Origin of the sequence: Arthrobacter sp. (assembly GCF_030540645.1) — a bacterium.
GTDB lineage: Bacteria > Actinomycetota > Actinomycetes > Actinomycetales > Micrococcaceae > Specibacter.
Genome location: NZ_JAUNVV010000013.1, coordinates 1 through 53,804 on the forward strand (window position 1 = coordinate 1; position 53,804 = coordinate 53,804).

52 protein-coding genes and 3 tRNA genes are annotated in these 53,804 nt (G+C 61.0%); 32 read left to right on the forward strand and 23 right to left on the reverse strand.

Annotation, left to right across the window (positions count from 1 at the left end; genetic code table 11):
* The 8 genes from Q4P21_RS04155 to Q4P21_RS04190 all read left to right on the forward strand — a co-directional run.
* Positions 1–560, forward strand: a 560-nt coding sequence (locus tag Q4P21_RS04155) for a DbpA RNA binding domain-containing protein (protein ID WP_303387578.1), incomplete at its 5' end; no start/stop codon positions are given.
* A gap of 161 nt (positions 561–721) precedes the next feature.
* Positions 722–1,522, forward strand: a complete 801-nt coding sequence (locus Q4P21_RS04160; protein ID WP_303387579.1) for an MBL fold metallo-hydrolase — start codon at positions 722–724, stop codon at positions 1,520–1,522.
* A 243-nt stretch (positions 1,523–1,765) separates the two neighbouring features.
* Positions 1,766–1,837: transfer RNA gene (locus tag Q4P21_RS04165), tRNA-Thr, on the forward strand.
* A 63-nt stretch (positions 1,838–1,900) separates the two neighbouring features.
* Positions 1,901–1,974: transfer RNA gene (locus tag Q4P21_RS04170), tRNA-Met, on the forward strand.
* Between the two features lie 182 nt (positions 1,975–2,156).
* A complete protein-coding gene (locus Q4P21_RS04175; protein WP_303387625.1) occupies positions 2,157–2,819 on the forward strand; it encodes an NAD(P)H-binding protein in 663 nt (220 codons plus the stop codon).
* 10 nt (positions 2,820–2,829) lie between these two features.
* A complete protein-coding gene (locus Q4P21_RS04180; RefSeq protein ID WP_303387580.1) occupies positions 2,830–4,404 on the forward strand; it encodes a Na+/H+ antiporter in 1,575 nt (524 codons plus the stop codon).
* A gap of 113 nt (positions 4,405–4,517) precedes the next feature.
* Positions 4,518–5,390: a CoA ester lyase gene (locus Q4P21_RS04185; protein WP_303387581.1), complete on the forward strand. Its 873-nt coding sequence runs from the start codon at positions 4,518–4,520 to the stop codon at positions 5,388–5,390.
* A 112-nt stretch (positions 5,391–5,502) separates the two neighbouring features.
* Complete coding sequence (locus Q4P21_RS04190; protein ID WP_303387582.1) at positions 5,503–5,775, forward strand: DUF3188 domain-containing protein; 273 nt, start codon at positions 5,503–5,505, stop codon at positions 5,773–5,775.
* Here the strand turns inward: Q4P21_RS04190 and Q4P21_RS04195 are convergent.
* The gene (locus tag Q4P21_RS04195; RefSeq protein ID WP_303387583.1) at positions 5,772–7,328 is read right to left on the reverse strand and encodes an MFS transporter; all 1,557 of its coding nucleotides are present in this window, start codon (positions 7,326–7,328) and stop codon (positions 5,772–5,774) included. The genes Q4P21_RS04190 and Q4P21_RS04195 overlap by 4 nt on opposite strands.
* A 79-nt stretch (positions 7,329–7,407) precedes the next feature.
* Between Q4P21_RS04195 and Q4P21_RS04200 the strand changes: the two genes are divergently transcribed.
* The 7 genes from Q4P21_RS04200 (at position 7,408) to Q4P21_RS04230 (ending at position 13,892) form a co-directional block, all read left to right on the forward strand.
* Complete coding sequence (locus Q4P21_RS04200) at positions 7,408–7,974, forward strand: TetR/AcrR family transcriptional regulator (RefSeq protein ID WP_303387584.1); 567 nt, start codon at positions 7,408–7,410, stop codon at positions 7,972–7,974.
* 38 nt (positions 7,975–8,012) lie between these two features.
* Positions 8,013–8,462, forward strand: coding sequence for a MaoC family dehydratase N-terminal domain-containing protein (locus Q4P21_RS04205; protein WP_303387585.1), 450 nt, complete (start codon positions 8,013–8,015; stop codon positions 8,460–8,462).
* Complete coding sequence (locus Q4P21_RS04210; RefSeq protein ID WP_303387586.1) at positions 8,462–8,902, forward strand: MaoC family dehydratase; 441 nt, start codon at positions 8,462–8,464, stop codon at positions 8,900–8,902. Before Q4P21_RS04205 ends, Q4P21_RS04210 begins: the two co-directional genes overlap by 1 nt.
* Positions 8,899–10,179 carry a sugar MFS transporter gene (locus Q4P21_RS04215; RefSeq protein ID WP_303387587.1) on the forward strand — a complete coding sequence of 427 codons (1,281 nt, stop codon included), beginning with the start codon at positions 8,899–8,901 and terminating at the stop codon, positions 10,177–10,179. The genes Q4P21_RS04210 and Q4P21_RS04215 overlap by 4 nt, the downstream gene beginning before the upstream one ends.
* Positions 10,176–11,261, forward strand: coding sequence for a UDP-N-acetylmuramate dehydrogenase (locus tag Q4P21_RS04220; protein WP_303387588.1), 1,086 nt, complete (start codon positions 10,176–10,178; stop codon positions 11,259–11,261). The genes Q4P21_RS04215 and Q4P21_RS04220 overlap by 4 nt, the downstream gene beginning before the upstream one ends.
* A gap of 170 nt (positions 11,262–11,431) precedes the next feature.
* A complete protein-coding gene (locus Q4P21_RS04225; protein ID WP_303387589.1) occupies positions 11,432–12,562 on the forward strand; it encodes an acyl-CoA desaturase in 1,131 nt (376 codons plus the stop codon).
* A 154-nt stretch (positions 12,563–12,716) separates the two neighbouring features.
* Entirely contained in the window at positions 12,717–13,892 is a 1,176-nt protein-coding gene (locus Q4P21_RS04230) for a winged helix DNA-binding domain-containing protein (protein ID WP_303387590.1), read from the forward strand.
* Between the two features lie 31 nt (positions 13,893–13,923).
* On the opposite strand, the gene Q4P21_RS04235 is transcribed toward Q4P21_RS04230, so the two are convergent.
* Together Q4P21_RS04235 and Q4P21_RS04240 are read right to left on the reverse strand one after the other, a co-directional pair.
* Positions 13,924–16,113 (reverse strand): L,D-transpeptidase family protein, encoded by a 2,190-nt coding sequence (locus Q4P21_RS04235; protein ID WP_303387591.1) that lies wholly within the window; start codon positions 16,111–16,113, stop codon positions 13,924–13,926.
* Between the two features lie 6 nt (positions 16,114–16,119).
* Positions 16,120–16,467, reverse strand: coding sequence for a hypothetical protein (locus Q4P21_RS04240; protein WP_303387592.1), 348 nt, complete (start codon positions 16,465–16,467; stop codon positions 16,120–16,122).
* Here Q4P21_RS04240 and Q4P21_RS04245 point away from each other — a divergent pair.
* Complete coding sequence (locus Q4P21_RS04245) at positions 16,466–16,684, forward strand: hypothetical protein (protein ID WP_303387593.1); 219 nt, start codon at positions 16,466–16,468, stop codon at positions 16,682–16,684. The two genes, Q4P21_RS04240 and Q4P21_RS04245, sit on opposite strands and share 2 nt — an antisense overlap.
* A 69-nt stretch (positions 16,685–16,753) precedes the next feature.
* On the opposite strand, the gene asd is transcribed toward Q4P21_RS04245, so the two are convergent.
* From asd to Q4P21_RS04310, 13 genes are all read right to left on the reverse strand, one after another.
* Positions 16,754–17,890 (reverse strand): aspartate-semialdehyde dehydrogenase, encoded by a 1,137-nt coding sequence (asd, locus tag Q4P21_RS04250; protein WP_303387594.1) that lies wholly within the window; start codon positions 17,888–17,890, stop codon positions 16,754–16,756.
* Between the two features lie 144 nt (positions 17,891–18,034).
* On the reverse strand, positions 18,035–18,448 hold the full coding sequence (locus Q4P21_RS04255) for a hypothetical protein (RefSeq protein ID WP_303387595.1): 414 nt from the start codon (positions 18,446–18,448) through the stop codon (positions 18,035–18,037).
* Entirely contained in the window at positions 18,445–19,092 is a 648-nt protein-coding gene (locus Q4P21_RS04260) for a hypothetical protein (protein ID WP_303387596.1), read from the reverse strand. Before Q4P21_RS04260 ends, Q4P21_RS04255 begins: the two co-directional genes overlap by 4 nt.
* Before the next feature lie 59 nt (positions 19,093–19,151).
* Positions 19,152–20,147, reverse strand: a complete 996-nt coding sequence (locus Q4P21_RS04265) for a WXG100 family type VII secretion target (RefSeq protein WP_303387597.1) — start codon at positions 20,145–20,147, stop codon at positions 19,152–19,154.
* A gap of 110 nt (positions 20,148–20,257) precedes the next feature.
* Positions 20,258–20,845 carry a dihydrofolate reductase gene (locus tag Q4P21_RS04270; protein WP_303387598.1) on the reverse strand — a complete coding sequence of 196 codons (588 nt, stop codon included), beginning with the start codon at positions 20,843–20,845 and terminating at the stop codon, positions 20,258–20,260.
* The gene (locus tag Q4P21_RS04275) at positions 20,842–21,633 is read right to left on the reverse strand and encodes a thymidylate synthase (protein WP_303387626.1); all 792 of its coding nucleotides are present in this window, start codon (positions 21,631–21,633) and stop codon (positions 20,842–20,844) included. The genes Q4P21_RS04270 and Q4P21_RS04275 overlap by 4 nt, the downstream gene beginning before the upstream one ends.
* Positions 21,634–21,676: 43 nt before the next feature.
* Entirely contained in the window at positions 21,677–22,078 is a 402-nt protein-coding gene (locus Q4P21_RS04280; RefSeq protein WP_303387599.1) for a GntR family transcriptional regulator, read from the reverse strand.
* Between the two features lie 6 nt (positions 22,079–22,084).
* Entirely contained in the window at positions 22,085–23,716 is a 1,632-nt protein-coding gene (locus Q4P21_RS04285; RefSeq protein WP_303387600.1) for a hypothetical protein, read from the reverse strand.
* A gap of 161 nt (positions 23,717–23,877) precedes the next feature.
* Positions 23,878–24,843 carry an NUDIX hydrolase gene (locus Q4P21_RS04290; protein ID WP_303387601.1) on the reverse strand — a complete coding sequence of 322 codons (966 nt, stop codon included), beginning with the start codon at positions 24,841–24,843 and terminating at the stop codon, positions 23,878–23,880.
* The gene (locus tag Q4P21_RS04295; RefSeq protein WP_303387602.1) at positions 24,843–27,086 is read right to left on the reverse strand and encodes an RNA degradosome polyphosphate kinase; all 2,244 of its coding nucleotides are present in this window, start codon (positions 27,084–27,086) and stop codon (positions 24,843–24,845) included. The genes Q4P21_RS04290 and Q4P21_RS04295 overlap by 1 nt, the downstream gene beginning before the upstream one ends.
* 77 nt (positions 27,087–27,163) lie before the next feature.
* The gene (gene mshD / locus Q4P21_RS04300) at positions 27,164–28,150 is read right to left on the reverse strand and encodes a mycothiol synthase (protein ID WP_303387603.1); all 987 of its coding nucleotides are present in this window, start codon (positions 28,148–28,150) and stop codon (positions 27,164–27,166) included.
* A 313-nt stretch (positions 28,151–28,463) separates the two neighbouring features.
* The gene (locus Q4P21_RS04305) at positions 28,464–29,483 is read right to left on the reverse strand and encodes a hydroxyacid dehydrogenase (RefSeq protein WP_303387604.1); all 1,020 of its coding nucleotides are present in this window, start codon (positions 29,481–29,483) and stop codon (positions 28,464–28,466) included.
* A gap of 35 nt (positions 29,484–29,518) precedes the next feature.
* Positions 29,519–30,217 (reverse strand): response regulator transcription factor, encoded by a 699-nt coding sequence (locus tag Q4P21_RS04310; RefSeq protein WP_303387605.1) that lies wholly within the window; start codon positions 30,215–30,217, stop codon positions 29,519–29,521.
* A 146-nt stretch (positions 30,218–30,363) separates the two neighbouring features.
* Here Q4P21_RS04310 and Q4P21_RS04315 point away from each other — a divergent pair, with 146 nt between their 5' ends.
* From Q4P21_RS04315 to Q4P21_RS04335, 5 genes are all read left to right on the forward strand, one after another.
* Positions 30,364–31,098 (forward strand): permease, encoded by a 735-nt coding sequence (locus Q4P21_RS04315; protein ID WP_303387606.1) that lies wholly within the window; start codon positions 30,364–30,366, stop codon positions 31,096–31,098.
* A gap of 213 nt (positions 31,099–31,311) precedes the next feature.
* Entirely contained in the window at positions 31,312–31,914 is a 603-nt protein-coding gene (locus Q4P21_RS04320; protein WP_303387607.1) for an FABP family protein, read from the forward strand.
* A gap of 56 nt (positions 31,915–31,970) precedes the next feature.
* Positions 31,971–33,068, forward strand: a complete 1,098-nt coding sequence (locus Q4P21_RS04325) for a folate-binding protein YgfZ (RefSeq protein WP_303387608.1) — start codon at positions 31,971–31,973, stop codon at positions 33,066–33,068.
* Positions 33,069–33,244: 176 nt separating this feature from the next.
* Entirely contained in the window at positions 33,245–33,862 is a 618-nt protein-coding gene (locus tag Q4P21_RS04330) for a PadR family transcriptional regulator (protein ID WP_303387609.1), read from the forward strand.
* A gap of 44 nt (positions 33,863–33,906) precedes the next feature.
* Positions 33,907–35,412, forward strand: a complete 1,506-nt coding sequence (locus Q4P21_RS04335; protein ID WP_303387610.1) for a DHA2 family efflux MFS transporter permease subunit — start codon at positions 33,907–33,909, stop codon at positions 35,410–35,412.
* On the opposite strand, the gene Q4P21_RS04340 is transcribed toward Q4P21_RS04335, so the two are convergent.
* From Q4P21_RS04340 to Q4P21_RS04355, 4 genes are all read right to left on the reverse strand, one after another.
* Positions 35,366–36,082: a GNAT family N-acetyltransferase gene (locus Q4P21_RS04340; protein ID WP_303387611.1), complete on the reverse strand. Its 717-nt coding sequence runs from the start codon at positions 36,080–36,082 to the stop codon at positions 35,366–35,368. The two genes, Q4P21_RS04335 and Q4P21_RS04340, sit on opposite strands and share 47 nt — an antisense overlap.
* Positions 36,083–36,137: 55 nt before the next feature.
* Positions 36,138–37,163, reverse strand: coding sequence for a 6-phosphofructokinase (locus Q4P21_RS04345; RefSeq protein WP_207343498.1), 1,026 nt, complete (start codon positions 37,161–37,163; stop codon positions 36,138–36,140).
* A 129-nt stretch (positions 37,164–37,292) separates the two neighbouring features.
* Entirely contained in the window at positions 37,293–37,541 is a 249-nt protein-coding gene (locus Q4P21_RS04350) for a hypothetical protein (RefSeq protein ID WP_303387612.1), read from the reverse strand.
* 44 nt (positions 37,542–37,585) lie between these two features.
* The gene (locus Q4P21_RS04355; RefSeq protein ID WP_303387613.1) at positions 37,586–38,977 is read right to left on the reverse strand and encodes a PspC domain-containing protein; all 1,392 of its coding nucleotides are present in this window, start codon (positions 38,975–38,977) and stop codon (positions 37,586–37,588) included.
* Positions 38,978–39,091: 114 nt separating this feature from the next.
* Between Q4P21_RS04355 and Q4P21_RS04360 the strand changes: the two genes are divergently transcribed.
* A complete protein-coding gene (locus tag Q4P21_RS04360; protein WP_303387614.1) occupies positions 39,092–40,366 on the forward strand; it encodes an ATP-binding protein in 1,275 nt (424 codons plus the stop codon).
* Complete coding sequence (locus Q4P21_RS04365) at positions 40,363–41,019, forward strand: response regulator transcription factor (protein WP_303387615.1); 657 nt, start codon at positions 40,363–40,365, stop codon at positions 41,017–41,019. The genes Q4P21_RS04360 and Q4P21_RS04365 overlap by 4 nt, the downstream gene beginning before the upstream one ends.
* Positions 41,020–41,250: 231 nt before the next feature.
* On the opposite strand, the gene Q4P21_RS04370 is transcribed toward Q4P21_RS04365, so the two are convergent.
* Positions 41,251–42,483: a pyridoxal phosphate-dependent aminotransferase gene (locus Q4P21_RS04370; protein ID WP_303387616.1), complete on the reverse strand. Its 1,233-nt coding sequence runs from the start codon at positions 42,481–42,483 to the stop codon at positions 41,251–41,253.
* A gap of 248 nt (positions 42,484–42,731) precedes the next feature.
* Here Q4P21_RS04370 and Q4P21_RS04375 point away from each other — a divergent pair.
* From Q4P21_RS04375 to rplL, 8 genes are all read left to right on the forward strand, one after another.
* Positions 42,732–42,804, forward strand: a tRNA-Trp gene (locus Q4P21_RS04375).
* A gap of 122 nt (positions 42,805–42,926) precedes the next feature.
* A complete protein-coding gene (gene secE, locus Q4P21_RS04380; protein WP_207343504.1) occupies positions 42,927–43,217 on the forward strand; it encodes a preprotein translocase subunit SecE in 291 nt (96 codons plus the stop codon).
* An 88-nt stretch (positions 43,218–43,305) separates the two neighbouring features.
* Positions 43,306–44,127: a transcription termination/antitermination protein NusG gene (nusG, locus tag Q4P21_RS04385; RefSeq protein WP_303387617.1), complete on the forward strand. Its 822-nt coding sequence runs from the start codon at positions 43,306–43,308 to the stop codon at positions 44,125–44,127.
* Positions 44,128–44,256: 129 nt separating this feature from the next.
* Positions 44,257–44,688, forward strand: coding sequence for a 50S ribosomal protein L11 (gene rplK, locus Q4P21_RS04390; protein WP_207343506.1), 432 nt, complete (start codon positions 44,257–44,259; stop codon positions 44,686–44,688).
* Positions 44,689–44,847: 159 nt separating this feature from the next.
* Positions 44,848–45,555 (forward strand): 50S ribosomal protein L1, encoded by a 708-nt coding sequence (gene rplA, locus Q4P21_RS04395; RefSeq protein ID WP_303387618.1) that lies wholly within the window; start codon positions 44,848–44,850, stop codon positions 45,553–45,555.
* Between the two features lie 170 nt (positions 45,556–45,725).
* Positions 45,726–46,811 (forward strand): GNAT family N-acetyltransferase, encoded by a 1,086-nt coding sequence (locus Q4P21_RS04400; RefSeq protein ID WP_303387619.1) that lies wholly within the window; start codon positions 45,726–45,728, stop codon positions 46,809–46,811.
* A 346-nt stretch (positions 46,812–47,157) separates the two neighbouring features.
* Entirely contained in the window at positions 47,158–47,727 is a 570-nt protein-coding gene (rplJ, locus tag Q4P21_RS04405; protein ID WP_303387620.1) for a 50S ribosomal protein L10, read from the forward strand.
* Positions 47,728–47,852: 125 nt separating this feature from the next.
* The gene (gene rplL, locus Q4P21_RS04410; RefSeq protein ID WP_303387621.1) at positions 47,853–48,227 is read left to right on the forward strand and encodes a 50S ribosomal protein L7/L12; all 375 of its coding nucleotides are present in this window, start codon (positions 47,853–47,855) and stop codon (positions 48,225–48,227) included.
* Positions 48,228–48,420: 193 nt separating this feature from the next.
* On the opposite strand, the gene Q4P21_RS04415 is transcribed toward rplL, so the two are convergent.
* Entirely contained in the window at positions 48,421–48,906 is a 486-nt protein-coding gene (locus Q4P21_RS04415; protein ID WP_303387622.1) for an aminoacyl-tRNA deacylase, read from the reverse strand.
* Positions 48,903–50,102, reverse strand: a complete 1,200-nt coding sequence (locus Q4P21_RS04420; protein WP_303387623.1) for an acetyl-CoA C-acetyltransferase — start codon at positions 50,100–50,102, stop codon at positions 48,903–48,905. Before Q4P21_RS04420 ends, Q4P21_RS04415 begins: the two co-directional genes overlap by 4 nt.
* A gap of 464 nt (positions 50,103–50,566) precedes the next feature.
* Between Q4P21_RS04420 and rpoB the strand changes: the two genes are divergently transcribed.
* A partial coding sequence (rpoB, locus tag Q4P21_RS04425; protein ID WP_303387624.1) for a DNA-directed RNA polymerase subunit beta occupies positions 50,567–53,804 on the forward strand: 3,238 nt, incomplete at its 3' end.

Sequence of the window (53,804 nt, forward strand, 5' to 3'; positions counted from 1 at the left end):
ACCAGAAGAAGGATCGCGCCAAGGACGGCTTCGGCTCCCGCGGCCCGACCCGGACCCTGACCGAAGGCAACGCCACCTACCGTATTTCGGTGGGTCGCCGCCAGCGTGTCATGCCCGGCTCCATCGTTGGCGCCATTGCCAACGAAGGCGGCCTGTCCTCCTCGCAAATCGGCGGCATCGACATCCGCTCCGACCACACCTTGGTGGAACTGCCTGCCGAGCTGAGCAAGGACCAGTGGCGTGCTCTGAGCAAGACCCGCATCAGCGGCGAGCTCATCAACCTCGAGCTGGACAAGGGTCGCCGTCCCGCCGGCGGTGGCGGCACTGCCGCTCCGTACAAGGGCCGTGAAGACCGCGGAGACCGCGGCCAGGGTGGTTTCAAGAAGAAGTTCGACGGCGACCGTGGCGGCTTCCGCGGCGATCGCGACCGTGGTGCTGACCGTGGAGCCGACCGCGGCTTCAGCAACGAGCGCACCCAGGGCCATGCCGGCCACGGTGGCGGCGACCGCCGTCCCCGCCACGAAGGCGGACAGAACTTCAACAGCAAGGGCAAATGGTAACCCCGGGCACCAAGCCTGAGGCAACTGTTTGACGCGAGGGGTGGGCCCGGCCAATGGTCGGGGCCACCCCTCGCTTTTTCCGTTTTGGGAGGGTTCGGGCCTGTGTCACGGCCGCTGCGCCGGGATGCGACAACCCTGGATGCGACAACGAAGGAGACTTGATGGTGAAGTGGACTGTGGGGCGGGCTGTCACTGAGGTGCTGCCGGGAGTGTTTTTCGTTGAGGGGCCGGCCGCCAACTGGGTGATCCTCACGGAACCCGATTCGCGGCGTTTCACGCTCATTGACACCGGGTACCCAGGGGACCGGGACCGGTTGCTGATGTCGCTGGCGCACGTGGGCCGAACCCTTGACGACTGTGCCGCGCTGCTCATCACGCACGGTCATTCTGACCATATTGGTTCCGCTGCCGTGGTGGCCGCCCATGGCGTGCCGGTCTACGCCCACGCGCTGGAACTGGCCAATATACGCCGTGAGATCACGGAGCAGATCACGGTCAAGGACCTCGGCTGGCGCGTATTGGCTCCGAGGGTGCTAGTTTGGGTGGCCCACGCCGTGGCGGCCGGCGGCCTGGGCAACGTGGCAGTGCAAACGGTCCAGCCCCTGGACGGGGCAGTGCTGGCCTCCCTGCCCGGTCGGTTAGAGGCAATCCACACCGGAGGGCACACCACGGGCCACACGGCCTACCTGTGCAGGGACGCCGGCCTGGTGGTGTGTGGGGACGTGCTGATCGGTGGGCACGCCATCAGCCCTTGGGTGGGACCCCAGCTGCTGCCCGCCCCGTTTCATGTGGACCCTGCCGGCATCCGGGAGGCTGCGGCGAAAATGGGGACGCCGGAGCTGATCTGGTTGCTGCCCGGGCATGGGCCGGCGTGGACACTGCCGCAGGGACAGCCCGCAGATTTTTCGGACCAGGGGGTCCGCAGCGCGGATTACTGGCCCTTTGGTCGGCGACGTTCATAGCAAGTCGTGATTTTGCTCTCAAAGACGGCCTTTTTGAGCCTTTCAACGCGGTTTTTTCCGTTGAATTCTGCGTAGTGGCCAAAATTGTGCCTGCGCGTCTCCGGATAGCGCCGCAGGAATTGGCTGTACCAGGGGGAGAATGGTTCATCAAGCGCCCAGATCCTGCGGCAATTCGGGACTTTTAGGCTGCTCGTGACCCCGATTTCGCATAAGCCAAAACCACTGGTAAAGTATTTTCTCGTTGCCCCCCTAGCTCAGTGGTAGAGCGCGTTCTTGGTAAGAACGAGGTCACCGGATCGATTCCGGTGGGGGGCTCGCAAATGAGAAAGCTCGTGTCAAGACGGTTTGTCCGGGGTGGCACGAGCCATTCTCATTTATGGCGGCATAGCTCAGTTGGTTAGAGCGCACGACTCATAATCGTGAGGTCCCGAGATCGAGTCTCGGTGCCGCTACAGCATGAAGAACCCGCAATCCCCGCCCCTTGGGCCGGAGATTGCGGGTTTTTTGTGCCCAGCAGGCTGGTCCACAGAGGCCGCGTCGTGTGGACAGCTGTCACACCATGGCCCGGTCTCTCAGGCGGACAGTGGCGTAGGCTGCCTATAAACGGCAATCTCCACGGGAAGGAACAGCAATGCTGAAGAAGGTCTTGATCATTGGCGGACATGGGAAGGTGGCGCTGTTGCTGGCGCCGCTGCTGAAAGCAGCGGGGACCGAGGTGACGGCCGTAATCCGCAACGCAGGGCACATTGACGAGGTGGTGGCCGCCGGGGCCACACCGGTGATGCACGACGTCGTCTCCTCCTCAGTTGCCGAACTCACCGATCTTCTGGCCGGGCACGACGCCATCATTTGGTCAGCTGGTGCAGGCGGCGGAAGCCCCGAGCACACCTACGCGGTGGACCGCGACGCTGCAATCGCTTCGATGGAGGCCGCTGCGGCAGCCGGTGTGCAACGCTACGTCATGATCTCCTACCTCGGCGCAGGGCCTGACCACGGTGTTCCCCCGGAGAACAGCTTCTTTGCCTACGCTGAGGCGAAGGCGGCTGCGGACGCACAGCTGCGCGCGAGCCAGCTGGCTTGGACCATCCTTGCCCCCGGCAGTTTGACCTTGGATGCCCCCACTGCCCTGATCAACCCTGCACCAGCCACCGAACGGGATGGGGCAGACCCGCGGCACACCTCACGAGCCAACGTGGCGTTGGTCGCCGCAGCCGTCCTGGAGCGGCCGGACACCATCATGCGCACCATCGAATTCACAGACGGAACCGTGCCCATTGACGAGGCACTGAACCCGTAAAATAGAACCTGTGGAACAGCTCATATTGATTGTCGGGCTCCTTTTTGCCACGGTGATTGCTGTCGGCTTGGGAGACAAGCTCAAGCTGCCCTACCCGGTACTCATGCTCATCATGGCCGGGGGCTTCACTTTCCTCCCAGGCTTTCCCAACCTGCGGATCAACCCGGAGTTGATCCTGCCCATCTTCTTGCCGCCATTGCTCTTCGCCACGGCGCAAAAGAGTTCCTGGGGTGTGTTCCGTGTCCGTTGGCGCACCATCGGGCTGCTGGCGGTGGCCCTGGTGGCCGTGTCCACGGCCGCGGTGGCCGGAGCGGCCTGGCTGCTGATTCCCAGCATTGGCATCCCCGCAGCCTTGGCGCTGGGTGCCATGTGCGCCCCGCCGGACCCTGTTGCCGTGGAATCAGTGGCCGGGCGCGTCCACATGCCCCGGCGACTCATTACAGTCCTTCAAAGCGAGGGCTTGTTCAACGACGCCGCCGCGATTGTCATATTCCAGGCGGCAGTAGCCAGCGCCATGGATGGGCAGCCTTTTGGGCTCGGGGTCATCGGGAGCTTCCTGCTCGGCGCAGCCCTCGCCATCCTGGTGGGCATGCTCATGGGTTGGGTTACGGGGATGATCACCAGGCTCATCTCGTCACCGGTGGCCCGCAGCGCCGTGACGCTGGTGGTGCCATTTGCTGCCTACATCCTTGCTGAGGAAGTGCACGCCTCGGGCGTCATAGCCGTGGTTGTCACGGCCCTGGAAATCAAACGCCATGCCCGCGCCGAAGACGCCACCGAACGGATCACGAGGGCAGCCTTTTGGGATGTGGTGGAGTTGCTTGCCACCGGACTGGCCTTTGGCTTGGTGGCGCTGGAGGTCAGGGAAGTCATCAACATGGAGGGGTCGGCAATTTGGGGCATGCTGCCTCTTGCCATGGCGATCAGCGTACTTGTCATCTTGATCAGGTTCGCTTGGTTTGGCCTGCTCGCGTTGTTGTCCAGGAGGAACGACGGCGCCCCGCCGCCCACCAGCTTTAAGGACGTCGTAATCCTTTCCTGGTGCGGCATGCGCGGCCTGGCCACTCTGGCACTGGCCCTGGCCCTGCCAACGGTCCTGCCGACTGGGGCGGAGTTCCCTGCCCGGCACGAGATCATCGTGATCGCCTGCACCGTGCTGCTGTCAACCCTTGTGCTGCCCGGCTTGACCCTGCCTTGGCTCATGCGCGTGTTGAAAGCGACCGACGATGGCTCCGGAGAACGCGAGGCAACTAAGGTGCTGGCCATGCGCGCCCAAGAGGCGGCCGTGGCCGCGCTGCGCGACAATGGGCTCATCAAGAACCTTCCGCCGGAAAAAATCGCACTGGTGAGGGAAAAGATGCGCCGGCTTCACGCCGAACTCCTTGACGGTGGCCTGAGCAATGAGCCGGTGGAGGAGCGCGCCCGCCGCGGCCGCGAGCTGGCCATTGCCGTGCAGACCATCGCGCTCGATGCGGCCCGATCCGAAGTACTCAGTGCCCGGAATGAGCCCGGGGTTGATCCTGAAGTAGTGGACAGGCTGCTGCGGCAGTTGGACTTGCGGACCATGGTCATGCCGGAGTCATAAAATGAGATAAAAATATCGCATTGTGAAAAAATGGTGTATTCGTCCAGCGTATGTGACAAAGCATTGTGGAATGTCACAGGACGGCAAACGCCAGAGGAGTATACGGTAGAAGCATGTCTACCTCTGTTGGAAACGAACCAGCCTCCGCACCCGCCCGCATCCGCAATATTCCTGCCGAGATTGCCCGTTCGTGGCTGCTCGTCCCGGCCACGCGACCGGAGATCTTTGACGAGTCCGTCGCATCCCGCGCAGACGCCGTCGTGCTGGACATCGAAGATGCAGTGGACCCGAAGAAGAAGGATGGCGCACGCGAAGACGTCATCAACTGGTTGCGCAACGGTGGCAAAGCCTGGGTCCGCATCAACGACGTCCACTCAGACTTCTGGGCCGACGATGTAGCTAACCTGCGCAACGTCCCCGGCTTGTTGGGCGTCATGCTCGCCAAGACCGAAAATGCCGAGCAGGTCAAGGAGACCTACCATCGTCTCGACGGCAAGACCCGCGTCCTGGCACTGGTCGAGTCCGCCCTGGGTATTGAGGAAGCCAATAACATTGCCCGCGCAGAAGGCGCCTTCCGCCTAGCCTTCGGCTCCGGCGACTTCCGCCGCGACACCGGCATGGCCGCAGACCGCGAAGCCATGGCCTACCCGCGTGCCAAGCTCGTCGTCGCCAGCCGCGTCGGCAACCTGCCTGGCCCCATCGACGGTCCCACCGTCGGCACCAACCACCCGATCCTGCGCGAGCAGTCGGCCATCACGGTCTCCATGGGCATGACGGGCAAGCTGTGCCTGGCCATCGACCAGACCACCATCATCAATGAGGTCATCAGCCCCACGCCGACAGATGTCGCCTGGGCCAAGGACTTCATGGACGACTTCGAAGCCCGCGGCGGCGTCATCCGCGACGGCTCCGACCTTCCCCGCCTGGGCCGTGCCGAGAAGATCATGAAGCTGGCCATCGCCTACGGCGTCCAGCCAGCGCTCTAAGCGCAGCCACTGGCGCCACCAGTGAACATTGTGGGGCATTCCGGGTCACCGGGGTGCCCCACAGTTGTCGGTGCTGACTGGAGCGGGTGGGCAATCCGGCTAGACTGGGGCTGTGCTTAACGACTTTTGGGAAACAGCTCCGCCCGCTTACAAATACGTGGTCTTTGCCGGCATGGGGCTCACCTTCATCGGCATCGTCATCATCGTCCTCGGCGCCGTGACCACCACACCGACCATGACCTTCATAGGACTGCCGCTGATCGGCGTCGGACTTCTGGCCCACATGGTGTCGCTGGGGTTGCGTGGCCGCAATATCCGCAAGGAACTGAAGGCTGCAGAGAAGCGCAGCGCTGAGAAGGAAGCCCTCAAACGCCGTAAGGCCTAGTGGCGTGTCGGCTCAGGGCTGGACTGTGCCGAGCGAAGCGTGCGCAAGCACATCAAGGCCGCACCGAGCATGAGCACAACGCCCACCATGGCGACAATGCCTGAACCGGAATCGAAGGCATGTTTTGCCGATGCCAGCAGCGCTTCCCCTTGTTGGGGCGGCATCCAGCGGGCCACGTCAATAGCGCCACCCAGCGTCTGCCCGGCAGACTCCTTGTCCGCCGAAGACAAGCTGGCCGGGAGTACAACGTTCAGCTTGTAGGCGGCAGCAAGCACACTGCCCAAAATGGCAGTTCCCAGCACTGCGCCCACCTCATAGGCGGTTTCTGAGATTGCGGAGGCAGCCCCAGCCTTGGCCGGGGGAGCCGCGGAGAGGATCAGGTCATTGGAAATTGTCTCGGCCATGCCTACACCCGCACCAAGGACCGCGAACGCTGCGACGATGCCGGCAACCGAACCGTCGGTGTTGAGCCAGACGATCAGGAATCCGGTGGCGTTGAGCAGCAGACCTCCAGCCACCAGATATGAAGGCTTGAAACGGCTGGCCAGTTTGGCGGCGACCAAGCCCGAGATGATGGTGATGGCGAGCCCGGGCACCAAAACAAACGCTGCGTGGGTGGGGGAGAGGCCAACCACCAACTGCAGGTGCTGGGTGACGAAGTACAAGAACCCCACAAGCGCGAAGATGCTCAGCAAATTGGCCAGCACGCCGCCACTGAAGACAGGGTTCTTGAACAGGCTCATGTCCATCATGGGGTGTGCGCGGCGAAGTTGTCGGCGTACAAAAAGTACACCCAGGGTAATGCCTGCGATGATGAACGCCACGTTCACGGCAGAAATGCCTGACTGGGCGATTTCCTTGATGCCGATCAGCGTGGGCACCATGGCACCGAAAGAGAGCAGGATGCTGAGGGGATCGATCTTCCCAGGGTTCGGGTCCTTGGACTCAGGGACGAAGATCGGGGCCAGAATCAACAGCGGGATGAGTACGGGCACGGACAGCAGGAACACGGCTCCCCACCAGAAGTGCTCCAAAATAAAGCCACCGATGATCGGGCCCAGTGCAGCGCCTCCGGAAAAGCCCGCAGCCCAGACGGCAATGGCCGTTCGGCGCTGATCCGGGTGAAGGAACAAATTGCGGATCAGCGACAAAGTTGCCGGCATGAGCATGGCGCCAAAGAAGCCCAACAGGGCACGGTAGCCAATCAAGGCGCCGGCAGAGGGCGCAAAGGCGGCCATGACGGAAACAACGGCGAATCCGGTACTGCCGATCAGCAGCAGTTTCCGCCGTCCGATCCTGTCGGCCAGGCTGCCCATGGGCACCAGCAAGGCTGCCAGCACCAGGGGGTAAACGTCAATGATCCACAATAATTCCGACGCTGACGGGACCAGTGCCAAGGAGATGGAGGGGATGGCGAAGCTGAGTACCGTGTTGTCAACGGAGATCAGCAAAACGGGCAGCATCAGCACGGCCAGGGCGATCCATGAACGGATTCCTGCCCGGGGAGGGGACTTTACAGAGTCGATGCTGAGGGTGCTTGTTGTCAGAGCCATGCCTTCGAGTCTAAACCGTCCAGCCGGTACAGTAAACCGGCTGGACGGTGTACTTCGTCACTTCTTGTAGGCTGGAATCATGATTAATCACCCCCCAGCCCGGGATCGGGTTCTGGACGCCTATGCTGACCTGCTCATCAGCGACGGTCCGCGCGCGGCGACGCTGGATGCGGTGGCTGCTTCGGCAGGCGTTTCCAAAGGCGGGCTGCTGTACCACTTCAAAAGCAAGGAAGCGTTGACGGAAGGCCTCCTGAGCAAGCTTCGGGAGTACGCGGAGCAGGACTTCGTCGCCATGGCGCAGGACCCTCAAGGCTGCGCCAGCTATTACATTCGCACCAGCGTCTTTGGGGGCACACCCTTCGACCGGGCCATCGTTGCCGCCACACGCCTGATCCAAAGCGACGACGGCGCCGTTCGCCAGACATTTACCGAACTGCACGCCCGCTGGCTTGAATTGATTCTCAGCGATGTGGGGGAGCCCGCAGTGGCGCGTGCGGTCATGCTGCTTGGTGACGGTATGTACTACAACGCCACCATTTTTGGTTTCCCCGCCGGCGTGGAGGCGCAGCAGGACCAGCAGGAACACATGGACATGGAGTCGCTGTTGGACATCGTGAGGAAAATGCGGTCCGGCACGCGGAGCTAGTGCAGGCGGGACCGGCTCCGGGCGATAGGCTTAAGCCCATGACCATCAATCCCGAGCTGCAGGGGCGCAGCTACAAATTAAGTGAAATCTACAGTGTGGGCAGGGAATCCATTCGTGATTTTGCCCGCGCCGTCAAGGCTGTCAGCACAGCACACTTTGATGTTGCAGCAGCCAAGGAACTGGGCCACGCCGACCTGGTGGCCCCGCCCACCTACGCCATCATCGTTGCGCAGCGCGCCGATGCCCTGCTGATCAACGACCCTGACTCAGGCATTGACTTCACCCGCGTGGTGCACGCGGAACAACGCTTCACCCACCACCGGGCCATTGTCGCAGGGGACGAGCTCGTCGCCGAACTTCATGTTGACGCAGTGCGCGGCATGGGTGGCGGGGCCATGATCACCACCCGCGCCGAAATTTCAACGGTGGCCGGAGAATCCGTGGCCACCACCGTGTCCGCCATTTTGGTGCGCGGGGAGGGGCAGTAATGACGAAAACAGCATTGAACATTGCAGATTTGTCTGTGGGGACCGTGATCGGCACGCGGACCCTCGAAATTTCCCGGGCGGATCTAGTCAGGTATGCCGGCGCGTCCGGAGACTTCAACCCCATCCACTGGAACGAACGCTTTGCCCGCCAGGTGGAACTGCCCGGCGTCATTGCCCACGGCATGTTCACCATGGGTGCGGCCGTGCAGTTGGTGACCGACTGGGTGGGTGACCCATCCGCCGTCGTATCTTATGGCACGCGCTTCACCAAGCCTGTCCCCGTTGCTGACATTGATGACGCTCCGGGAGCTGCCGTGGAAGTGACTGGCGTGGTCGGTGCGTTGGATGCCGACGCCGGTTCCGCACGGATTGATTTGACCGTCACCTTGGACGGACAAAAAGTTTTGGTCAAGGCGCAGGCACTGGTCCGCGTGGCGTGAACGGTGCCACCTCGGTAGACACCGTCGCTTCCTGGCGCAATGGTGTATTCATCGCCTACGCCGGTTCCGGTCTGATCTTTGCCACTTGGGTCTCGCGCATTCCAGCCATTCGAGACGACCTTGGCCTGACTCCGGGCCAAATTGGCCTGATGCTGCTGTGCATGTCGCTGGGCTCTTTTGTCTCGGTTGCGGCCTCCGGGTTGATCGTGCTGCGGTTGGGGTCGAAGCTGACGACCCGGCTGGGCATCCTGATCCAAACCGTTGGCTTCATGATCATGGGCCTGGGCGCCACGGTGTTTTCAGAAACACTTGTCGTGGGGACCGGCCTTGTTCTGGTTGGTCTGGGTACCGGCAGCTACAACACTGCCTGCAACATCGAGGGTGCTGCGGTGGAGCGGGCTTTGCGTCGGCACATCATGCCGCGCCTGCATGGATCCTTCAGCATTGGCACGGTGGTTGGCGCGGGACTGGGTGCACTGGCGGCTTCCCAGCACGTTCCCGTACTCATTCACCTATGCGTGATGGCGGTGGCGGTGTTCATTGCCGTGCTGGTGGGCACCGGCCACTATCAAGCAGACAAGCTGCTCAGCACCGCATTGATGGTGGATGTCAGTGATGCCGGTGAAGGGCAGGCGAAGTCTGCTGCGGCCAAGCGTGCGGGAAAGGCCAAAATTGCCGCCGCATGGCGTGACCCGCGCACCCTCATGCTCGGTGCCCTGGTGCTGGGACTTGGCTTGGCCGAAGGCGCGGCAGGGGACTGGGTGGCCCTAGCCATGGTCGACGGCTACCAGGCAACCCCTGCACTGGGTGCCATAGGTTATGGCATTTTCGTCTCCGCCATGACCATTGGCCGCTTCGCCGGAACAGTGGTCCTTGACAGGTATGGCCGCGTGATTGTGCTGCGGGTTGGTGCGGGGCTGGCCGTCCTTGGCTTAGGGCTCTTTGTGTTTGCCCCCACCAAGGAGATTGCTCTTACGGCGCTCGTCTTCTGGGGGCTGGGATCCGCACTGGGCTTCCCTGTCGCCATGTCCGCAGCTTCCGACGACCCCGAACACGCTGCGGCACGCGTTTCAGTGGTTTCCACGGTGGGCTATGGCGCGTTCCTGGGTGGTCCGCCACTGCTGGGACTGCTAGCCGAGCACGTAGGCGTGCTGCATTCATTGCTGGCGGTGCTGGGCATGCTGGTGGTGGCGTTCTTCCTCACCCCTGTGGTGCGCAAGCCAAAATACCTGGATGACACCGGCACGGTGCGCCCACGCGATAGTGTGGAATCGTGAATGCGCAAACGGCACTGAGTTCCCTGACCACCCTTGAAGTGGGCGGACCTGCCAAGAAGTATGTTGTGGCCACCTCCGAAGCGGAAATCATCGCAGCCGTCAGGGCCGCCGACGAGGTTGGCGAGCCATTGCTGATCCTTGGCGGCGGCTCCAACCTAGTGGTTGCCGACGAAGGTTTCGAGGGCACCGTGCTGAAGATTGCCAGTCAGGGTTTTACCGTGGACTCGGAAGACTCCTGCGGTGGCGCCTCCGTGGTGGTCCAGGCAGGTCACGACTGGGACGACTTTGTGCACCAATCCGTCCTCCACGCCTGGTCCGGCGTGGAAGCACTGTCCGGTATTCCTGGCAGCACCGGGGCCACCCCGGTGCAAAACGTGGGCGCCTATGGCTGCGAGGTGGCCCAGACCATTGCCGCAGTGCGGACGTGGGACCGTGATAAAAATACCGTTCACACGTTCGCCAACCATGAGCTGCAATTCGGCTACCGCCACTCCCTGCTCAAGGCGTCAACAGTGAACGGTTCCCCCCGTTACGTGGTGCTGAGCGTGGAATTTCAGCTTCTGCTGGGCCGTATGAGCGCGCCAGTCAAATACACCGAACTGGCGCGCAGGCTCGACGTCGAGATCGGCAAGCGCGCCAACTCCCTGGACCTGCGTCGCGCCGTCCTGGCCCTGCGCGCAGCCAAAGGCATGGTCCTTGACCCTGCCGACCGCGACACTTTCTCCACGGGCTCATTCTTCACCAACCCCATCGTCACCGCCGAGGCTGCTGCCACCCTGCCGTCCGATGCCCCCCGCTACGCCGCCGGGGACAAGATCAAGCTCAGCGCCGCCTGGCTCATTGAACGGGCAGGGTTTACCAAGGGATATGGCTTGTTGGGGGAGGCCACGAGCAACACGTACGACGCCGGGACCCCGCCACGCGCTGCCTTGTCCACCAAGCACACCCTCGCCATCACGAATCGTGGCGGGGCCAGCACCGAAGACATCCTGGCGATTGCCCGGGCGGTGCGCTCCGGCGTCGAACGTCAATTTGGTATTTCCCTGGTCCCGGAGCCTGTTTTGGTGGGCTGCTCGCTCTAGCCGGCAGCTCCGTTGCGTGTGCAGCGGCGCACCCCGTACCCGGGTATGGGGTCAAGACGGCTCCCGGGTGTGATGTGCACCGCCATGGTTCTTCATAGTGTTAATGGAAAGCTTTGACCTTTCTATCAACGTGGCACTTCCTTTTGCGGAGTCCAGCACGAGGAGAACGCATGTCGTCAGCAACACTTGACAACCCGGATGTACTCGAAGAGATGGCCGCGCCGGCGCCTGTTGCGGCCCGGAAACGCCCTGCGCGGGACCGCCACGTAACGGATTTCATCCAGTTGTGCGAGGAAGTCCGTGCCACTGGGCTCATGGATCGCGACGTCAAGTGGTACGTGCTGCGGATCGTGCGCCAGTCACTGGGCTACTTGGCCGTTCTCGCCTTGTTCCTGACACTGGGACAGACCTGGTGGCAGCTTGTAACCGCCGTCGTGTTTGCCTTCATGTGCACACAGACCGCATTCCTCTCGCACGACGCGGCACACCGCCAGGTCTTTGCCTCCGCCAAGAAGAACGCGTGGCTGGCCCGCATTGCCGGGAACCTGTTCGTTGGGCTGAGCTACGGCTGGTGGATGAACAAGCACGGCAAGCACCACCTGAACCCGAACAAGGTCGGCGTGGATGGCGACATCGATCCCGGAGCGCTCGTATTTGACCCGGATAGCGCTGCCAAGCGCAAGGGGTTCGCGAAGTGGTTTGCCCGCCGTCAAGGCTATTTCTTCTTCCCACTGCTGACACTTGCCGCCTTGGATCTGCACGTCTCCGCCTTGGGCCGTGTCCTGGACCGCAAGCAGATTGTCCCGGAGCGCAAGGCTGAGATCGCTTTGCTCTTCGTGCGCCTCGTGCTGCTTCCCGCGTTCACCGTCTGGTTCCTGGGCTGGGCCATTGGCCTGTCGTTCATCGTTGTGCAGATCATGGCGCTGGGACTGTACATGGGTGGTTCCTTCGCGCCGAACCACAAGGGGATGCCACTGGTTCCCAAGGATGTCAAGATCGACTTCATGCGCCGCCAGACGCTGATGAGCCGCAACATCACCGGCGGCAAGTGGGTTGACGTGGCCATGGGCGGTTTGAACTACCAGATTGAGCACCACCTTTTCCCGACCATGTCCTCGAGGAATCTCAGGGCCGTTCAGCCCATGGTCCGTGCGTACTGTGCCGAACGGAACATCACCTACACCGAGACCACACTGGGCAAGTCCTACATGATCGTCATGAAGTACCTGAACCGTGTTGGACTGGGCCAGCGTGACCCCTTCGAATGCCCCATCACAGCAAATATGCGTTCCGCCCGGTAATTCGGAATCCATACTGCAGCAAATGCGGGTGACACGTGCTGGCACCCGCATTGGCTGCAGTAAGAACGCAGCGCTCTTGTCCGGACCCGCATCAGCTGCAGTAAGAACGGCTTCCGCAGTGCTCTTTGTGGGGTCCATCCGCTAGATTGGCTGCATGAGCAACAGCATCACGCCCGCCTCACTGGCCCACTTGCGCCTGGCCGCGCAGGGCATCCTTCCAACGTCCACCAGCCCTTCACCGGGGCCGGTGGACGTTGTGCGTTCACTGACCGCACTGCAGGGCCAGGACTTCCCGGGCGTCTTGTGGTCCATTGGCCTGCGCGCACCGGGAAGCACCCGGGCGGAAGTGGAAGCTGCTTTCAACAGGGGCGAGCTTGTCCGTTCCTGGCCCCTTCGCGGAACGCTCCACGTGACCGCGGCAGAAGACCTTGGCTGGATCCTCGCATTGACGGCTGGCCGCATGGCGAAATCCATGACCACCCGCCACCGCCAGTTGGAAATTACGACGCCGGACGTTGGCAAGGCGGGCGAACTTGCCCCTGGGCTGCTGGAACAGGACGGCGGGCGGGCATCACGGGACGACGTGTTTGCCGAATTTGAGCGGGCCGGGCAGAAAACAGCGGCCCAAAGAGGAACCCACCTGCTCTGGTTGCTGTGCATTGAAGGAACTCTCGTCCAAGGACCCATGGACAAGGTTGCCGGCAAGGGCAATACACAGTTCTTTGTGAATGCTCGGGAATGGGTCAAGAGTCCGCGGATCCTCACGAGAGAACAGGCACTGGCCGAACTCACCTTGCGCTACTTCCGCAGCCACGGGCCGGCAACTGTCAAGGACTTCCAGTGGTGGACGAAACTGACGCTCAAGGACATCAACACGGCGCTGGCACAGCTCAAGAACCAGCTTGTTTCCCTTGACTGCGACGGCGTGCAATATTGGCTGGCACCGGAAACTGCCGAGATGCTCGGTGGCGCGGCGTCACAGCGGGCGGTATCTGGCTCCCTGACCGGATCACGCTCGGTGATGCTGCTGCCGGGCTTTGACGAATACCTGCTCGGCTACACCGACCGCAGCGCGGCACTTGCCCCACATCACGCACCGCTGACCGTGCCCGGCAACAACGGCATGTTCAAGGCGACTGTGGTTGTGGACGGACAGGTGTCCGGGACGTGGCGCAAAGCCCAAGGTGCCTCGGAGAAGCAAAGGGAACTGGCCGGCGTCGTGCTTCCAGAGCTCTTTGCTGAACTCAACCCGGCGCGGTTCAAGGCGTTGGAGAAAGCTGTAGAGGCATATGCCCGGTTCCTGGGCAAGAAACAGCCTGGCCTGCCTTAACCGGGCTGACCAGGCTGTCCCAGCGGATCCGTTAGCTGAAGAGTGCGGACTTCACACCCATGATGATGCGGTCCCCGGAGGTTGCCTTGCGGAGGAAGTCCACCATGGCCCAGTCGTCAACGGAAATGCAGCCTGCCGTCGGGACCTTGTTTTCATGCAGGAAGATGGCAAATCCTGCATCCTGAGTGATGTCGGGCCGGTTGTAGTCGATGACAGCGCCTTGCTGGTAGTCGTGCTGGGCGCGCGTGGCGAAATACCACATGTTCTCGTCCCAACCGACCCATGAATTTGACTCGTGATACTTGTTGTACGTGGGCGTCCAAGGGTTCCCGCCCCACCGGGAGTTCGGATTGAGTGTCCGATAGGGAAGCTTTGTGCCGGGGTTGCCCAGGCCAAAGGCTTCCGTGACCGTGAACGAGCCGGTGGGGGAAAACAGGTTGCGTGTGGGGCCCGAGGGGACTCCTGGTGCCTTGAATCCTGAGGCTCCGACATAGCCGTCGGTCTTCCAGTCGGTGACGTAGATGGCTGCGACCTTCTTGCAGTAGATCACCGTTGCATAAGCTTGGTTGTAACTGTTGGTGAATGTCAGGAGCACGCGATTTGCCCCGCCTGTTGTGTAGCGGGACCTGCCATTGTTGAGGTTTTGGCATTCGCTCATGACATAGCTGCCGCCTGCCCCGTCGCTGCCCCAGCCGATGTGTCCGCCCACAAAAGTTTGCACACATTGGCTGCCAGAGCAGCGCTCATCGGAAATGGGGTAGCCAAGATAGCCGCTGGGACCGCCCTGAGCCATATACTGTGAGCCGATTCCGCCCTGGGTTGCATAGGCGTTGGAATGGGCGCTATTTGTCCAGAGCCTGCCGTACCTGAAGTCCTGGTAGCAGCCGCCATTTGGTTGGCCGCAGACCTGCTGGGCCTTGGGGAAGCCCAGAATCCCGTTGTGCCAGCCCCTTCGCTGGTAGCCGTCCAGGAACTTGCCATTGCGTACGCTTGCGGCTCCCGTGGACTTGGCGTTGTAGGCGACGCCGCCCTGGAAATTCTGGTAGCAGCCGTTATCTGACTGATTGCAGACCTGTTCACCCCGGGGGAACATCAGGAAACCTGCAGTGCCGCCCTGGCTGTTGAAATGGTTTCTGATCGGGCTGTTCACGATGCTGAAGGCACCTGTCCCGGCAACCCAGAGTATCTGGCCGTTCTGGAAGTTCTGGAAGCATCCCTTTTGGGGGAGGTTGCACGTTTCCGGGCCGACTGGGTAGCCGACGGGCCCGTCCTGCATTCCATTGGTCTTGTAGCGCCCCAAGATTCCTCCGTGTATGGCGTGGGAGCCGGAGGTGGGTGACCAGAAGATCGTGGTCTTCTTGAAGCCTTGTAGGCAGCCGCCGTCGCGAAGTGCGCACATTTCGTTACTGGTGGGCACGCCCAATGTTTCGGGACCGCCGCCAGCAAGCCATTTACTGCCGATGCCACCCTTGGTGTTGAGCGACAGGCCGGTGCTGAAGATCCACTTGCCTCCGGAGAATTTTTGGTAGCTGCCGTTCTCTGCTGGAATTTCATCGGAAACCGGGACGCCGAAGCCTTTGGCCGCATCCTTGCCCCCGCTGTACCAAACTTTTCCAATGGCGCTGGTGGCCACAATATGGTGGGTTCCCGTGCCAGCGTCAACGTAGATGAAACCGCCCTTGAACTCTTGGACAATGTAGCCGGGGTTTGTTTTTTCGTTTGAAAGCGGGGCGCCAAGAGGGCCGTTCTGTCCGTTGAGCGAATCCCAGCGAACTTTCACGGCGCCCTTGACCACTATCTCGGCTGCCAACGGCTTCGCCGGGGCGGGGGGCTCCGGAGTGTCAGCGAGCAGTGGCGCAGGAACCGGTGTGCTTGGTTCCTGCGTGGCTGCAGGAGCCGGATCGGTACTGTCTTGAACGGTTTCCGACGGTTGCGGAGCGGCCGGTACCGGGGCTTGGGTCACCGGGTTCGTAGCCGGGTTGGTCGCGGGATTGGGCGTCGGGGAAGTTTCCGGCGTGATTTCCGCAGGCTGCGCCACGTCCGTTTCGAAAGCGGCGGCGCGGGCCGCGTCCTTGCTGGCGGCTGGTTCGGCCGGCTCCGGGGAGCTGTTTGTTGCGGATTGGTTGGAAACAGGCGTTTCGGCGCCAAATGCCGGCGGGGTGGAGAGCATGGCGCCAAACAAGCTCAGTGCAAGGGTGGCGACGATGAGTCGATTCTTCATGATGTCCTAATCTTCAACCGACATGACGGGTTCACAGATGGCGCCGGGATCGGCAGAGATGGCGAAATCTTTTGCCGCCACGGGCTCGGAGCCCTTGGCGGGCACATCCACCGTGATCATTGTGTGTCCTTGTGCCACTGAGTTGGCCACAACGGCGATGGCAATGGTGAATCGGCGCTGGGTGTTGCCGGGATTGTTGACGGTGGCCTGGAACGACCACGATCCCTCGTTGTCTGATGTGCACTTGATGTCGCTCAGGTCCTGGGTAGCCAGGGCAGACGGTGAGATTACCGTGATGGCACCGGTGCTTTCAGGGTTTCCACTTTCCGGGGCCGCGGTGCTGGCGGTTTCCATGGCAGCAGCTGACGTGCTGGACAAATTGTTTTCCGGCACGTCTTTGCCTGTTGCGGAGCATCCCGATAAAGCCATGGAGGCGATTATCGGCAATAAAATCCACTTCTTTTCCATGTGTCCCCCCGATATGCGTGATTGGATTTTGATTGCGAATCACCTGAGAATATCAGTGTTTGGATTATTCCCAACCAGTATTTCCCCGCGAAAACAATTTTAAACGCAGCAGGACGCACGTTCGTAAGGAAGGTGCGCCCTGCTGGAGGCTGAGCTTTTGGGAACTCTAGTTTTAGAGCGTGCCGACAGCGATCTTGAGCATGCGGCGCAGCGGCTCGGCGGCGCCCCACAGGAGCTGGTCTCCCACCGTGAAGGCGCTGATGTATTCCGGGCCCATGTCCATCTTGCGGATGCGGCCCACCGGGACTTCCAGCGTGCCGGAGGCGGCCACCGGGGTGAGATCGGACATGGAGGCGTCCTTCGTGTTCGGTACCACCTTGGCCCACTGGTTGTCGTTGGCTAAAAGGGACTCGATCTCCGCGACGGGGAGGTCTTCGCGCAGCTTCAAGGTCAGTGCCTGTGAGTGGGAGCGCATGGCGCCAATGCGTACGCACAGTCCGTCCATGATGACCTGATTGTCAGCGGAGTTGCCCAGGATCTTGTTAGTCTCCACCCCGGCCTTCCACTCTTCCTTGGACTGGCCGTTGCCCAGATCAGCGTCGATCCAGGGGATCAATGAACCCGCCAACGGCACGCCAAACTGGCTGGAGTCGATGCCTTCGCGCTGGTGGGCCAGGACCTTGCGGTCAATTTCAAGGATGGCCGACGCCGGGTTGTCCAGTTCGCTGGAAACCTCGGAGTTGAGCGTGCCGAACTGGTTCAGCAGCTCACGCATGTGGCGGGCGCCGCCTCCGGAGGCTGCCTGGTAGGTCATGGACGTGCCCCACTCGACGAGGCCGTTCTTGAACAAGCCACCCAAGCCCATGAGCATGCATGAGACTGTGCAGTTGCCACCCACGAAGTCGCGGGTGCCATTGGCCAGGCCTGCGTCGATGGCGGCACGGTTGATGGGGTCCAGCACGATGATGGAGTCGTCGTTCATGCGAAGTGTGGACGCGGCGTCCAGCCAGAGCCCGTCCCAGCCGCGGCTGCGCAGCTCGTTGTGCACGCGGCTGGTGTAGTCCCCGCCCTGGGCGGTGACAATAATCGGGAGTTTGGCCAACGTGTCAATGTCAAAGGCGTCTTCAAGTTTGCCGGCATCGCCGGCGCCCGTAATCACCGGGGCGCTGCCGCCAGCGTTTGAGGTGGAGAAAAAGACGGGGTTGATATCGCCGAAGTCGCCCTCGTCCTGCATGCGCTGCAGCAGAACGGAACCGACCATGCCGCGCCAACCAACCAGGCCGACGGAAGGAACATTGTTATTGGTCATGGCACCAGTTTAGTGGGGAGGGGCAAATCGGCTGTAGTTCGTTTCATCTTGCGAACAAGTGCGACGGCGTTTCGCACCACAGTGGGAAGGCTCGGCCGGGCCCGACAGAGGGGGATTTCCTCCAGCCAACGAAGGACACGTCGCCTACTCGGGGCGGATGAGTGTAATTCCACGTGCTTTGCGTAGCTTGCTCGCTTTGTGTTCGCGGGCGAAGTACACCCAGCTCCAAGGCACAAAGATGCCAGCCAGCAGCAGTGGGATGGCGTTCTTGAGTGCTTCCTGAGGTCCGTCCTGGGCCCAATGGATCACAAAGAATACAAGACAGAAGGCGTAAATGACAGATATCAGCAAGGAGATCGCGAGCAATCCGCCTGCGCTGTTGACGGGTTTGACGGCACTTCCCACAGAGCCCTTGTACACGCCGTATTCCTCCACTGTCATGCCCTGACGCAAGGCTTCACGTTCGACCTCGGATTTGTAGTAGCCCCTGCTCCGTTTGGAGGGGTGCACGGTCTTCCCAGGTGGGGCCGCATGCGCGCCTGCGGGTTTCTTGCTCATGAGGAGATCATCGCCCGAAGCCCTGACAGCTTTTCCAACAACTCTGCACGGCTTAGGCCGGCCTGCTCAACAACATCCGCGGTGGGATCTGTCACCCTGCCCACAGCCCAGTTGTTCGCATCTGGACGGATCATCAAATAGTCTTCGTTGTCCATGTTGCGGCTCAGGACATAGGCGGTCCCGGTAGTTGTTTGACGGACATGTTCGGCCACAACATCTACTTCCGCGACGGCGCCGTCGAGCTTGGGATCTTGAGCGAAAGCGAACCAGGTGGACAGGGAGCGGGGCTGCAGCAGGACCTTGACCCGGTCGGATTCAACATGAACCACAGTGTCCACAGCGTCGGCAGTCATCAAACTGATCTCAGTCCAACGGTTGGCCCGGCCCAGCGCGTAGGCGAGGGCCATGGTGGGCCCCTCCAACTCGATGTCTTCACCGTTGAGGCTGGCAAGGCCCCTTGCCAGCAGCGATGAAGCGCCGGCAATGCACAACTGCTCGGAGTTGAGCTCTTCGGTGAGCCGAAGCACTGTGGCACTCTTGGCCGCTTCCGGGGTGGAAGTGGCCTTGAGTAGGTACGCCATCTCGGCGAAGCCAAAGCCGTAAGAGTCAGCGGCGTCGTTGAGTCGTTGTGAAGTTTGCGCCATGGCCTATCGAGTCCGTTCCTTGAGGAGTACAAAAATGTGATGGGTGAGAATCGGCGGATTCAGCCGAATCCGAAGAATTTCGCGGCACCCTTGCCGAGGTCTTCAATTCCTTTGCCCACATCATTGACAAATTTGCCGGGGTCGGTGACTGCTGCAGTGATTCCGGCACCAATGGATTTGACACCATTGTCCACGAAGCTCTTGACAGCTGGAATCTCGTAGATGGCCCACCCGGCGCTGGCAATCTGGGCAACAGTGCCGGCCGGCGGCGGGAGGAAGCAGGCCACACCCAACGCGGTCTTCGCGCCGGAGTAAATTGCCCCTCCGATATCACCCTCGACACCTTTCTGCACAGTGTCGAAAGCGCTGAGACCCACGCTCAGCCAACCAACTCCACGGCCCAGGCCGCTTTTACCGAGCCATTCAAGGTCTGTGCCCTTGAAGAACTTGGGCGCCTCTGCGAAGAACCCTTTCATGGAATTCAGTTGCGGGAAATACTTGTTGAGGTTCTTCAACCCCAGCAGGTCTGTGGCGGAGTCCATGATGTTGAACGGTGCGCTACGGCCGGCAAGCTTGGCCCACTGTGCCGGATCATCCAAATACCCGGCACCTTTCTGCGCCATCCACGTGAGGGCGTAAATGTTTTTGGGCAGGTTTATGGCGTTCTTGACATTGCTGTACTGCTTCCAGCCGTCCCTGAAGGGGGACCCCTTCGATAGCCAATCCGGTCCCCAAGGGTTTGTGCTATTCCCCGCCACGCCAGCTGGCCCGCCCAAACTGGCCACGGAACTGGCCTGCTCCTGCTCACGGGCGTTCTTGTTCAGCTCGTTGGCGGTTTCATCCAACATTGTGGCCGTGCGGGCAATGACACCGCGGTGCTGGCCCCGCCACTGCGCGGCGAAACGCTGGGCGTCTGGTCCCTGCCAGTACCTCGGGAACTGGTTGACGGCGCCGTCAAGCAATTTCTGCGCTTGGGAAAGCTTTTGTGAGTTGCCAGAAAAGTCCCTGGCGAGCGCGCGGAGTTCTTCGACATCAGCGCCCAGCATTTCAGACATAACAGCTCCGGAGTGTGCGGGGACGGGGTAAGTTGTTGCAAATCCAATCTGAGCTTAGCGGTGCGAATCCGTGGCCGCGATGGGGTGGACTCCCCATCTCCGGCCCGGTGCTACTCCGGCGCCTCGAATTCGGTTTCGCCTCTGGCCCACAGGGTGATCCGGTATTCGGTGCCGTTCTTCGACGTGTGCCAGCCCTCCACCGGCGACGCCCCGCGAAACGTCCACTCATGATCCAGCACGGGCGCCTGCGTGTCACCTGAGACACCTGTATTAATGACGGTGACCACAGCCACATTGCAATGCTCAATCGCCTGCTCAAAGACCTGCCCGCCGCCGATGACCCAGACCTCGTTGCCGCCGGGGGAGAACTGCGCCTCCACCAGGGCTTCCTCCACCGAGTCAAGCACGACGGCGCCGCTCGCCTCAGGCGATGCGGCCCACCCTTCCTGGTGGGTCACCACGATGTTCGTACGCTGCGGCAAAGGACGGAACTTCTCCGGGAAGGAATCCCAGGTTTTACGGCCCATGACAACAGGGTGTCCGAGGGTCACCTTTTTGAAGTGTGCCAGATCTTCCGGCAGGTGCCACGGCATGCCTCCGCCAGCGCCAATGATGCCTTGGTTGGTCTGTGCCCAGATCATGCCGATGATGGGCTGAGCGAAATGGTAGTACTTCGGGGTAACGGGTGCGTCACTCATACGGCAATCGGGGCCTTAATCGCAGGGTGGTGCTGGTAGTTGACCAGCTCGAAGTCGTCAAAGGAGTAGTCGAAGATTGACTCGGGCCTGCGTGCGAAACGCAGCTGCGGGTAAGGGTACGCCGCACGGCCGAGCTGCTCGGCGACCTGGCTGAGGTGGTCCTCATAAATGTGCACGTCGCCTCCGGTCCAGATGAATTCGCCCGCTTCCATGTCCAACTGCTGAGCCATCATCATCGTCAGTAGCGCGTAGGAGGCAATGTTGAAGGGCACGCCGAGGAACGTGTCAGCGGAACGTTGGTACAGCTGGCAGCTGAGTTTGCCACGGCCGTCCTCGGTGGGGGCAACGTAAAACTGGAAAAATGCGTGACACGGGGGCAGCGCCATGTTCTTCAATTCGCCCACATTCCACGCTGAGACAATGTGCCTGCGTGAGTCCGGATTCTCGTGAAGCGACTCCATGACCTGGCTAATCTGGTCGATGTGTTCCCCGTCCGGTGTGGGCCATGAGCGCCACTGGACGCCGTAGACCGGACCTAGCTCACCGGCGTCGTCCGCCCATTCGTTCCAAATCTTGACACCGTTTTCCTGCAGCCAGCGAACGTTGGAATCACCGCGCAAGAACCACAGCAGCTCCATGGCCACTGACTTGAAATGGACCCGCTTGGTGGTGATGAGCGGGAAGCTTTCGGAGAGGTCGAAGCGTAGTTGGCGGCCGAAGACACTCAGCGTGCCCGTGCCTGTCCGGTCCGACTTCATGGTGCCGTTGGCCAGCACGTCGCGGAGCATGTCTTCATACAGGGTCTCGATTTTTGCAGTCACGGGCACCAGTCTACTTGGCCCTCCGCTGCCGGAGCCGTCCCTGAATTAGTGAGATTAGCGTCTTTTCATCCAACCCGGCTTGTTCGCCCGCCTCCAGCAACTGGTCGACGGCGGCGAGCACCTCCGGCGCCGGTGGCGGAGCCTGGTCCTCCAGTGGTTGGGCGTGGCGGGAACCTGCGACCACCGTCCCCTGCCTGCGGTTGCTGGTGACAAGCCCCACCGCTTCAAGCTCCTTGTAGGCACGGGCCACGGTTCCCGCTGCAACGCCCAGGTCACCGGCCAAACTCCTGATGGTGGGCAATCGGGTGCCGGAGTGTAGTTCACCGACGGCAATGAGTGAGGCAATCTGCGTCTTTACCTGCTCGTAAGGTGGTGTGGCGGTGCCCAAGTCGATGACAATGCGTGCTTCCACGCCTTGCTACCTGCCGCTCGAGGAAGCGTTCGGCAGCGGCACAGGTGTCTGTCCGCAGTAGTCGGCCGGAGTGAATTTTCGCACGGGAAAGAGCAGTAGGAGTGCCCCGATGATCAGGCACAGGATGCCGAGGAGCTGGGTGTTGAACTGGAGTGCCAGCGGGTTCGGATCCGACTGCACTACCGGCACCAACACCCCGAGGATCGCGAACCAGCCTCCAGCAACCGTCCGCCCAATGCGGAAAAGAGAGCGGCGGCGCAGCAAGGTGTCAAAGGAGCCTGGCGAGTTATTCAGGGCTGGACGCCGAAGGACCAGCGCCCCTGCCCAGGTCCCGATGACTGGGATGGCCAAGGCGTAGGCAAGGGGGGTGAGGAACGAGGAGTTGGGGGTGTTGCCCGCGGAGCTGGACGACGACAGTAGGCTCAGGACCAGCGCAAGTCCCATGGCGGCGAGCAGAAGTGCCGCCCACAGGGGCCAGGGCAATGGCTTGCCCAACTGCACACGGGGACGCCCCGGCCTGGCGTAATTGCGACTGATGAGGAATTCCGAGCCTGCAAAGGTGAGCAGAAGGGCAATCACCCCCAGGAATATCAAAGACAAACCGTCGCGCCACGGGAGGAAAGCGGCAGCCCCCAGGCCGAGGACTAGGATCACGGGCAACACGACTGACAGCGCCGAATCGCCCACCTTGGCGGCGGCTGGGCCATCGCCTAGTGCCAGTTCCGCAGCCGCGGAGGAAGAGCCCACCGAATCGCCGCTTGCTCCCAGGAACGGCGGCTTCCACATAAGCATGACGCCGAGAATGACCACGTTGACCACGCCCATCCAGTTGATCCAGGACGTGGAGATGACATCCGGGTTGGGAATGGACTGGACCATGAAGTTCCCGGCAATGCCGGCCAACCCCGAGGCAATGGTCGCACAGACGCGTAAGAGGCGGTTCATGCCGATGACCCGGAGTGTTCTATTTTGTTCGGCAGTCAGCATCTCCAGAGAACGGCGTGAGGCAATCAGGCGCATGACCAACAGAGTGCCGAACGTCAGGACAAGCAATGCCGCACCCAAGGCTGCGGCCAGCACATAGCCTTCAATCCTTCCGGTGGTGGCCCCCGCCCAACCCGTTCCGACAATTGATGACAGTGGCTCCAGTGCGGGAAAGGCGGGAGTGAACGCCAACCAAGTCAGGGTTCCGGCGGAGAAGATGAACACTCCCAACACCACCGCCCCCAGCACGGGCTCAACGAAGTCGCGGGCTCGGCGGAATTCCAACACTGCGGCGCGCTGGGGGGATTTTGGTGCAGGCCAGGACGCCTGCCCAATGGCGTGGGCGCCCAGCACGGCGACGATCGGAGCGAAGATCGCGAACCAGGGAATGAGGGCCCAGGCGGAACCGACCGCCTGCAGCTGCCCAGGGGGATATATTCCAGCCTGCCCGGCGGCAACCAGGCTGCTCAGTGCCCAGGCGATGACACCAGTCCACAGCGCGTGCTTGCGCACGGTCTCGAGGATCTTGTCCGGCTTCGGAGCCCACACGACGAAGCGCAGCACCAGGTATAGGACAAGGCAGGCCAGTGCCACGACGGGCGCCAGCACCACAAGAATCTCAAACAGGTTCGGTGCCAACATCATTTCCCCCATACTTCGAAAACCTTTGTGTCAAGTATGCAATACAAAGGGAGGGGTGTCATGTTGTGTAGCGTATAAACGCTGCTTGGATGCTTATGCGGGGAGTGCTCCCGCCGCATAAGCGGTCAAGGTGCGAACAAGCGGTCAAGGTGTGTGCTCGCCAGTGGCGGATGTCAGTCTTCGTAGGGCTTGTGCTGTTCCAGGGCCACAATGCGGCCGGGTTCTTCGAGCGAAACATGGGCCACCAAGACCTCTCCGGGGGAGAGGTGCGGATCCAGCAACGGCAGTGATTCGCCCAGATCGGCGGACATGTGTCCGGCCAGCGTGGTCAGAATCGTGGGCAGCACAGGGCGGTGCGTGCACACGGCAGTGGCGCTGGTCCTTGTGAGCAGCTTTTCCACGGTTGCCTCGACCTTGGCTGGATTGCGCTTGTGGTCGGTCTCGGTCAGCCAAGGCACCACCTTGACCTTTGCCTTGGTGGCTTGGGCGTAAGGGGAAATTGTTGAGATGCAGCGCATCCAGCCGCTGGTTTGGATACGTGCGGGGTGCCATGACATCAGCAGCCGCTGAAGGTACAAGGCCTGGCGTTTTCCCGTCGCAGCCAGGGGACGTTCGCCCTCAGCGCGTGTCCATGCTGAACGGGGTTTGGCTTTGGCATGCCTGATAATCAGCAGCGGCCACGTGTCAAGGGTGCCGTTCTCGTGAGCGGCCACCAAAGCTTCAAGCGGCTCCACATCGGAAGGGTTGGACAGCAGGCCGCGGGCCTTGTTGGGGCTGCACCAAATTGCCGCGTCCACCTCCTTCCCATCAGGGATGGGAGGCATATCATCCACTGAAGAAGCCCAGTAGTGGACCTCCTTGAGGCCGGGCTTGACGGGGTAGCAGATGGAAGGCAGCGGAATGCCCAACGTGATGGGCAGGCCGACTTCCTCGTACACTTCGCGCACGGCACATTCAGCCAAGGTTTCGCCTTTATCGAGTTTCCCCTTGGGCCAGGACCAGTCGTCATAGCGTTGGCGGTGGATCAGCAGGAGTTCAAGCTTCTTCTTCTTGACCCGCCAGCACAGTGCACCCGCCGCGTAGATGGAGGGGCCGGTGAATTCATCCACCGGTTCTTCAAGATGTTCAGTGTTGCGCATTACGAATGCAGTGCTGATCGCGAACGGGAACGGCTGGCAAGCAGCCATGACTGGACATCGAGCAACGGTTCTCCTTCGTCGTTTTGATGGTGTCGTTTCCATTCGCCGTCGTTGTCCAGGTGCCAGCTGGACGTGCCCGGATCAAGGTAGCGCGTCATCAACGAGTCAACCTCGGCAATGTCTTCACGGTTGGAAAGCCGGACCAGTGCTTCAACACGGCGGTCCAGGTTGCGGTGCATCATGTCCGCAGAGCCCATGTAGACAATAGGATCCCCGGCGTTGGCGAAGGTAAAGACTCGGGAGTGTTCAAGGAAGCGGCCCAGAATTGAACGCACTGTGATGTTCTCGCTGAGTCCGGGCACTCCCGGCCGCAGGGAGCAAATGCCGCGCACAATCACACCGACGTCCACCCCTGCCTGGGAAGCACGGTACAGGGAGTCGATGATGGCTTCATCGACCATGGAGTTGACCTTGATGCACACCTTGGCTGGCAGGCCGGCCTTCTTGTTGGCGATCTCGGCGTCGATCAGCTCGATCAAGCCTGAACGCACAGAGCGTGGCGCCACCAACAGGCGGTCGAAGGACGTCTTGGGCGCGTAGCCGGACAGCTGGTTGAACAGCTTCGAGAGGTCTTCACCCACTTGGTTGTCGGCCGTCAGCAACCCCAAATCTTCGTAGTAGCGCGCGGTGCGGGGGTGGTAGTTGCCGGTGCCAATGTGGCAGTAGCGGCGCAGCCCATCCTGTTCCTGACGGACCACCAAAGACAGCTTGCAGTGGGTTTTTAGACCGACAATGCCATACACCACGTGCACGCCGGCCTGCTCAAGTTTGCGTGCCCAGGAAATATTCGCCTGTTCATCAAAACGAGCCTTGATTTCCACCAGCGCCAACACTTGCTTGCCGGCCTCCGCGGCATCCACCAACGCGTCAACGATGGGGGAGTCGCCGGAGGTGCGGTACAGGGTCTGCTTGATGGCACGGACTTTGGGGTCGGCTGCGGCCTGCTCCAGGAAGGCCTGCACTGAAGTGGAGAACGCGTCGTAGGGGTGGTGCAGGAGAATGTCGCGGCGGCGCATGGCCGCAAACACGTTCGCAGCCTTGGACGTTTCGGACGGGTTCAGATCGCGCGAGGTGTGGGCCACATGCTTGGGGTAGCGCAAGTCGCTGCGGTCGATGGCGCCGATGACGGACAGTCCGCGCAAATCCAGCGGTGCTGGCAGTTTGTAGACCTCGGACTCTTCAACATCCAGTTCGCGAACCAGCAGTGCCAGGATGCTGGGGTTGATGTCCGTGGCCACTTCAAGGCGCACGGGCGGGCCGAACTTGCGGCGCAGCAGTTCCTTCTCCAGCGCCTGCAGAAGGTTCTCGGCGTCGTCCTCTTCAACTTCCAGATCCTCATTGCGAGTGACCCTGAAAGTGTGGTGCTCCACAATTTCCATGCCCGGGAAGAGCTGGTCGAGGTACTGGGCAATGACTTCTTCAAGCGGAATGAAGCGGGCCACGCGCCCGGGCACCGTGCCAGCGCGGGGTCCGTCGAGGGCAACGAGCCGGGGCAGTAGGTCCGGGACCTTGACGCGGGCAAATAGTTCCTTGCCGCTGACGGGGTTACGGACCACAACTGCCAAGTTCAGCGACAGCCCGGAAATGTAAGGGAACGGGTGGGCCGGATCAACTGCCAGCGGCGTCAAGATGGGGAAGATCTTCTCGGAGAACATCTTCGCCAGCTGCACCTTGGAGGGGTCGTCAAGCTCCTCCCAATGGACCAAGTGGATGTGCTCGTAAGCCAGTGCGGGTCTGATCTGGCTGGCGAAGACGTGTGAATGCCGAACCTGCAGTTCATGGGCGGCTTCGCTGATTTGCTCCAGCACTTCCAGCGGGCTCAAGCCTGCAGGGGAAGGCACGGCCAGGCCGGTGGCAATGCGGCGCTTCAGGCCGGCCACGCGCACCATGAAGAACTCGTCCAAGTTGGAGGCAAAGATCGACAGGAAGTTTACCCGCTCCAACAGCTGCAAATCGGGGTCTTCGGCCAATTCCAGGACCCGGGCGTTGAAAGCCAGCCAGCTCAGCTCACGGTCGAGGAACCTGTCGGGAGTGATGTCCCCTTCAGGAATGAGCGTGGGCTCAAAATCGGGGATCTCAATCCTGTCTTGGGTGGCCCGTGAAGAGGGTACTTCCCCGGAAACAAAACGTTCCCGGCCGCTTCCTGCTGCCTTGTTCAGGGTCCCCTTGTATTCGCGCTTCATCCACTGGTCCTCAGAGTTGGTACTGCTTTGAATCACACTTGTCAGCGTGGGCCCAATCCGTTGGGAGGGCCAACACCTTAGGCAGACATCGGCCCGTACATGACGTCGGAATCCCACTTCGTAAAGCCCAGCTGGCGGTACAGCGAAACTGCGGCGTCATTGTCTGCGTCAACGTAAAGCATAATGGCACGCAGGCCGGCATTTTGCAGGTGGTCGATGCCCTGCCGCGTCAACGTCCGGCCCAGCCCCAATCCCTGCGCCGCAGGAGTCACCCCCACCACATACACCTCGCCCATGGCAGCCTGGCCGGGGCGGGAGGCATGGACCTTCGTCCAGTGGAACCCTAAAATCTCATCAGCGTCATTGACTGCCAAAAAGAATCCTGCCGGGTCAAACCATGGCTCGGCGATACGGGCCTGCAGGTCGTCAAGGGTCAGCGCCCCCTGTTCCGGGTGGTGGGCAAACGCTGCGGCATTGGCTGCCAGCCATGCTTGCTCATCCTGGTTCGGAATAAATGTCCGCAACCGCACGCCGTCGGGCGTTGGGTAGTCAAGGTCGGGTTGCTCCGGTGGTGCCAGGGACGACGGCGTCTGCCGGACAAGGCGCATGCGCCACAATTCGCGGATGGCACGGTAGCCGTAGCTGGCGGCAAGATCAGCGGCAGCTTCATGATCGCCGTGAGACCAGGCCTTGATGCCTTTGAGCCCGCGGACCTCAATCAGTTTGTCCACCACAATGGCTCCGACGCCCTCATTGCGGTAGGCCGGGTGCACAACGATTTCCAGCACGCCTTCACTGCCGTCGAGCACCACCACGGCGACACCGGCAAGGTCCTCACCGACCGTGGGTGAGGCGTCCTCTGGGGCATAGGTGAGCAGGGTCAGCACAGTGTGTGGGCCCGCCTGAGCGGATTTGAGTTCAACGAGGGTTTGTTCCGAGAAGGGCGGATTGCCGTCAGCGTCTTCGGCTGCGTCAATCACAGTCTGGATCTCCTGCAGGAGCTCAGGGCCGGGCGCGCCCGGAACCACCGTTACCGGCCAGCTGTCAGTCTTTGCGGGGCTCATAACCACAGCCTAGTGTGAGTGCGCAAGCTAATGCGAGACTCTCCGGCTGTGATTGTGTCGAATGAGCCCGGCGTCAGCTTGGTCCTGGAGCCAATTTGCACCCAAGCGCGGTGATGACATACAGTTTGAGAGCGCCGCGGCCGGGCAACCGGAGTGCGGTGGCAAGTTGAGGGACTCAATGGTTCCTGAAGTTGTGCTGGGGGGATGCACCAGTGGGGTGCCTTCGATACGTTCGACCCGTATGTCCTCCACTTATTCAAAAGGGCCCATTTCCGTTAAGGAAATGGGCCCTTTTGCCGTATCCGGGGTTGGGTCACGCGCTTAAGTTCATATCGTGGGCGTGCACCTGAGCATCCAGCGGTTCGCCGTTGAGGTAGTGGGCCAGGTCGTTGAGCGCCATGTCAGACATCCGGCGGGTTTCCGTCCCCAGCGAACCGGCAATGTGGGGTGTCAGAACCACATTTGGAAGGTCATAGAGGATGGAATCGGCGTTAAGCGGTTCGGGGTCTGTGACATCCAGGATGGCGGTGATGCGGCCGTCGCGGCAGGCCTCCTCCAATGCGGCCGTATCAATGAGCGAGCCGCGGGCCGTGTTGATCAAGGTGGCGTTGTCCGCCAAGGCGGCCAGTTCCACCGCCCCGATCATGTGACGCGTGCTGGGAAGCTCGGGGGCATGAAGGGAGAGGATGTCCACTGATGGGATGAGTTCATCCAATGGAATTAGCGTGGCGCCTGCAGCGGAAACCTTCACGGGGTCTGCATAAGGATCCGCAACGAACACGCGCACATCCTCCAGCATCTGCAGCAGTTCAACCACGCGCCGGCCAATCTTGGAGTAGCCCACCACCCCAACGGTCCTGCCTAGGTTGCCGAGCTCACCGCGCAGCTGGCCATAGCTGTTTGAGCCACGGTGGTTACGGGCATCATTTGCCAGCACTTGTGCCCGCTTGCCAGCAAGAATGATGGTGGCCAAAGTAAATTCGGCCACCGGGACGGCGTTGGCGTCGGCACCATTGGAAACAACAATCCCACGGTCCCATAGTGCGTCGCTGACGAACGGACGCACAGAACCTGCACAGTGAAAGACTGCCCTGAGCTTGGGCAGCTGAGCCAGCCTGGCTTCATCAAGCAAGGGCACGCCCCAGCTGGTGATGAGGATTTCAATCTCAGCCAGGCGCCCGGCAACGGCAGGGTCGTCAAGGGAATCCGTCGACACGGGTGTGCCCAGCTGAACCATTGACTGCAGGCGTTCCAGGCGATGGCTGTCAAATTGTGCTTCAACGGTGCCGTAGTCCATGACCAGGAGCGCTTCAGGAAAGAGTTTGCGGTTCAAAGGTGGTTCCTCTCGTGGCTTCCTGGCAGCGGGTGTCATGCCTCGCTGAGGGCGTCGTCGGGCATTTTGGCAACGCTGAGCAGATAACCCACGTTCCTGACGGTGCTGATCAGTTTCTCATTCTCGGATCCCAGCTTCGCGCGGAGGCGCCGAACATGGACATCCACCGTGCGAGTGCCCCCGTAGTAGTCGTAGCCCCACACCTCATTGAGTAACTGGGCTCTTGTGAAAACCCGCCCCGGATGCTGGGCAAGATATTTCAGCAGCTCAAATTCCTTGTAGGTAAGGTTCAGCACTGTCCCGTGAACCCGCGCGGTGTAGCTGCCCTCGTCGATGACAATCCCGGCAGCCTGGATTTCCTGGTGTGAGCTGTCTTCCGCCGCATCCACACGGGTCAAGGCCAACCGGATGCGAGCTTCCACCTCTGCGGGCCCGGCAACATTAAGCACTACGTCATCTGCCGACCATGACGCTGTCACGGCTGCCATGCCGCCCTCCGTCAAGACCAGCAACAAGGGAATGCTGATGCCGGTGGCACGCAGCAGCTGGCAGAGGGACCGGGAGCCGGATAGATCCTGCCGGGCGTCAACCATGATGAGGTCCGCGGGTTTTGCGTCAAGCAAGGCGGTGGGTACTGCTGGAAGAATGCGGACGTTGTGGCTGAGCAGCTCCAGCGCAGGCAGGATATCCAAGGAACTGCCCCGGTGGTTGGTCAACATTAAAATCTGCGACATGACTTCCTAACAAAGTGCATTGAGCACGCATCTTTCAGCGACGAACAAGTTTCAGGGCCTGCGCTGAAAGCAGCCAAAAAAGTCAAGACGCACCGTCCGCGAGGGTTGTTCCACAGTGTACCGGCAGAATAAGGGAGGATTGGTGTGTGAAGTCATCCATAGCCGGACTTATATCCATCGTTGCCTTGGTGCTGCTGGTGGCAGCGCACTATCTGGGGTTGGGCTGGACGGCGGGCTTCGGGATTGCCCTGTCAGCTGCCTTTGGGTATGGCTGGCCGCACTACTTGGCCATTCCTGCCAAGAAGACACTGGGCACTGTCATCGCCCTCACTGGTGTCGGCTCCGCCTTGACCGCCGGCCTGGATGCGGGCGGGGACTACCTGGTGTGGACACCCATCTTGATCGCTGTAGGTTTTGCCGGGGTTATGGTGGTGCAGCTGCTTCGTGGCACCGGGCAGAAGTATCGGCTGGAATCCACCCTGGGAGCCGGAACCGGAGTTGCCATTGCGGGTTTTGCGAGCGGGTGGGTGGCTTCCATCCGCTTCTTGGGGGAGCCGGGCATGACACTCATTGTGGCCATCAGTGCCGCGGTGGCTATTGCCGTGGGCATGCTTCCCTGGCCTGATCGGGTGCTTGCACCGTTGGCGATCGTGATGGCTGCGCTGGCCGGGCCCCTCGCGGCCCTGTTGTTTTCCAATCTGCACGTAGTTCAGGCAGCCGTGCTAGGCGTCTTGGTGGGCGCTGTCATGGCTGCTTTCCGCCAACTGCGGACCCTGTCGCGGAAACCAGAACATGTGGTGGGTGTTGTGGCTGCAGGACTGGCACCCATCCTCTCGTTGGGCGCCCTTGTCTACTTCGTGGAAAAGATTATTCTGCACTAGTCAGACCGCACCGGGGGGTGAATTCATGCCACGGCACACCCCGTCATGAAGCGGTCCGCTAGGAAGCCCGGCAGATCATTGTAGGATGGCAGCATGAGCGTACTTGCCTTGGAAATCTTCTTCATTTGCCTTTTGGTGTTGGCCGGCGTGGCCATGGCCTGGTTTGCCGGACTGGTGGTGTGGCGCCTGTTCAAAGGTCAGCAGTAATCTGCCATGGCCATTGAAATTCCCACCGGCCTGACCCCGGAATTGGTTCCGCTGTCATGGCTGCTTGGCACCTGGACCGGTGCTGGCCGCCTTGGCGCCGGCGAAGCCGACGATGAATACTTCATCCAGACGGCGACCTTCAAGGACAACGGGCTGCCTTACCTGCAATACTCGGCAGAGTCCTGGCTGACGGATGAAAACGGCACTGTTCTGCGCCCGCTCTCCGTGGAAACAGGCTTTTGGCAGCTTGATCGCCCCTTGAATGATTCCGACGGCGGTCCCGGCTTGATTCCTGCCGACATGGTCCCTGCACTGCGGACGGCAGAGGATGTCGAGGCGCTGCGCAACGCGGACGGCGGCTTTGACCTGGTGGTCAACATTGTCCATCCAGGCGGCATCTCCGAACTGTATTACGGCAGCATCAAGGGTCCGCAGATCCAACTCTCCACTGACGCTGTCATGCGGGGCGCCGGAGCTAAGGACTACACAGCGGCAACCCGCATTTTTGGGCTTGTGAACGGCGACCTTTACTGGCGCTGGGATGTGGCTGCCCAAGGGAAATCCCTTGATGCGCATGCCTCGGCGGCCCTGCACAAGGTCAACTCCTAACTGCTGCCCGCCCCGGGCGGTGGAATAGGCCGCTACGAGAAGGCGTTGCACGCGATATGAGCTATTTGAGTCCTTTGTTGAACCGTCACGGAGCCGTGCAGGCAGGCGGCCTCGACGCCGGCGTTGCCGCACACTATGGCGACCCCAACCGTGAACAGCGTCTGCTGGCCGGATATTTGGGGAAGCCCGGTACCGCCGTCGTGGATCTTTCCCACCGTGGGGTGGTGACCGTGGCCGGCCCGGACAGGTTGAGCTGGCTGAACACCTTATCCAGCCAACAGCTGAGCAATCTGGCCCCAAACACAGGCACCGAGCTGTTGCTGCTCACGGTTCAAGGCCGCATCGAGTTCGATGCGAGGGTTGTTGACGACGGCGAGACGACCTGGCTGATCGTCGAAGCCGAGGAAGCAGCACCCTTGGCCGCGTGGCTTAATTCCATGAAGTTCATGTTGCGGGTTGAAATTGCAGATGTCTCGGCGGACTGGGCCGTAGTGGGATCGGTGTCCGAGGTTCCCGAATGGGACAAATATTTGGTTTGGGTGGATCCCTGGCCGCACGTTGGCGCCGGCGGGTACAGCTACGCCGCTGTTTCCGAGGACCAGCATCCCGGCCTTGAACGGCCTTGGCGCGAATACCTTATGCCGACAGGCGAGCTGGAAGAAGCCGTTGGCCAGCGGCCACTGGCGGGCGTCTGGGCGGCGGAAGCCTTACGCCTTGCCGCGTGGCGCCCCCGCCGCGGGGCCGAAACCGACGACAAAACCATTCCGCACGAACTGGACCTGCTGCGCACGGCCGTGCACATGTCCAAGGGTTGCTACAAGGGCCAGGAAACAATCGCTCGCGTGCACAATCTGGGCCGCCCGCCGCGCCGCCTGGTGTTCTTACAGCTTGACGGGTCGCTGCACACGCTCCCGGCCCCAGGCAGTGAAGTTCTCCTCGAAGACCGTGTGGTGGGAAAAGTCACCTCCGTGGCCCAGCACTTTGAAATGGGTCCCATCGCCTTGGCCGTCATCAAACGTTCAGTGGACCCCGACGCCGTTTTGAGCGTGAATGATGCCGGTGAAAGATACCCTGCCAACCAGGAAATTATTGTTGCCACCGACGCCGGGCAAGTAGTCGGCAGGCAGAGCGGGTTTTTGCGCGCTCCCAGGTAACACGCTCCCCAGTAAGCGGTGCCCTGCACGGGCCCTCCCCAGAGTGGGGCCCGTGCACTTGGAAAAGTTTGGGGACTTTGAAGCCGGGTATTCCGTGAGGAATACTTCATGTGGAATAATAGCTGTGGGTTCAATCCTGCGTTTGATCCATGGACGAGTTGTGGAAGGAGCTGGGCATGCCATCAGGAGAACAACTATCGCCGCTGGCCATGGCGGCGTTGGGCTTGCTTGCGGAACGCGCCATGCACCCCTATGAGATGTACCAGTTGTTGATCCACCGTCATGAAGACCGCCTGCTCAAGGTCAGACCGGGCACCCTGTACCACGCGGTGGACAGGCTGGTTGGGGCCGGGCTGGTGGAAGCCATCGGCACCACCCGCGACGGTAATCGCCCCGAACGCACCACATTCGCAATACTCCCGGCAGGGACGGCGCGGCTGGCTGCAGGCCTGCGTTCCCTGCTGGCAGAGCCGGTCAAGGAGTACCCCCGCTTCGCCCAGGCACTTTCTGAAGCGCACAACCTGCCAGCTGCGGAAGTCATCGAACTCCTGGACGTTCGGCGTGCGGCATTGGAAAAGGAATTTGCCGTGCTGGAAGCCGACCGGAAATTGGCGCTTGCACGAGAGGTGGCCCGGCAATACTGGATCGACGTGGGCTACCAACAACACCTGCTCAGGGCAGAACTTGACTGGTTGCAGCGCCTCTGTAGCGAGCTTCATGAAGGTTCCCTGCCCTGGATGGACAAGCCGCCGGGCAGCACGGCTCCGCAAATAGCCACAGAGGCTAATCAGTAAGGGCGCATGCCATGAACAGTATTTTTCGACTCTAAGGATCACCCATGGATATCGTGGCAAAGCCGTGGCCCGCATTGTGGGCACTCGTTCTAGGATTCTTCATGATCCTAGTGGATTCAACCATCGTTTCGGTGGCAAACCCCAAGATCATGGAAGGACTCCACACGGACATCACTTCCGTCATCTGGGTGACGAGCGCCTACCTTCTGGCCTATGCAGTACCGCTGCTCGTCACGGGACGGCTAGGTGACAAGTACGGGCCCAAGAACCTCTATTTGATTGGTTTGGTTGTCTTCACACTGGCTTCGCTGTGGTGTGGGCTCTCGGGAAGCATCGGCATGCTGATACTGGCCCGTGTAGTTCAGGGACTCGGTGCAGCCATGATGACTCCCCAGACCATGGCTGTCATCACCCGTATTTTCGCTCCCGACAAGCGAGGGCCCGCAATGGGCCTGTGGGGTGCAACTGCTGGCGTGGCCATGCTGGTGGGCCCCATCCTTGGTGGCGTGCTGGTGGACGGGCTGGGTTGGGAATGGATCTTCTTCGTCAACGTCCCTGTGGGCATTGTGGCGTTCGTCATGGCTGTGCGGCTCGTCCCGAAGCTGCAGACCCACAATCACACCTTCGACCTGTTGGGTGTGGCGCTGAGCTCCATCGGCTTGTTCCTGTTGGTCTTTGGCATTCAGGAAGGGGCCAAATATGACTGGGGCACCATCGCCGGACCGCTGACAGTGTGGAGCCTGATCATCGCCGGAATCATCTTCCTTGTCTTGTTTGTTGGTTGGCAGGCCGTCACCAAGGGCGAACCACTCGTGCCGCTGCACCTGTTCAAGGTGCGTAATTTTTCGCTTGCGAATGCCTCCATCACCACCGTGGGCTTCAGCATCACCGCCATGACGCTCCCGTTGTTCTTTTACTACCAGCTGGTCCGCGGGCTGACACCCACCGAGTCAGCACTCATGATGGTCCCTATGGCTTTGATCTCCGGCATACTGGCACCGTTCGTGGGCAAGCTCGTGGACACAATCAACCCTCGTTACGTGGCCTGTTCAGGGTTCGTGCTGATGGCCGCCTCACTTGTATGGACGTCCGTGCTGATGACACCCGCAACCCCCATCTGGCTGTTCCTGCTCCCCAGCGGGCTGTTGGGTATTGCCAGTTCAGGCATTTGGACCCCGCTCTCCACCACGGCCACCCGGAACCTCGGCCCGCGTGAAGCCGGGGCCGGTGCAGGGATCTACAACACCACCCGCCAGATTGGCTCCGTGCTGGGCTCGGCGGCCATCGCCGCGCTGATCACGGCACGGCTGGCAGCTGAGATGCCCGCCGGAGCCCCTGCTGGGGCGAGCGGGTTCGGAGGGCAGCTGCCAGTTGCCTTGCAGGCCGGGTTCGCCACGGCCATGGGCCAGTCAATGTTGTTGCCGGCCGCCGTGGTGCTGCTCGGCGGACTGACGGCAGCGTTCTTTGCCAAACCACGCCCAGTCGAGGCCATCTATGCAACTTTTAGCGAGCCTGCAGTGCAACCTGAGTCTGCAAGCCAGCAACACTGAAGCCTATTGAGATGGCCAACGCATGAGCGGCCGAATTATTGATATCCGCACGCCATTGCACAATTAGGCCTACACCCAAGGCTTCCTGGGCGGCGATGCTTGTGGCCAGCCGCCCCGCACCCTGACGCCGGTGCTCGGGGGCAACCAGCGTGCCAATCTGGGCCAGCAGCCCCTGGTACTCGGCGTACGCACTGCAGGCGACGGGGCCGGCGTCGGAGGTACCCGAGTCCATGACGGTGAACTGGTGTTCCCGCAGTGAAAGCCGCACGTCATTGACATCATCCGGCGGGCACAGGGACTCCAGCACAGCCACAGGCCCGGGCCCCGTGGCAACGTGCACTGTGTGGGCAGGCTGGAACACGGCAAGGTCGTCGGCGTAGTACAGGCCCTGCGTGCCCAGACCGCGGCCGCCGTCGTAACGGGTGAGGCGGAGCATGGTCGAATGGTCGCTGAGCTCGTCGTCGTCGTACGCTTCGGCCGCGGTGAGCAAATGCTCCGGGCCCGTCAGGATCGACTGGTCCCACAAACGAATGAAGGTCAGCTGCGGTGAGTTGGAGACGTGGGTGATCCGCCCCTTCTCGGCACCCACCAAGAGTGAATCGGCGGGCAGGCCAAGGCCGCGTTCCCACGCCAGGAAGACAATGGGTGCGGAGGCAAGGTCAAACGTCATGCTTTAAACGTTAGCGCCCCCGGCACAGGAGTGCAGGGGGCGCCGGCGGATTTCACTAGCCGAACAGGATGGCCGCTTCGTCGTAGCGGTGCTGTGGCACCTTTTTCAGGTTCCCGAGGGCGGCCTCAAAGGGCACGTGCTCAATCTCGGTTCCCTTGAGCGAAACCATGGTGCCCCAACGTTCTTCCACAACCGAGTCGACGGCGGCCATGCCCAACCGGGTGGCCAGCACACGGTCGAAGCTGGAGGGGACGCCACCGCGCTGGATGTGGCCAAGAATGGTGGCTCGGGTTTCAATGCCGGTGCGGGCCTCAATCTCCGGGGCCAGCTGGTCGCCAATGCCGCCAAGGCGCGGACGGCCAAAGGCGTCCAGACCGCGTTCGGAATGGGCGGAATCCTGGTGGTCGGGGACAAACCCCTCGGCCACCACGATCAACGGCGCACGGCCGCGGTCGCGTGCCTCCAGAACCCATGCCACGATCTGGTCCATGCTGGTTTTTTGTTCCGGGATCAACACTGCGTGGGCGCCTGTGGCCATGCCTGCATGCAGCGCAATCCAGCCCACGTGGCGGCCCATGACTTCGGCAATCATGCAGCGGTGGTGGGACTCTCCGGTGGTGCGCAGCCGGTCGATCGCCTCAGTGGCAATCTGCACGGCAGTATCAAAGCCGAAGGTGTAGTCGGTGGCGTCAAGATCGTTGTCCACGGTCTTGGGAACGCCCACGATCTTCAAACCTGCGTCGGTCAGGCGGCGGGCCGCAGCCAGCGTGCCCTCCCCGCCAATGGCGATCATGGCGTCGATGCCGAGGCGTTCCATGTGGGCCTTGATGACGTCAGGGCCACCGTTGCCTTCAAAGGGGTTGGTGCGTGAAGTGCCCAAGATGGTGCCACCCTGCTTGGAAATGCCGCGCACCATGTGGCGGGGCAAATCCATGACATCGCCTTCAACAACACCGCGCCAGCCATCACGGAAGCCCACAAATTCGTGTCCGTAGACCTTGATGCCCTTCAATACGATTCCGCGGATTACAGCATTCAAGCCAGGGCAGTCTCCGCCGCTGGTGAGAATTCCAATCTTCATGTGTCTATAGGCCCTTCGAGGGTGGAGTCAATGTGATTTGAGCGCACCATTGAGCTCCTCTCATAGTATTCTAGACGGCCGTGTGATCCGGACAACTCCGTGTATGTGGCGCGGAGTCGTCCGCGGCAGCTACTTTCGACGTAAAAGATGCACAGCCCCACCAGCAATCATGGCGACTCCGGCTCCCAGCAGCAGCCACATGGCTGTTTGCCCGGCATCAAGCTCGAGCCCCGTCTGGCGGATAATGATGAGCAAAACACCAAGGACAAGCACGACGGCGCCCCACACCATGGTGCCCACCCGCATCTGGGGCTTCTGCGTGGTTGGGCGGTTGCTGCCTTCCTGGGGGATGCCAAGGTCATCTGTTGCGTTGTTCATGAGGTATTCCTTCGCTGTTGAATTGATGGGGTTCCCAGCACCGGTCATGGCGTCACTGCCGCAGGAACGGTGGAGGCAACGGATACAACGGTGATGTCGCTGGCCGCACCTTGCAAGGTGATGACCATGCGGTGGCCTTTCGCCTGCACGTTGAGGTCGGTGGTTGCACTCGTGGCAAGAGAACCGGTCTGGTCTGCGCCGTCGACCGTCAGTGAGGATGCGGCCAACTCGCTCTTGAGCCGCACCGGCATGTCCTTGGGGACTTTGATGGTGACGGAGGAGGCCACCACATTGACGGGGATCTGGACATCCGTGGTCAGGGATCCGGTGCTGAACTGCGTGAAGTCAAGGGTTGCATCGCCAAAGACCATGGAGCGGCCCGTTTCAGCTGCGCTGATGGAGGTGGGCGCCCAGTTCATGTTGTTCAACGCCGTGAATTGCCCGTTATGTGGTGGGATGCTCAGCAGGCCGGCCAGCACCAGCATGACAATGGCAAACGCGCTGACACCACCTGCCGCCCGCCCCATGGCGCCCGCTGCCACAATGGCAACGCCGGCGGTGATCGCCGCAGCAGCCGCTGCGGTGGCCACCTGGTAGCCATGCAGGTCAACGACGTTCGTGCTGTCCAGGATCAGCACAACAGCGCCAACCACCACAGCCAGACCCAATGTCAAAAGGCTTGCAGCTGTGCCCATTCGAGGTGTGATCTTGTGCGGCTTTTGCTTCACATACATCTGCGGATTTGGCGTAAAGGTACCAGATGACGGGTACATCAACGGTGGTTCCTGCCACTGCTCCGGCGGGAACGGCTGGCTTTCGTGGTGGCTTTGCGGTGCCCCCTGGAACGGTCCCTGGGTAGGGCCTTGGTGGGGCCCCTGCCACTGGGGTGGGGCGGAAGGCTTTGACTTATTTCGCGTCACGGCCCAGTAAATGACGGCCGTGACTCCGGCGAGCCAAAATAGTGGCCAGGGGAACCAGGAATCGTCCTGGCCCACAGCAAAGCCGGGTCCTTGGCCGAGCAAGCCGAGGATTGCCAGCGCCACCGCCCCGCTCATGCCGGTGGACCAGTGGCCGCGGCCGGCCTCCTGCGCGTGGATCCGGCCGTCGGGTTCCGGCAGCAGCGCCCAGGCAACTCCGTATGCTAGCAGCCCAACACCAAAAAATAGGGTCAGGACCACTGTCAGGCCGCGGACAATGACGGGATCGATCCCCCACCGGTGCGCCAAACCGCTGCATACCCCGCCCATCCAGCGGTTGGGGGAGCGTTGCACACCGAGTCCGTGGATCCACTGAAAGAACTTGGCCGATTCCGGCGGAGGCCCGGGACGGTAGGTGCCGGACTGGAAATTTTCCGGTGCTGGCGGAGGTGGTGCGGGATTGTCCGGGCTGGGTGTGGGCCCTTCCGGCTGTTCTGGGGTGCTGTGTGAGGTGTCCATGCTTCTATGGTTCCTGTTCAATGCCCCTTGGACTATCCGGGGTGACCCTGAAAGAACCCTGAAGCAACCCCGGGAAGCACTGCGGGCTGGCCCTGAGCATGCTTGGATTGAGGCATGAGCGCAAAGATGTACCGTTCCCCGAAGCGCATGGTCGCGGGGGTTTGCGGCGGGCTGGCCCAGCACCTGGGGATCAAGGTGGGGCTGGTGCGCGCCATCTTCATTGGCACCAGTTTCTTCTTTGGCGCAAGCCTGATCTTTTACGCGTGGTTGTGGCTGTTGGTTCCGATGGCCGATGAGCGTGCTGGTGCGTCGCCCCCAGTCGTGGAGGCCGACGGGAATCCGAGGTTGAAGCTTTTCCGCCCTGCCGCAGGAGCAGCAATAGCCGATACCCCACACCCCGAGCGCACCAAAACCCCCGTTGGCTTCAAGGAAATTGCCATTGGTGGGGGACTCTTCGTTGTGGCTTTCATCTTGTTTGGCAGGCAAATGGGCTGGGACCTGCAGCTGGGAACGCTGGTCCCGCTCCTGGTCATAGTCTTGGGCGCCGTGCTGGCATGGATCCAGCTGGACAACACCCGTCGAATCGGTTTACTGAGTGCGGCAAAAGCAGACACACCCACTGCGTTGTTGCGCTTGGGTGGTGGCACAGCCCTCGTGATTGCTGGCGTGATCGTCATGGTGACTGGTTCTGGATCGTGGCCATTGCTCTGGGCCTCAATAGTGGCTTCCCTGGCAGTGCTGGCGGGTGTGGCACTCGTGCTGGCCCCCTGGGCGATGAAGTTTTGGCGGGAGTTCCAAAATGAACGAGCCGGACGTATTCGTGAAACGGAACGGGCAGAAATTGCCGCCCATCTGCACGACTCCGTATTGCAAACCCTGGCCTTGATCCAGAAGAACGCCCATTCGCCCAGTGAGGTGACTCGCCTTGCCCGTGCGCAGGAGCGCGAGCTGCGGGAATGGATCTACCAAGATTCCGCGCACAATTCGGGCGCCCTGGTTGAGCGTGTCAAAGCCGTGTGTGCCGAGGCGGAGGACCTTTACGGCCAGGCCGTGGAGGTTGTTGCGGTGGGCGATGCTGAACTCACCGAACACAGCAGTGCGTTGGTACAAGCCGTGCGAGAGGCCGTGCTAAACGGTGTACGGCACGGTGGAACCGCGGTATCCGTGTACGTGGAAGCAGGGGAAAAAGGTGTTGACGTCTTCGTGAAGGATCGCGGGTCGGGCTTTGACCTGACGGGCGTGCCGACGGACAGGCTGGGAGTCCGGGAGTCCGTCGTCGGACGCATGCAACGCAACGGCGGCACCGCTGAGATCATTAGTTCAGCGGAAGGCACTGAAGTCCGGCTGCATCTGCCCAGCGAAACATCAGCAAATGAGGAAGCCAAATGACTGTGCCTGCAACGCCCATCAAGGTAGTGATTGTCGACGACCACGCAATCTTCCGCTCCGGCCTCAAAGCAGATCTGGCCGCGGACATTGACGTACAGGCGGAAGCGGCAACTGTTGAAGAGGCCATTGCCGCCGTTCATGCCGTGCAGCCAGACGTGGTGCTGCTTGATGTGCATCTGCCCGGTGGCCGGGGACAGGGTGGGCGCGAAGTCATCGCCGGCTGTGCGGCGTTGCTCACTGGCACGAAGTTCCTGGCACTGAGCGTTTCCGACTCTGCCGAAGACGTGGTGTCGGTGATTCGCGCTGGTGCGCGCGGCTATGTGACCAAATCAATTTCCGGCAGCGAAATTTCCGCTGCCGTCAGGCGCGTGGCAGGCGGAGATGCCGTGTTTTCGCCCAGGCTGGCCGGCTTTGTGCTGGACGCCTTCGGCACAGCCGAAGTGGCCGTGGAAGACGAACTGGACAAGCTGTCAGCCCGGGAGCTGGAAGTCATGCGCTTGATTGCGCGCGGCTATTCGTACAAGGAGGTGGCCAAGGCCCTGTTCATCTCCATCAAGACCGTGGAGACCCACGTTTCGGCCGTACTGCGCAAACTGCAATTGTCTTCCCGCCACGAACTCACCCGCTGGGCAGTGGACCGCCGCCTGCTCTAGGCCACCGACTACCGGTCGCCGACTGCAGCGGGAAGTCCCTCGCGGGCAGTAAGATTTCCTCGGTCGCTTGGGCGACCTCGAAAATCCATCCCCGCTCCGGGACCTCCCGCTGCAGCGTCCGCGACTTCAGCTATGCGCTGGGTTGAGGTCCCAATCCTGCGCCACAGAGTCACTGGCGCAGGATTCACTGACGAATCCTGCGAATAATGTCATCAGCAACAGGGCTTTTCGCTACTTGGCTGCGCCCAGGAATTCCTGCAGCCGCCCAACACCTGTGGCGAGGTCGTCGTCGCCGAGGGCGTAGGACAGGCGCAGGAAGCCACTGGGGCCGAACGCTTCTCCAGGGACCACGGCAACTTCCACCTTGTCCAGAATCAGTGCGGCAAGTTCAACCGAGGTGGCCGGACGGATCCCCCCAATTTCACGGCCCAGCAGGGCGCGGACGTCTGGGTAGGCATAAAAAGCGCCATGCGGGGTGGGGCACTCGACCCCGTCAATGGAGTTCAACGCAGCAACCATGGCCTTGCGACGGCGGTCAAAGGCCACTTTCATCTCCTCAACGGCCGTCAACGGACCCGAGACAGCGGCCAGTGCGGCCATTTGGGACACATTCGCCACGTTGGAGGTTGCGTGGGACTGCATGTTGGTCGCTGCTTTGGTGACATCCAGAGGCGCAATCATCCAACCCACGCGCCATCCGGTCATGGCGTAGGTCTTGGCCACGCCGTTGAGGATGACCACGCGGTCGCCCAATTCGGGTGTTGCCGTGGCAATCGAGGTGAACGGCACGTCGTCGTAGGTGAGGTGTTCGTAGATTTCATCCGTGATGACCCAGATGCCCTTGGAAGCCGCCCACAAGCCAATCTCGCGGGTTTGCTCGGGGGAGTAGACGGCACCGGTTGGATTGGAGGGGGACACAAACAGCAACACTTTGGTGCGCGGAGTCCAAGCAGCATCCAACTGCTCCACCGTGACGAGGTAGCCCTGCTCCGGGCCCGCGAAAACCTCGACCGGCACGCCGCCTCCCAAGCGGATGGCTTCCGGGTAGGTGGTCCAGTAGGGGGACGGCACAATGACTTCATCGCCTGGATCAAGCAACGTGGCGAAGGACTCGTACACAGCCTGCTTGCCACCGTTCGTCACCAGCACCTGTGCGGGATCAACAGTGTAGCCGGAGTCACGCAGCGTCTTCGCGGCGATGGCGCTGCGCAGTTCCGGCAATCCGGCGGCGGGGGAGTAGCGGTGGTATTTGGGCTGCCGGGCAGCGGCAATAGCTGCCTCGACAATGTAGTCGGGGGTGGGGAAGTCCGGTTCACCGGCGCCAAAGCCAATGACCGGCCGGCCCGCAGCTTTCAAGGCCTTGGCCTTGGCATCTACGGCCAGGGTGGCGGATTCGGCAATGGCGGCGATCCGGGCGGAAACACGGCGCCCGGAGGCTTGGTCAGCTGTCAGTTCGGCAGACATCAGGACTCTTTCTTCGGTGGGAGGCACAAAATACACACATCGTCACTGTCTACTTTAGGCGCATCTGCTGCCCGGTTCGACGTACAGCCATAAGATGCGTAGAATGGTTTACCGGTGTTCAAGCGCCATGATGATTCACGCCTGCAGGCCGGTTTTGGAAAGACGGCTTCCAGACTGTAAGTTGTTCATGGTTATTAGCACCGATTGGATTCCTCACGCAGCTGGCCGGGCCAGTAGGTGAATTCCAAAGGGTAGTGGCGCAATTGGTAGCGCAGCGGTCTCCAAAACCGCAGGTTGCAGGTTCGAGTCCTGTCTGCCCTGCGCATGAGTACAGCAGCTTGGCTGCACGAAACACTTCGTGCATGCAGGCCAGTACTCGGGCGAATATTTTTTGCATGGCGTGCGGTCCGTATTCACGGACTTGCAAGTACTTACAACAATTGATGAGTGAGGCACTGGTGACCGAAACTGCGGCAAGCAGCTCCAAGGGCCCAGCCAAAAAAGCAACAAAGCCCAGCAAGCCTGGACTTTTTAGCCGGATAGCTCTTTTCCTCCGCCAAGTCATTGGCGAAATGAAGAAGGTTGTCACCCCCACTCGCAAAGAGTTGATCAACTTCACCGTCGTCGTGCTGGTATTCGTGGTCATCGTGATGGGAATTGTTACCGTCTTGGATCTGGGATTCGGCAAGGCCGTGTTGTGGATCTTCGGCGGCAACGCAACCATCGAGCAGTAAGACGCTCAACTTGGCCGACCTCGCCGAATACTTCGGCATGGGGTCGGTTTGAGCCATTTAAGAAACGCACAAGGAAAGCAGGAAATTCGTGTCTGAGCTGGAGCCCGAGGCAACGTACAGTGAGCAGGACCAGGACACTGTGGTTGCTGATGCTGCCATCAATGCCGACCTTGATGCCGTTGCAGAAGAATCTGAGGTCGCAGAAGATGCTGCCGAGGCTGTAGAGCCTGACGTTGCAGAGGACGCTGCCGAGACCACAGAGGAAGACTCGGAAGAGGCAGCCGCAGCAGCGGCAGCAGAGCCCGAAGTTGACCCGGCTGAAGAGTTCAAGGCCATGCTGCGGCGCCAGGAGGGTGACTGGTACGTCATCCACTCCTATGCTGGTTACGAAAACCGCGTTAAGGTCAACCTTGAGTCACGCAGTCTGTCGCTGAACATGGAAGATTACATCTTCGAAATTCAGGTCCCCATGGAAGAAGTCGTGGAGATTAAGAATGCGCAGCGTAAGGTTGTCAACCGCGTCCGCATTCCCGGCTACGTGCTGGTTCGCATGGACCTCACAGACGCATCGTGGGGCGTCGTGCGCCACACACCCGGCGTGACCGGCTTCGTTGGCAACGCCCACAATCCGGTGCCGCTGCGCCTGGATGAAGTCTTCTCGATGCTTGCTCCGATCTTTGAAGAGCAGCAGGCTGAAGAGACCGGCGTTCCGCTGCGTCACGACCCGATTGATGCGGACATCGACTTTGAAGTCGGCGAAGCAGTCATCGTCAAGGACGGCCCGTTCGAAGGCCTTTCAGCCTCGATCTCCGAGATCAAGCCTGAGGCTGCGCAGTTGGTGGTGCTGGTTTCCATCTTCGAGCGTGAAACTCCCGTCACACTTGCCTTCAACCAGGTCACCAAGATCTAGTTACCCACAATTTTCGTTCCACGGGGCATTGCTTTGTTCCCATGAAACGTTCGGCCGGACGCCATCCGGCCACCTACCTGGACGCGCTCCGTCGTCCCAGGAAAGTTATTGAGAGAAGAGGACCCTACAGTGGCTCCCAAGAAAAAGGTCACCGGCCTTATCAAGCTGCAGATCCAGGCAGGCGCCGCCAACCCGGCACCTCCCATCGGTCCCGCGCTTGGTCAGCACGGCGTCAACATCATGGAATTCTGCAAGGCGTACAACGCTGCAACGGAATCCCAGCGCGGAAACGTCATCCCCGTTGAAATCACGGTTTACGAAGACCGTTCCTTCACCTTCATCACCAAGACCCCGCCGGCTGCACAGCTCATCAAGAAGGCTGCAGGCGTCGCCAAGGGTTCAGCTACCCCGCACACCGTCAAGGTTGCCCAGCTGACCAAGGCACAGGTCACCGAGATCGCCACCCAGAAGATGGTTGACCTCAACGCAACAAGCATCGAAGGCGCCGAGAAGATCATCGCCGGCACTGCCCGTTCCATGGGTATCACTGTCGAGGCGTAAGCCCCAACACCTGGTGGTCGAGCTTGCCGAGACCACGAAGCACCATCCAATTCATTAAGAACGACGCCGACCAACCCGCCCTTTGGTGGTTGGAAAGCGGACGTAGTGGCAGGGCCCGCGCGGTCCTAATGACCACAACTGCACAAGGAGAAACGCAGCATGGCAAAGCGCAGTAAAGCATATGAGGCAGCTCAGGCGAAGATCGATGTGGACAACACATACGCACCCTTCGACGCCATCAAGCTCGCCAAAGAGACAAACCCGTCCAAGTTTGACGCCACCGTTGAGGTTGCGTTCCGCTTGGGTGTAGACCCTCGCAAGGCCGACCAGATGATCCGTGGCACAGTCAACCTGCCCCACGGCACCGGTAAGACTGCCCGCGTCCTGGTTTTCGCAACCGGTGAGCGTGCCGAGGCTGCTATTGCAGCGGGCGCCGACTTCGTTGGTACCGACGACCTGATCGAAAAGATCCAGGGCGGCTGGACCGACTTTGACGCAGCCGTTGCCACTCCTGACCTCATGGGCAAGGTTGGCCGTTTGGGTAAGGTCCTCGGGCCGCGTAACTTGATGCCGAACCCGAAGACCGGCACCGTCACCAACGACGTCGCCAAGGCTGTCAATGACATCAAGGGTGGAAAGATCGACTTCCGCGTCGACAAGCACTCCAACCTGCACTTCATCATCGGCAAGGTTTCCTTCGACGCCGTCAAGCTGGCTGAGAACTACGCAGCAGCGCTGGAAGAGGTGCTTCGTTTGAAGCCGTCCGCTTCCAAGGGCCGCTACCTGCAGAAGGCCACCGTCTCCACGACGTTTGGTCCCGGCATCAGCGTGGATCCTGCGGCAACGAAGGTTGTCATCGAGGACTAGTTCTTGAAATTTGAAGGGAAGGGCGTTGTAGCATTTCGCTGCAGCGCCCTTCCTTTTTTACAGGCTGGTGGGTAGTGGCAGTTTCCACCAGATTTCAATGGGGGAAGGTGCGGGCGTGGCAATGCCATGGTTCGCCCACAAAGATGAGACAACTACGGGGTAATGAAGCCATGACAGTAACGACCATCGAGCAGTTGCGGATTCCAGAGACTCTCGACGGCGACGCCGCTGCAGATTTCCACCAGGCCGTTGAAGTGTCCCGCCAGGTCCGTATTAAGACTTGGGGAAACGACAAACTGGCCTACACGGCAGAGGAGCTCTTCGATCAGTGCCACGACACTTTTGAGTGGTATGTGGTGTTGATTGCTCGAAGAGGCGGGGAAATCCTTGGATTGGCCGGCATTGCCCTGCCGTTGGACGACAACACTGACATGGCCCACGTCACCCTGGACGTGCTGCCCAGTGCCGAGGGGCTTGGCTTGGGCAGGAAGCTGCTTGAAGCTGCCGAACTCTTTGTCAAAGGTGAGAACCGCAAGATCGTTATGGTCGAGACAAGCCATCAGTCCTCGACGCTCGATGATGCGGACACAGAGGTGATACCGGCCTCCCGTGGAGGCGGCTCCCTGCCACTGAGCAGCAGGGAGGCCCGTTTTGCCTACAATGCCGGCTATGACCTTGAACGGGTTGAACAGTTCAGCGTCTGTGCACTGCCCCTGCCAGTAGGATTGAGTGCGGTCCTGACTGAACGTGCAACAGCGGCGCACGAGCACAAATATCGCGTACACCAATGGATGGACCGCTGCCCGGAGTCATGGGCACAGGACATTGTGCGCCTGGAGCAGGAGATCGAAGGTGAGGGCGACGGCAATCCTGAGGTAGCGTGGGATGTGGCTCGCCTGCGTGAAGCCGAGGAGATTTCCATGCTCACAGGAAGGCACACGTTGGTCAGCGCAGCCGAATGTGTTGAAGCAGGCGTGCTGGTTGGCTTGACCTCCATCTCCATACTGGGCAACCGCGGGGATGTGGCATTTCAAGACGACTCTTTTGTGGAGCAGGCCCACCGTGGCAAAGATGTTGGGCTTCATATTCAGACGGCGAACCTTGAGCACCTCATGCGTGAGTTTCCGCAGTTGGATGCCATCTACACGTGGAACGCACCTGAAAAGGAGTACATGCGCTCTGTCAACGAAATGCTGGGATTCGTGAACGCGGGTGTCACGGGGCAGTGGCGCAAGGACTTCAATAGCATTGGCTGATCGTCTGCCAGCTAAAGCTCACTGTCCCGATTTGGAATCTGGAGGCACGCTCCTGTAGCCTTGAGGAACCAAAGACCGTCGGTCGATGTCAATCTCCCCCAGCCAGTCCATGCAGCATGCATGTGATTGCGCAGGAATCGGGCCGGTTGCCATCCGAAAGTCCTTATATGGACGGCCAGCGCAGGTGCACAAAGCTTATTGAGCGGCGTCGAACCGGAAGAAATTCCTGGAACCGCTGCGAAAACGCCCCGTACATCTGTGCGGGGCGTTTTTATTTGTCCAAGTCCCAGCCAGCTGGGCGGGCCAGGACCAGACAGGACCGGCATATATTCCCGGAAGGAGGGTTATGGCAACGCCAACAAAGGTGGCTGCGGTTGCAGAAATCACACAAGATTTCAACGAATCAACTGCAGCAGTCCTAACCGAATACCGTGGGCTCACCGTTGCTCAGCTCAAGGAGCTGCGCGTTTCTCTCGGCCAGGACACCAAGTTCGCGGTCGTAAAGAACACCCTGACAGCCATTGCGGCCAAGGAAGCAGGTGTTGACGCTTTCGAAGGTCAGCTGAGCGGCCCCACCGCCATTGCTTTCATCAAGGGTGACGCTGTTGCAGCAGCCAAGAGCCTCACGGATTTTGCAAAAGCCAACAAGCAGCTGGTCATCAAGACTGGTTTCTTCGAAGGCAAGGCTCTCGACGCCTCCGAGGTCGCCGCACTGGCTGCCCTCGAGTCTCGCGAACTGCAGCTGGCCAAGGTCGCCGGCATCCTCAAGGCTCCGATGGCCGCCGTTGCGCGCACCCTCGAGGCCCTGCGTTTGAAGCTGGCCGAAGGCGCTCCCGCTGAAGAGGCTCCGGCCGCTGAGGAAGCACCCGCCGCTGAGGAAGCCCCTGCAGTAGAAGCTGAGACCACCGAGGCGTAGTGCGCGCCGTCCCCTGGACGAGCCGGCTGCCTGCAGGTCATCAGTATTAGTTTTTCCCCGAGTCCACGAGGATTTGGGTCTTAAGATTCGGCCTTCGGGCCAAGAACACAGAAGGAGCGCCACCCATGGCTAAGCTCACCAACGACGAGCTCATTGCAGCTTTCAAGGAACTGACCATCATCGAGCTCTCCGAGTTCGTCAAGCTCTTCGAAGAGACCTTTGAAGTTACTGCCGCTGCTGTTGCAGTAGCAGGCCCCGCTGGCGGCGCCGCAGAAGCTGAAGAAGAGCAGACTGAATTCGACGTTATCCTCGAAGCAGCCGGCGACAAGAAGATCGCAGTGATCAAGGAAGTTCGTTCCTTGACTTCCCTCGGCCTGAAGGAAGCCAAGGAGGTCGTTGACTCGGCTCCCAAGGCCGTCCTCGAAGGTGCAACCAAGGAAGCTGCCGAGAAGGCCAAGGAAGCCCTCGAAGCTGCCGGCGCCACGGTTACCGTCAAGTAATCACCTCGCATTTCTCGAAAAGCTCCGCACCAATTGGTGCGGGGCTTTTCTGCGTCCAGGGGGCATCCCGGCAGCGGAGCCGACATTTTTTGTAGGCGACGTAAAGGAGACGCCAAAGGCCGCCCGCGGCCGACGCGTCGGATAGTCGCCGGAAAAATGCCGGGCCGGTGCCGCCGCGAGTCGCCCAAGCCTGCTATTCCGGGACGGAGATGTCTGCGACGGTGGCGTTCAAGGCCGATATCAGGGCGTCGGCTTCGACGAATAGGCTGTAGCCGTGTTCACCGGCTCCCATGGACACCCTGCGGCCGCGGATTGATTCGTCCGCGAAGACTGGCCACGCAGTGGTGCTGCCTAGAGGAGTGATGGTGCCGCGTTCGTAACCGGTCGCGGCGAGGGCCAGCTCGGCCGCTGGCATTTGCAGCTTGTTCACGCCCACCACGGCACGCAGCTTGGGCCAGGAGATAGAGCGGCCGCCCGGTACCAGGGCAAAGAGGAAGGCGCCGTCGCTGCGCTTGACCACAAGGGACTTCACAATGTCTGCGATGTCAATGCCGAGGAGAGCGGCAGCCTCCGTCAGGGAGCCTGCCACAGGCCTGGCGAAGATGTCCACGGCCAGGCCGCGGGCCGCCGCATCAGCGGCAACCCGGCCATGGCCCGTGGGATTGGCTGCTGGGTTCACTCAGCGTCCCGGAACAGGAGCAGCGCCTCGCCCTGCCCGCCACCGCCGCACAGCGACACAGCCGCCTTGCCGGAGCCGCGGCGGCTGAGTTCAAGCGCCGCGTGGAGTGCCAACCGGGCTCCGGATGCACCAATGGGGTGACCTAGTGCGATGGCACCGCCGTGGATATTGCATATTTCCGGCGACAGGTGAAGATCACGCATTGACTGGACAGCAACAGACCCAAAAGCCTCGTTGATCTCAACGAAATCGAGATCCGCAACGCTCCAGCCAGCTTTTGCCAGAGCACTCTCGATGGCGTGGGAAGGCTGCGAATGCAGCGAGTTGTCAGGCCCGGCAACCTGCCCGGGCGCGCCGACAACAGCCAACCACTCAAGTCCGTGCGCCTGCGCATAGGTGCGTGAAGTCAGCACCATGGCACTGGCCCCGTCGGAAAGAGGGGAAGAGTTCCCGGCCGTGATGGCGCCGTCGGCTGTGAACGCCGGACGCAGCCCGGCCAAAGACTCCACAGTGCTCTGCGGGCGAATGCCTTCGTCCTTGTCAAGCACCAGTGGTTCGCCTTTGCGCTGTGGCAAGGATACGGGCACAATTTCTTGCTCGAATATCCCCGCTTCGACGGCTGCGGCAGCACGCTGGTGCGACGCGGCAGCGACCTCGTCCTGTGCGGTGCGTGAAATGCCCAGGAGGATGTTGCCACGCTCGGTGGACAGGCCCATGGAGTCGTTGTCAAAGGCGTCGGTCAGGCCGTCGTGGGCGGCAACGTCGAGCGCCTGGATGGAACCGTAGGTCCAGCCACGTCGTGAGCCTGGCAGGATGTGCGGGGCCTGGCTCATTGACTCCTGTCCGCCGGCGATGACAACCTCCGCCTCGCCGCTACGGATCAAGCGCGCCGCATCAATCACGGCAGTCAGGCCGGACAAGCACACTTTGTTGATGGTCACTGAGGGCACATTCCAACCAATGCCGGCCCCGACGGCGCTCTGCCGGGCAGGATTCTGCCCGGCCCCCGCCTGCAAAACCTGACCCATGATCACAAAGTTGACATCTGCCGCGTCAATCCCGGAACGTGACACGGCTCCAGCGATGGCCTTGGAGCCAAGCTCGACGGCGGTAAAGGGTGCCAACTGTCCGTTGAGCCGGCCCTGCGGCGTACGTGCTCCTGCAAGAATTACCACATCATTTGATTGTGCCGCCATGTCCGCAGTGCTCCTTGAAACTTGTACCGTGCGCATCCTCGTTGATCCGCACTGGTTCTCCATAGAATGTAACAGTTTGCTCCCACAAGATATTTCTTCTTGCGGCAGACGCTCACTGCGCTACTGTGACGAGGCTAATAGTGGGGCAAAAAACGGCTAGAAAACAAGGAATTACACCTCGACCCAAGCCCATACTTGCGGTTTATCAGTTCCTGGGGTAGACACGCGGGTATATATGCCTGTAGAGTAGATCTTTGCGTATCCCTCTTAACCTTCAGCCTTCATATAGCGGTGGGCTTTGTATCGGTCAGGAGTCAAGGACAGCACGCAGCAGCCGACAGAAAATGTCAGCTTGTTGCGCTTTCCAAGACAGTTCTGGCCAGCGTTCCACCCGGTTTGATGACTAGGTGTGAATCGGGTGAGGGGCGTAAGAACAAGCCTGCAGGTCTGTGGAAGGATCCCTCTTGGTCGCCTCGAGCACCTCTAATGTAAATAACGCTGCAACCGCTATCGATTCAAACAGCACCGACGGTGCGAAGAGTCGCCTCTCATTCGCAAAGATTCATGAGCCGCTTGACGTGCCGAATCTGCTTGCACTCCAGACCGAGAGCTTTGACTGGCTCGTAGGTAATGGGCGCTGGCAGGACCGCATGCAGACCGCCGTGGACGCTGGCGATGACAGCGTGGCCGTCACATCCGGTCTATCCGACATCTTTGAAGAGATCTCTCCCATTGAGGATTTCCAGGGCACCATGTCCCTGTCCTTCACGGAGCCGGAATTCTCTGACCCCAAGTTCACCGTTGACGAGTGCAAGGACCGCGACGCCACATACGCCGCGCCGTTGTATGTCAAGGCCGAGTTCATGAACAACTTGACCGGTGAAATCAAGCAACAGACCGTCTTCATGGGCGATTTCCCGCTCATGACCAACAAGGGCACCTTCGTCATCAACGGCACCGAGCGTGTTGTTGTTTCGCAGCTGGTCCGTTCACCGGGTGCTTACTTTGAGCGCACCGCGGACAAGACCAGTGACAAGGAAATCTTTACCGCCAAGATCATCCCCTCACGTGGTGCATGGTTTGAGCTGGAGATTGACAAGCGCGACCAGGTCGGCGTCCGCCTCGACCGCAAGCGCAAGCAGTCCGTCACTGTTCTGCTGAAGGCCCTCGGCTGGACCGAAGGCCAGATCTTGGAAGAGTTCGGCGAGTTCGACTCGATCCGCGCCACCCTGGAAAAGGATGCAACCACCGGCCGTGAAGATGCCCTCCTGGACATCTACCGCAAGCTGCGCCCGGGTGAGCCGCCGACCGTTGACGCTGCCGATGCATTGCTGCACAACCTGTACTTCAACTCCAAGCGTTACGATCTGGCCAAGGTCGGCCGTTACAAGATCAACCGCAAGCTTGGCATTGACCTGCCGTTGAGCGACCCCAACGCTTCGGTGCTCAGTGTCGATGACATCGTCGCCATGATCAAGTACCTTGTAGCCCTGCATGCAGGCAACAAGACCACCAAGGGCACCCGCGACGGCGCCGAGGTTGACTTGCGCGTTGACGTCGATGACATTGACCACTTTGGCAACCGCCGCATCCGTGCGGTCGGAGAGCTCATCGAGAACCAGGTCCGTACGGGTCTTTCCCGCATGGAGCGCGTTGTCCGTGAGCGCATGACCACTCAGGACGTCGAAGCGATCACGCCGCAGACCCTGATCAACATCCGTCCCGTCGTGGCAGCCATCAAGGAGTTCTTCGGAACTTCCCAGCTCTCACAGTTCATGGATCAGAACAACCCGCTGGCCGGTCTGACGCACAAGCGCCGCCTGTCTGCGCTGGGCCCGGGCGGTTTGTCCCGTGACCGTGCAGGCATGGAAGTTCGAGACGTTCACCCCTCGCACTACGGCCGTATGTGCCCCATTGAAACCCCTGAAGGCCCGAACATTGGCCTTATTGGTTCCTTGGCTTCCTACGGACGCATCAACCCGTTCGGTTTCATCGAGACGCCGTACCGCCGTGTCAAGGACGGCTTCGTTTCCGACGAAGTTGACTACCTGACGGCTGACGACGAGATGGAAGTTGTCATCGCCCAGGCCAACGCGCCGCTCGATGCCAACAACCACTTCGAGGAAGAATCCGTTCTGGTCCGCCAGCGCGGTGGTGGCGGCGAGCCTGTCCTGATCCCGGCCGACGAGGTCGAGTACATGGACGTTTCCCCGCGCCAGATGGTGTCCGTGGCAACCGCCCTGATTCCGTTCCTCGAGCACGATGACGCCAACCGCGCCTTGATGGGTGCGAACATGCAGCGTCAGGCTGTGCCGCTGGTCCGTTCGGAGGCCCCGTTCGTGGGTACCGGCATGGAGCGCGCGACCGCCGTTGACGCCGGAGACGTTGTCATCGCCAAGAAGGCCGGTGTGGTTTCGGAAGTTTCCGCCGACGTCGTGGTCATGTTGAACGACGACGGCACGGAGATCAGCTACCCGATCGCCAAGTACCAGCGTTCAAACCAGGGAACGGCCTACAATCAGCGTGTTCTGGCCTCAGAGGGCCAGCGCCTGGAAGTTGGCGGGATCATCGCTGACGGTCCGGCAACGGACATGGGCGAGCTTGCCTTGGGCAAGAACCTGCTGGTGGCCTTCATGTCCTGGGAAGGCCACAACTACGAGGATGCCATCATTCTTTCGCAGCGCATTGTTGCTGAAGATGTGCTGTCCTCCATCCACATCGAAGAGCATGAGATCGACGCCCGCGACACGAAGCTTGGTGCTGAGGAAATTACCCGGGACATCCCGAACGTTTCCGAGGAAATCCTGGCCGGCCTGGACGAGCGCGGCATCATCCACATCGGTGCCGAGGTTGAAGCCGGCGACATCCTGGTTGGCAAGGTCACCCCCAAGGGTGAAACCGAACTGACTCCGGAGGAGCGCCTGCTCCGTGCCATCTTCGGTGAGAAGAGTCGTGAAGTTCGCGACACGTCCTTGAAGGTTCCGCACGGCGAGTCCGGCACCGTCATCGGCGTCCGTGTCTTTGACCGCGATTCCGAAGATGACCTGCCCCCCGGCGTAAACCAGCTGGTGCGCGTCTACGTTGCCAACAAGCGCAAGATCACCGACGGTGACAAGCTTGCCGGCCGCCACGGCAACAAGGGTGTTATTTCCAAGATCCTCCCGATCGAGGACATGCCCTTCCTTGCTGACGGCACGCCCGTTGACATCGTGCTGAACCCGCTGGGTGTTCCTGGCCGCATGAACGTTGGCCAGGTGCTGGAAATCCACCTCGGGTGGGTGGCCAAGACCGGCTGGAAGGTTGAGGGCGAGCCGGACTGGATCCAGAACCTCCCCAACCTGCCACGCGAATCCGGTCAGACGAAGGTTGCCACTCCGGTGTTCGACGGTGCCCGTGACTCGGAAATCACCGGCCTTCTCGATTCCACCAATGTGACCCGCGACGGCGAACGCCTGATCGATTCCAGCGGTAAGACACGCCTCTTCGACGGCCGTTCCGGCGAGCCGTTCCCGGACCCGGTTTCGGTGGGCTACATGTACATCTTGAAACTCCACCACTTGGTGGACGACAAGATTCACGCCCGCTCCACCGGACCGTACTCCATGATCACCCAGCAGCCCTTGGGCGGTAAGGCCCAGTTCGGTGGCCAGCGCTTTGGTGAGATGGAAGTTTGGGCCCTTGAAGCGTACGGCGCTGCCTACA

Bases quoted from the DNA above. Each gene is read 5' to 3' on its own strand.
- Q4P21_RS04210 (WP_303387586.1), top strand. From the start codon at position 8,462: ATGACGAAAACAGCATTGAACATTGCAGATTTGTCTGTGGGGACCGTG.
- Q4P21_RS04355 (WP_303387613.1), bottom strand. From the start codon at position 38,977: ATGGACACCTCACACAGCACCCCAGAACAGCCGGAAGGGCCCACACCC.
- Q4P21_RS04365 (WP_303387615.1), top strand. From the start codon at position 40,363: ATGACTGTGCCTGCAACGCCCATCAAGGTAGTGATTGTCGACGACCAC.
- Q4P21_RS04245 (WP_303387593.1), top strand. From the start codon at position 16,466: ATGGCAGCAGCTGACGTGCTGGACAAATTGTTTTCCGGCACGTCTTTG.
- Q4P21_RS04235 (WP_303387591.1), bottom strand. From the start codon at position 16,113: ATGAAGAATCGACTCATCGTCGCCACCCTTGCACTGAGCTTGTTTGGC.
- Q4P21_RS04370 (WP_303387616.1), bottom strand. From the start codon at position 42,483: ATGTCTGCCGAACTGACAGCTGACCAAGCCTCCGGGCGCCGTGTTTCC.
- Q4P21_RS04275 (WP_303387626.1), bottom strand. From the start codon at position 21,633: ATGCTCCGCGACGTGCTGGCCAACGGCACCATGAAGTCGGACCGGACA.
- Q4P21_RS04240 (WP_303387592.1), bottom strand. From the start codon at position 16,467: ATGGAAACCGCCAGCACCGCGGCCCCGGAAAGTGGAAACCCTGAAAGC.
- Q4P21_RS04230 (WP_303387590.1), top strand. From the start codon at position 12,717: ATGAGCAACAGCATCACGCCCGCCTCACTGGCCCACTTGCGCCTGGCC.
- Q4P21_RS04350 (WP_303387612.1), bottom strand. From the start codon at position 37,541: ATGAACAACGCAACAGATGACCTTGGCATCCCCCAGGAAGGCAGCAAC.
- mshD (WP_303387603.1), bottom strand. From the start codon at position 28,150: ATGAGCCCCGCAAAGACTGACAGCTGGCCGGTAACGGTGGTTCCGGGC.
- Q4P21_RS04360 (WP_303387614.1), top strand. From the start codon at position 39,092: ATGAGCGCAAAGATGTACCGTTCCCCGAAGCGCATGGTCGCGGGGGTT.
- asd (WP_303387594.1), bottom strand. From the start codon at position 17,890: ATGACCAATAACAATGTTCCTTCCGTCGGCCTGGTTGGTTGGCGCGGC.
- Q4P21_RS04260 (WP_303387596.1), bottom strand. From the start codon at position 19,092: ATGGCGCAAACTTCACAACGACTCAACGACGCCGCTGACTCTTACGGC.
- Q4P21_RS04185 (WP_303387581.1), top strand. From the start codon at position 4,518: ATGTCTACCTCTGTTGGAAACGAACCAGCCTCCGCACCCGCCCGCATC.
- Q4P21_RS04325 (WP_303387608.1), top strand. From the start codon at position 31,971: ATGAGCTATTTGAGTCCTTTGTTGAACCGTCACGGAGCCGTGCAGGCA.
- secE (WP_207343504.1), top strand. From the start codon at position 42,927: ATGAGTGAGGCACTGGTGACCGAAACTGCGGCAAGCAGCTCCAAGGGC.
- rplJ (WP_303387620.1), top strand. From the start codon at position 47,158: ATGGCAACGCCAACAAAGGTGGCTGCGGTTGCAGAAATCACACAAGAT.
- Q4P21_RS04320 (WP_303387607.1), top strand. From the start codon at position 31,312: ATGGCCATTGAAATTCCCACCGGCCTGACCCCGGAATTGGTTCCGCTG.
- Q4P21_RS04255 (WP_303387595.1), bottom strand. From the start codon at position 18,448: ATGAGCAAGAAACCCGCAGGCGCGCATGCGGCCCCACCTGGGAAGACC.
- Q4P21_RS04270 (WP_303387598.1), bottom strand. From the start codon at position 20,845: ATGAGTGACGCACCCGTTACCCCGAAGTACTACCATTTCGCTCAGCCC.
- Q4P21_RS04200 (WP_303387584.1), top strand. From the start codon at position 7,408: ATGATTAATCACCCCCCAGCCCGGGATCGGGTTCTGGACGCCTATGCT.
- Q4P21_RS04310 (WP_303387605.1), bottom strand. From the start codon at position 30,217: ATGTCGCAGATTTTAATGTTGACCAACCACCGGGGCAGTTCCTTGGAT.
- Q4P21_RS04290 (WP_303387601.1), bottom strand. From the start codon at position 24,843: ATGCGCAACACTGAACATCTTGAAGAACCGGTGGATGAATTCACCGGC.
- Q4P21_RS04420 (WP_303387623.1), bottom strand. From the start codon at position 50,102: ATGGCGGCACAATCAAATGATGTGGTAATTCTTGCAGGAGCACGTACG.
- Q4P21_RS04265 (WP_303387597.1), bottom strand. From the start codon at position 20,147: ATGTCTGAAATGCTGGGCGCTGATGTCGAAGAACTCCGCGCGCTCGCC.
- rplL (WP_303387621.1), top strand. From the start codon at position 47,853: ATGGCTAAGCTCACCAACGACGAGCTCATTGCAGCTTTCAAGGAACTG.
- Q4P21_RS04340 (WP_303387611.1), bottom strand. From the start codon at position 36,082: ATGACGTTTGACCTTGCCTCCGCACCCATTGTCTTCCTGGCGTGGGAA.
- Q4P21_RS04295 (WP_303387602.1), bottom strand. From the start codon at position 27,086: ATGAAGCGCGAATACAAGGGGACCCTGAACAAGGCAGCAGGAAGCGGC.
- Q4P21_RS04330 (WP_303387609.1), top strand. From the start codon at position 33,245: ATGCCATCAGGAGAACAACTATCGCCGCTGGCCATGGCGGCGTTGGGC.
- rplA (WP_303387618.1), top strand. From the start codon at position 44,848: ATGGCAAAGCGCAGTAAAGCATATGAGGCAGCTCAGGCGAAGATCGAT.
- Q4P21_RS04285 (WP_303387600.1), bottom strand. From the start codon at position 23,716: ATGGGGGAAATGATGTTGGCACCGAACCTGTTTGAGATTCTTGTGGTG.
- Q4P21_RS04225 (WP_303387589.1), top strand. From the start codon at position 11,432: ATGTCGTCAGCAACACTTGACAACCCGGATGTACTCGAAGAGATGGCC.
- Q4P21_RS04335 (WP_303387610.1), top strand. From the start codon at position 33,907: ATGGATATCGTGGCAAAGCCGTGGCCCGCATTGTGGGCACTCGTTCTA.
- Q4P21_RS04205 (WP_303387585.1), top strand. From the start codon at position 8,013: ATGACCATCAATCCCGAGCTGCAGGGGCGCAGCTACAAATTAAGTGAA.
- Q4P21_RS04160 (WP_303387579.1), top strand. From the start codon at position 722: ATGGTGAAGTGGACTGTGGGGCGGGCTGTCACTGAGGTGCTGCCGGGA.
- Q4P21_RS04345 (WP_207343498.1), bottom strand. From the start codon at position 37,163: ATGAAGATTGGAATTCTCACCAGCGGCGGAGACTGCCCTGGCTTGAAT.
- Q4P21_RS04400 (WP_303387619.1), top strand. From the start codon at position 45,726: ATGACAGTAACGACCATCGAGCAGTTGCGGATTCCAGAGACTCTCGAC.
- Q4P21_RS04195 (WP_303387583.1), bottom strand. From the start codon at position 7,328: ATGGCTCTGACAACAAGCACCCTCAGCATCGACTCTGTAAAGTCCCCT.